At 63.4% G+C, this 53,074-nt stretch carries 59 protein-coding genes and 2 pseudogenes; 31 read left to right on the forward strand and 30 right to left on the reverse strand.

Annotated elements, in window-relative coordinates; translation table 11 throughout:
• Window positions 1–160: 160 nt before the first annotated feature.
• A complete protein-coding gene (locus NKH16_RS27770) occupies window positions 161–781 on the forward strand; it encodes a pyridoxamine 5'-phosphate oxidase family protein (RefSeq protein ID WP_352748263.1) in 621 nt (206 codons plus the stop codon).
• Window positions 782–821: 40 nt separating this feature from the next.
• Window positions 822–1,355, forward strand: a complete 534-nt coding sequence (locus NKH16_RS27775; RefSeq protein WP_352748314.1) for an NADPH-dependent FMN reductase — start codon at window positions 822–824, stop codon at window positions 1,353–1,355.
• Window positions 1,356–1,461: 106 nt separating this feature from the next.
• Here the strand turns inward: NKH16_RS27775 and NKH16_RS27780 are convergent, their stop codons facing one another.
• Both NKH16_RS27780 and NKH16_RS27785 read right to left on the reverse strand, forming a co-directional pair.
• Window positions 1,462–1,671, reverse strand: a complete 210-nt coding sequence (locus NKH16_RS27780; protein ID WP_352748266.1) for a tautomerase family protein — start codon at window positions 1,669–1,671, stop codon at window positions 1,462–1,464.
• 32 nt (window positions 1,672–1,703) lie between these two features.
• Window positions 1,704–2,621, reverse strand: coding sequence for an SMP-30/gluconolactonase/LRE family protein (locus tag NKH16_RS27785; RefSeq protein WP_352823742.1), 918 nt, complete (start codon window positions 2,619–2,621; stop codon window positions 1,704–1,706).
• A gap of 264 nt (window positions 2,622–2,885) precedes the next feature.
• On the opposite strand from NKH16_RS27785, the gene NKH16_RS27790 reads away from it, so the two are divergent.
• Window positions 2,886–3,053, forward strand: a complete 168-nt coding sequence (locus NKH16_RS27790; RefSeq protein ID WP_023721879.1) for a hypothetical protein — start codon at window positions 2,886–2,888, stop codon at window positions 3,051–3,053.
• 88 nt (window positions 3,054–3,141) lie between these two features.
• Here NKH16_RS27790 and NKH16_RS27795 read toward each other — a convergent pair whose 3' ends face one another.
• The 4 genes from NKH16_RS27795 to ccmA all read right to left on the reverse strand — a co-directional run bounded on the left by NKH16_RS27795 (window position 3,142) and on the right by ccmA (window position 5,310).
• On the reverse strand, window positions 3,142–3,717 hold the full coding sequence (locus NKH16_RS27795; RefSeq protein WP_352450188.1) for a DsbE family thiol:disulfide interchange protein: 576 nt from the start codon (window positions 3,715–3,717) through the stop codon (window positions 3,142–3,144).
• Window positions 3,714–3,881 (reverse strand): heme exporter protein CcmD, encoded by a 168-nt coding sequence (ccmD, locus tag NKH16_RS27800; RefSeq protein ID WP_352456348.1) that lies wholly within the window; start codon window positions 3,879–3,881, stop codon window positions 3,714–3,716. The genes NKH16_RS27795 and ccmD overlap by 4 nt, the downstream gene beginning before the upstream one ends.
• 126 nt (window positions 3,882–4,007) lie before the next feature.
• The gene (ccmB, locus tag NKH16_RS27805) at window positions 4,008–4,673 is read right to left on the reverse strand and encodes a heme exporter protein CcmB (RefSeq protein ID WP_023679814.1); all 666 of its coding nucleotides are present in this window, start codon (window positions 4,671–4,673) and stop codon (window positions 4,008–4,010) included.
• 37 nt (window positions 4,674–4,710) lie between these two features.
• Window positions 4,711–5,310, reverse strand: coding sequence for a heme ABC exporter ATP-binding protein CcmA (gene ccmA, locus NKH16_RS27810; RefSeq protein ID WP_352450190.1), 600 nt, complete (start codon window positions 5,308–5,310; stop codon window positions 4,711–4,713).
• Window positions 5,311–5,592: 282 nt separating this feature from the next.
• Between ccmA and acnA the strand changes: the two genes are divergently transcribed.
• The gene (acnA, locus tag NKH16_RS27815; protein WP_352450191.1) at window positions 5,593–8,283 is read left to right on the forward strand and encodes an aconitate hydratase AcnA; all 2,691 of its coding nucleotides are present in this window, start codon (window positions 5,593–5,595) and stop codon (window positions 8,281–8,283) included.
• Between the two features lie 53 nt (window positions 8,284–8,336).
• Here acnA and NKH16_RS27820 read toward each other — a convergent pair whose 3' ends face one another.
• Window positions 8,337–9,023 carry a ceramidase domain-containing protein gene (locus NKH16_RS27820; protein ID WP_352450192.1) on the reverse strand — a complete coding sequence of 229 codons (687 nt, stop codon included), beginning with the start codon at window positions 9,021–9,023 and terminating at the stop codon, window positions 8,337–8,339.
• 175 nt (window positions 9,024–9,198) lie between these two features.
• Here NKH16_RS27820 and NKH16_RS27825 point away from each other — a divergent pair, with 175 nt between their 5' ends.
• Together NKH16_RS27825 and NKH16_RS27830 are read left to right on the forward strand one after the other, a co-directional pair.
• Entirely contained in the window at window positions 9,199–9,948 is a 750-nt protein-coding gene (locus NKH16_RS27825; RefSeq protein WP_352450193.1) for a DUF1223 domain-containing protein, read from the forward strand.
• A gap of 613 nt (window positions 9,949–10,561) precedes the next feature.
• On the forward strand, window positions 10,562–10,948 hold the full coding sequence (locus NKH16_RS27830; protein WP_031212724.1) for a DUF2794 domain-containing protein: 387 nt from the start codon (window positions 10,562–10,564) through the stop codon (window positions 10,946–10,948).
• A gap of 4 nt (window positions 10,949–10,952) precedes the next feature.
• Here the strand turns inward: NKH16_RS27830 and NKH16_RS27835 are convergent, their stop codons facing one another.
• The 4 genes from NKH16_RS27835 to NKH16_RS27850 form a co-directional block, all read right to left on the reverse strand.
• Window positions 10,953–11,522, reverse strand: coding sequence for a GNAT family N-acetyltransferase (locus NKH16_RS27835; RefSeq protein WP_352708540.1), 570 nt, complete (start codon window positions 11,520–11,522; stop codon window positions 10,953–10,955).
• Between the two features lie 110 nt (window positions 11,523–11,632).
• A complete protein-coding gene (locus NKH16_RS27840; RefSeq protein ID WP_352450195.1) occupies window positions 11,633–12,412 on the reverse strand; it encodes a Bax inhibitor-1/YccA family protein in 780 nt (259 codons plus the stop codon).
• 219 nt (window positions 12,413–12,631) lie between these two features.
• Entirely contained in the window at window positions 12,632–15,181 is a 2,550-nt protein-coding gene (locus NKH16_RS27845) for an ABC transporter permease (RefSeq protein ID WP_352748317.1), read from the reverse strand.
• A complete protein-coding gene (locus tag NKH16_RS27850; RefSeq protein ID WP_352748278.1) occupies window positions 15,181–15,891 on the reverse strand; it encodes an ABC transporter ATP-binding protein in 711 nt (236 codons plus the stop codon). Before NKH16_RS27850 ends, NKH16_RS27845 begins: the two co-directional genes overlap by 1 nt.
• A gap of 107 nt (window positions 15,892–15,998) precedes the next feature.
• Between NKH16_RS27850 and NKH16_RS27855 the strand changes: the two genes are divergently transcribed.
• The 4 genes from NKH16_RS27855 to NKH16_RS27870 all read left to right on the forward strand — a co-directional run bounded on the left by NKH16_RS27855 (window position 15,999) and on the right by NKH16_RS27870 (window position 18,135).
• Window positions 15,999–16,643, forward strand: coding sequence for an arylesterase (locus tag NKH16_RS27855; protein ID WP_352748280.1), 645 nt, complete (start codon window positions 15,999–16,001; stop codon window positions 16,641–16,643).
• Window positions 16,644–16,780: 137 nt separating this feature from the next.
• Window positions 16,781–17,377 (forward strand): RNA 2',3'-cyclic phosphodiesterase, encoded by a 597-nt coding sequence (gene thpR, locus NKH16_RS27860; RefSeq protein ID WP_352456356.1) that lies wholly within the window; start codon window positions 16,781–16,783, stop codon window positions 17,375–17,377.
• 6 nt (window positions 17,378–17,383) lie between these two features.
• Window positions 17,384–17,680 (forward strand): 4a-hydroxytetrahydrobiopterin dehydratase, encoded by a 297-nt coding sequence (locus NKH16_RS27865; protein WP_352748283.1) that lies wholly within the window; start codon window positions 17,384–17,386, stop codon window positions 17,678–17,680.
• 92 nt (window positions 17,681–17,772) lie between these two features.
• On the forward strand, window positions 17,773–18,135 hold the full coding sequence (locus NKH16_RS27870) for a YkvA family protein (RefSeq protein ID WP_031212728.1): 363 nt from the start codon (window positions 17,773–17,775) through the stop codon (window positions 18,133–18,135).
• Window positions 18,136–18,175: 40 nt separating this feature from the next.
• Here the strand turns inward: NKH16_RS27870 and NKH16_RS27875 are convergent, their stop codons facing one another.
• Window positions 18,176–18,784: a methyltransferase family protein gene (locus NKH16_RS27875; protein ID WP_352456357.1), complete on the reverse strand. Its 609-nt coding sequence runs from the start codon at window positions 18,782–18,784 to the stop codon at window positions 18,176–18,178.
• A gap of 360 nt (window positions 18,785–19,144) precedes the next feature.
• Between NKH16_RS27875 and NKH16_RS27880 the strand changes: the two genes are divergently transcribed.
• From NKH16_RS27880 to NKH16_RS27895, 4 genes are all read left to right on the forward strand, one after another.
• Complete coding sequence (locus tag NKH16_RS27880) at window positions 19,145–19,651, forward strand: invasion associated locus B family protein (RefSeq protein WP_023721899.1); 507 nt, start codon at window positions 19,145–19,147, stop codon at window positions 19,649–19,651.
• Window positions 19,652–19,795: 144 nt separating this feature from the next.
• Complete coding sequence (gene rlmN, locus NKH16_RS27885; protein WP_352748284.1) at window positions 19,796–21,028, forward strand: dual-specificity RNA methyltransferase RlmN; 1,233 nt, start codon at window positions 19,796–19,798, stop codon at window positions 21,026–21,028.
• The gene (locus NKH16_RS27890) at window positions 21,025–21,450 is read left to right on the forward strand and encodes a hypothetical protein (RefSeq protein WP_352470834.1); all 426 of its coding nucleotides are present in this window, start codon (window positions 21,025–21,027) and stop codon (window positions 21,448–21,450) included. The genes rlmN and NKH16_RS27890 overlap by 4 nt, the downstream gene beginning before the upstream one ends.
• Entirely contained in the window at window positions 21,447–21,926 is a 480-nt protein-coding gene (locus NKH16_RS27895) for a hypothetical protein (protein ID WP_352540808.1), read from the forward strand. The genes NKH16_RS27890 and NKH16_RS27895 overlap by 4 nt, the downstream gene beginning before the upstream one ends.
• On the opposite strand, the gene NKH16_RS27900 is transcribed toward NKH16_RS27895, so the two are convergent.
• Window positions 21,898–22,539 carry a LysE family translocator gene (locus NKH16_RS27900; RefSeq protein ID WP_352470836.1) on the reverse strand — a complete coding sequence of 214 codons (642 nt, stop codon included), beginning with the start codon at window positions 22,537–22,539 and terminating at the stop codon, window positions 21,898–21,900. The two genes, NKH16_RS27895 and NKH16_RS27900, sit on opposite strands and share 29 nt — an antisense overlap.
• A gap of 168 nt (window positions 22,540–22,707) precedes the next feature.
• On the opposite strand from NKH16_RS27900, the gene NKH16_RS27905 reads away from it, so the two are divergent.
• Window positions 22,708–23,931 carry an argininosuccinate synthase gene (locus NKH16_RS27905; protein WP_352685353.1) on the forward strand — a complete coding sequence of 408 codons (1,224 nt, stop codon included), beginning with the start codon at window positions 22,708–22,710 and terminating at the stop codon, window positions 23,929–23,931.
• Between the two features lie 924 nt (window positions 23,932–24,855).
• On the opposite strand, the pseudogene NKH16_RS27910 reads toward NKH16_RS27905, so the two are convergent.
• The 3 genes and pseudogenes from NKH16_RS27910 to NKH16_RS27920 form a co-directional block, all read right to left on the reverse strand.
• A pseudogene (locus NKH16_RS27910) lies at window positions 24,856–25,620 on the reverse strand (IS5 family transposase).
• A gap of 76 nt (window positions 25,621–25,696) precedes the next feature.
• Entirely contained in the window at window positions 25,697–26,119 is a 423-nt protein-coding gene (locus tag NKH16_RS27915) for a DUF4279 domain-containing protein (protein ID WP_352748287.1), read from the reverse strand.
• A 98-nt stretch (window positions 26,120–26,217) separates the two neighbouring features.
• Window positions 26,218–27,018 (reverse strand): lytic murein transglycosylase, encoded by an 801-nt coding sequence (locus NKH16_RS27920; protein ID WP_352450205.1) that lies wholly within the window; start codon window positions 27,016–27,018, stop codon window positions 26,218–26,220.
• Window positions 27,019–27,203: 185 nt separating this feature from the next.
• On the opposite strand from NKH16_RS27920, the gene NKH16_RS27925 reads away from it, so the two are divergent.
• From NKH16_RS27925 to rpsP, 7 genes are all read left to right on the forward strand, one after another.
• Complete coding sequence (locus tag NKH16_RS27925; RefSeq protein WP_352902938.1) at window positions 27,204–28,448, forward strand: flavin monoamine oxidase family protein; 1,245 nt, start codon at window positions 27,204–27,206, stop codon at window positions 28,446–28,448.
• Window positions 28,449–28,538: 90 nt separating this feature from the next.
• On the forward strand, window positions 28,539–29,633 hold the full coding sequence (locus tag NKH16_RS27930) for a zinc-binding metallopeptidase family protein (protein ID WP_352450207.1): 1,095 nt from the start codon (window positions 28,539–28,541) through the stop codon (window positions 29,631–29,633).
• Window positions 29,634–29,696: 63 nt separating this feature from the next.
• Window positions 29,697–30,299, forward strand: coding sequence for a DUF1236 domain-containing protein (locus tag NKH16_RS27935; protein ID WP_352450208.1), 603 nt, complete (start codon window positions 29,697–29,699; stop codon window positions 30,297–30,299).
• A 147-nt stretch (window positions 30,300–30,446) separates the two neighbouring features.
• Window positions 30,447–31,415: a CPBP family intramembrane glutamic endopeptidase gene (locus NKH16_RS27940; RefSeq protein WP_352748290.1), complete on the forward strand. Its 969-nt coding sequence runs from the start codon at window positions 30,447–30,449 to the stop codon at window positions 31,413–31,415.
• Between the two features lie 410 nt (window positions 31,416–31,825).
• On the forward strand, window positions 31,826–33,442 hold the full coding sequence (ffh, locus tag NKH16_RS27945; protein ID WP_352748291.1) for a signal recognition particle protein: 1,617 nt from the start codon (window positions 31,826–31,828) through the stop codon (window positions 33,440–33,442).
• Between the two features lie 7 nt (window positions 33,443–33,449).
• Window positions 33,450–33,776, forward strand: a complete 327-nt coding sequence (locus NKH16_RS27950; protein WP_352450211.1) for a chorismate mutase — start codon at window positions 33,450–33,452, stop codon at window positions 33,774–33,776.
• Window positions 33,777–33,826: 50 nt separating this feature from the next.
• Window positions 33,827–34,228, forward strand: coding sequence for a 30S ribosomal protein S16 (gene rpsP, locus NKH16_RS27955; protein WP_352450212.1), 402 nt, complete (start codon window positions 33,827–33,829; stop codon window positions 34,226–34,228).
• 73 nt (window positions 34,229–34,301) lie between these two features.
• Here the strand turns inward: rpsP and NKH16_RS27960 are convergent, their stop codons facing one another.
• Together NKH16_RS27960 and NKH16_RS27965 are read right to left on the reverse strand one after the other, a co-directional pair.
• Entirely contained in the window at window positions 34,302–34,565 is a 264-nt protein-coding gene (locus NKH16_RS27960; protein ID WP_023680734.1) for a YMGG-like glycine zipper-containing protein, read from the reverse strand.
• Between the two features lie 191 nt (window positions 34,566–34,756).
• Window positions 34,757–35,167, reverse strand: a complete 411-nt coding sequence (locus NKH16_RS27965) for a DoxX family protein (protein WP_352748294.1) — start codon at window positions 35,165–35,167, stop codon at window positions 34,757–34,759.
• 258 nt (window positions 35,168–35,425) lie between these two features.
• On the opposite strand from NKH16_RS27965, the gene NKH16_RS27970 reads away from it, so the two are divergent.
• Window positions 35,426–35,833, forward strand: coding sequence for an ACT domain-containing protein (locus NKH16_RS27970; RefSeq protein ID WP_352577286.1), 408 nt, complete (start codon window positions 35,426–35,428; stop codon window positions 35,831–35,833).
• Window positions 35,834–36,226: 393 nt separating this feature from the next.
• Here the strand turns inward: NKH16_RS27970 and NKH16_RS27975 are convergent, their stop codons facing one another.
• Entirely contained in the window at window positions 36,227–37,261 is a 1,035-nt protein-coding gene (locus NKH16_RS27975) for an aspartate-semialdehyde dehydrogenase (RefSeq protein WP_023680535.1), read from the reverse strand.
• A 106-nt stretch (window positions 37,262–37,367) separates the two neighbouring features.
• Complete coding sequence (locus NKH16_RS27980) at window positions 37,368–37,517, reverse strand: hypothetical protein (RefSeq protein ID WP_352876731.1); 150 nt, start codon at window positions 37,515–37,517, stop codon at window positions 37,368–37,370.
• A 200-nt stretch (window positions 37,518–37,717) separates the two neighbouring features.
• On the opposite strand from NKH16_RS27980, the gene NKH16_RS27985 reads away from it, so the two are divergent.
• Together NKH16_RS27985 and NKH16_RS27990 are read left to right on the forward strand one after the other, a co-directional pair.
• Window positions 37,718–39,550 (forward strand): DEAD/DEAH box helicase, encoded by a 1,833-nt coding sequence (locus NKH16_RS27985; protein ID WP_352748298.1) that lies wholly within the window; start codon window positions 37,718–37,720, stop codon window positions 39,548–39,550.
• Window positions 39,551–39,638: 88 nt separating this feature from the next.
• Window positions 39,639–40,352: a DUF805 domain-containing protein gene (locus NKH16_RS27990; RefSeq protein ID WP_352748301.1), complete on the forward strand. Its 714-nt coding sequence runs from the start codon at window positions 39,639–39,641 to the stop codon at window positions 40,350–40,352.
• On the opposite strand, the gene NKH16_RS27995 is transcribed toward NKH16_RS27990, so the two are convergent.
• The 6 genes from NKH16_RS27995 to leuD form a co-directional block, all read right to left on the reverse strand.
• On the reverse strand, window positions 40,342–40,827 hold the full coding sequence (locus tag NKH16_RS27995) for a GNAT family N-acetyltransferase (RefSeq protein ID WP_352748304.1): 486 nt from the start codon (window positions 40,825–40,827) through the stop codon (window positions 40,342–40,344). The two genes, NKH16_RS27990 and NKH16_RS27995, sit on opposite strands and share 11 nt — an antisense overlap.
• A gap of 4 nt (window positions 40,828–40,831) precedes the next feature.
• A complete protein-coding gene (leuB, locus tag NKH16_RS28000; RefSeq protein WP_352707636.1) occupies window positions 40,832–41,935 on the reverse strand; it encodes a 3-isopropylmalate dehydrogenase in 1,104 nt (367 codons plus the stop codon).
• Window positions 41,936–42,026: 91 nt separating this feature from the next.
• A complete protein-coding gene (locus NKH16_RS28005; RefSeq protein ID WP_352458340.1) occupies window positions 42,027–42,377 on the reverse strand; it encodes a VOC family protein in 351 nt (116 codons plus the stop codon).
• Window positions 42,378–42,428: 51 nt separating this feature from the next.
• Window positions 42,429–42,812, reverse strand: coding sequence for a RidA family protein (locus tag NKH16_RS28010; protein ID WP_352458324.1), 384 nt, complete (start codon window positions 42,810–42,812; stop codon window positions 42,429–42,431).
• Between the two features lie 110 nt (window positions 42,813–42,922).
• Window positions 42,923–43,852: an Ivy family c-type lysozyme inhibitor gene (locus NKH16_RS28015; protein WP_352458325.1), complete on the reverse strand. Its 930-nt coding sequence runs from the start codon at window positions 43,850–43,852 to the stop codon at window positions 42,923–42,925.
• Window positions 43,853–43,913: 61 nt separating this feature from the next.
• Complete coding sequence (gene leuD / locus NKH16_RS28020; RefSeq protein ID WP_352450224.1) at window positions 43,914–44,519, reverse strand: 3-isopropylmalate dehydratase small subunit; 606 nt, start codon at window positions 44,517–44,519, stop codon at window positions 43,914–43,916.
• A 167-nt stretch (window positions 44,520–44,686) separates the two neighbouring features.
• On the opposite strand from leuD, the gene NKH16_RS28025 reads away from it, so the two are divergent.
• From NKH16_RS28025 to NKH16_RS28040, 4 genes are all read left to right on the forward strand, one after another.
• On the forward strand, window positions 44,687–45,112 hold the full coding sequence (locus NKH16_RS28025) for a GNAT family N-acetyltransferase (RefSeq protein WP_352450225.1): 426 nt from the start codon (window positions 44,687–44,689) through the stop codon (window positions 45,110–45,112).
• Between the two features lie 79 nt (window positions 45,113–45,191).
• Entirely contained in the window at window positions 45,192–45,503 is a 312-nt protein-coding gene (locus NKH16_RS28030) for an ArsR/SmtB family transcription factor (RefSeq protein WP_352450226.1), read from the forward strand.
• Window positions 45,503–45,949, forward strand: coding sequence for an SRPBCC domain-containing protein (locus NKH16_RS28035; protein WP_352450227.1), 447 nt, complete (start codon window positions 45,503–45,505; stop codon window positions 45,947–45,949). Before NKH16_RS28030 ends, NKH16_RS28035 begins: the two co-directional genes overlap by 1 nt.
• A 38-nt stretch (window positions 45,950–45,987) precedes the next feature.
• Window positions 45,988–46,494, forward strand: a complete 507-nt coding sequence (locus NKH16_RS28040; RefSeq protein WP_352707631.1) for an SRPBCC family protein — start codon at window positions 45,988–45,990, stop codon at window positions 46,492–46,494.
• A gap of 18 nt (window positions 46,495–46,512) precedes the next feature.
• Here NKH16_RS28040 and NKH16_RS28045 read toward each other — a convergent pair whose 3' ends face one another.
• The 4 genes and pseudogenes from NKH16_RS28045 to NKH16_RS28060 form a co-directional block, all read right to left on the reverse strand.
• Window positions 46,513–47,679 carry an NAD(P)/FAD-dependent oxidoreductase gene (locus NKH16_RS28045; RefSeq protein ID WP_352822409.1) on the reverse strand — a complete coding sequence of 389 codons (1,167 nt, stop codon included), beginning with the start codon at window positions 47,677–47,679 and terminating at the stop codon, window positions 46,513–46,515.
• 30 nt (window positions 47,680–47,709) lie between these two features.
• Window positions 47,710–49,296, reverse strand: a complete 1,587-nt coding sequence (locus NKH16_RS28050) for an ATP-binding protein (RefSeq protein ID WP_352450229.1) — start codon at window positions 49,294–49,296, stop codon at window positions 47,710–47,712.
• Window positions 49,284–49,977: pseudogene (locus tag NKH16_RS28055) on the reverse strand (response regulator transcription factor). Before NKH16_RS28055 ends, NKH16_RS28050 begins: the two are co-directional and overlap by 13 nt.
• A gap of 4 nt (window positions 49,978–49,981) precedes the next feature.
• Window positions 49,982–51,526 (reverse strand): DUF4153 domain-containing protein, encoded by a 1,545-nt coding sequence (locus tag NKH16_RS28060; RefSeq protein ID WP_352458328.1) that lies wholly within the window; start codon window positions 51,524–51,526, stop codon window positions 49,982–49,984.
• Between the two features lie 278 nt (window positions 51,527–51,804).
• Between NKH16_RS28060 and NKH16_RS28065 the strand changes: the two genes are divergently transcribed.
• Both NKH16_RS28065 and NKH16_RS28070 read left to right on the forward strand, forming a co-directional pair.
• Window positions 51,805–52,686: an HpcH/HpaI aldolase/citrate lyase family protein gene (locus NKH16_RS28065; protein ID WP_352748933.1), complete on the forward strand. Its 882-nt coding sequence runs from the start codon at window positions 51,805–51,807 to the stop codon at window positions 52,684–52,686.
• Between the two features lie 27 nt (window positions 52,687–52,713).
• The gene (locus tag NKH16_RS28070; RefSeq protein WP_352748935.1) at window positions 52,714–52,920 is read left to right on the forward strand and encodes a DUF1737 domain-containing protein; all 207 of its coding nucleotides are present in this window, start codon (window positions 52,714–52,716) and stop codon (window positions 52,918–52,920) included.
• The last annotated feature ends 154 nt before the right edge of the window (window positions 52,921–53,074 follow it).

Below are 53,074 nucleotides of genomic sequence, written 5' to 3' on the forward strand. Positions count from 1 at the left end.
GCTGAGGGAGGGCGGCTACCCTCTCTCAGCGTTCCTTTCTGACCCATTCGGCAGCGAAAGTCATAAGACAAGCAATTCCAGGAAAGTGTGTAGCGGCTTTCCTGGGAAAAGCGCGTAGCGCTTTCCCTAGGGAATTGCGCCAGAATAAGAGGAGAGGGGCATGGAATTCATCACCACACGCGACGAGTTGAGGACGATCTACAAGACGCCTCGGCCGACTGACGGCTCGATCCGCAAGGAACTGAAGGCATTGGACGGCCACTGCCGTTCCTTCATCGGCAAGAGCCCTTTCGTGCTGATCGGCTCGTCCGACGGCGCCGGCAATGCCGATGTGACGCCCAAGGGCGACAGGCCGGGCTTCGTAACAGTGCTCGACGAGAAGACCATCGCCATCCCCGACCGGCCCGGCAACAACCGGCTCGACACGCTGGAGAACATCCTTCTCAATCCCTCGGTCGGGCTGCTCTTCCTCATTCCCGGCATGAACGAGACGCTGCGTGTCAACGGCGATGCCCGCATCACCGTCGATGCGGTATTGCGCGAGCGGCTGGCGGTCGACGGCAAGGCACCGCAAAGCGTCGTCGTGGTGACGGTCAAGGCCGCCTATATGCATTACGCCAAGGCCTTCATGCGCTCCGAACTGTGGAAGCCGGAGAGCTGGTACGACCGCGCGACGCTGCCGACGCTCGGCCAGATCCTGCGCGACCAGCTGGCGCTCGCCGATTCGGCCGAGGCGACCGACCGCTGGCTGGACGAGGAATACAGGGAGACCATGTGGTAGCGTGATCGGCAACGAATCGCCCAAGCCGGTCTCCATTCCTTTGCTGAACATCCTCGCCATCTCCGGCAGCCTGCGCGCCGCCTCGACCAATTCGGCCCTGGTCGCGGCACTCGCGCAAAACGCGCCGCCGGACTGTCACGTCTCCGTCTACGATGGGCTTGGCCGGCTGCCGATTTTCAACCCCGACGACGAAGGCGAGCGGACGCCGCCGCAAGCAGCAGTGCTGATCGATGCGGTCACCGCCGCTGACGGCGTCATCGTCTCCTGCCCGGAATATGCCCACGGTGTGCCAGGCGGCCTGAAGAACGCGCTTGACTGGCTGGTGTCGCGCGATGCCGCCGTCGGCAAGCCGGCCACGCTGGTCCACGCCTCGCCGCGCTCGCTGTTTGCCCGCGCCGCACTGGCCGAGGTCATGCGGACAATGTCTTTCGCGCTCTATGAGGAAGCAGCGCTCGAAATCGCGCTGCTCGGCAAGAGGCCGCCGGAGGTGGAGGAAATCTTATCGCAGCCGGAAAACCGGCTGACGATGCGCCGCGCCGTTTCGGCCTTCGCGGGCTTCATCCGCTCGCGGTGAACGCCGGGCCGTGCTTTCGTCATCCAAGGGTCTCCGCGACGGAGCTTCGCTCCTGCTCCGCCCTGGGATGACGACGCTAGGAGCTGCGGCCAATCTGTGCCGGGAACTATCCCTTGCCCCTCCGCGTCTCGACGTCGGTCTGGCCGACGAACCAGTCGCGGGCATTGACCTCCTCGAAGACCACCCAGACATCATTGCTGGTCAGGCCGGTGGCGCCGGTGATGGCCGCCGTCACCTGGGCGGCAATCGCGGCCTTTTTGCCGGCCGGGTCATCGGCAATCACCTCCTTGACCAGACGGATATTCACGAATGGCATGGTTCCCTCCCTTGCATATGCTTGGCGGCCGCTCAGTAGGTTTTGGCGCCGTTGACCATGAGCCGGACCATGTAGAGCGAGGTCGTGCCGGCGATGTAGAGGCAGTTCAGCTTGTTGCCGCCGAACACGCAATTAGCAACGACTTCCGGTACTTTGACCTTGCCGATCAGCGTCCCGTCCGGATCGTAGCAGTGGATGCCGTCGGCGGCACTGGCCCAGATGCGGCCGTCCGCATCCAGCCTGAAACCGTCGAACAGGCCGGCGGTGCAGTCGGCAAAGACCTTTTCGCCTGAGACCGTCTTGCCGCCCTGGTCGACATTGAACACCCGGATGTGCGCCGGGTTTTGCGCACCATGCGTGCGGCCAGTGTCGGCGACATAGAGCTTGCTCTCGTCAACCGAGAAGGCGAGCCCGTTGGGCCTGACCATGTCGGTGATCACGGCCTCGGTCTCGCCGGTGCCGGGATCGACCCGGTAGACATGGCAGGCGCCGATCTCGCTTTCGGCCTTGTCGCCCTCGTAATCGGTATCGATGCCGTAGCTCGGGTCGGTGAACCAGATCGAGCCGTCGGACTTGACCACGGCGTCATTGGGCGAGTTCAGCCGCTTGCCGCGCCATTTGTCGGCGATGGTGACTACCGACCCGTCATGCTCGGTGCGGCTGACGCGGCGGCCGGAATGCTCGCAAGTAACCAGCCGGCCTTGCCGGTCGACGGTGTTGCCGTTGGAATTGCCGGACGGCTGACGGAACACGCTGACGCTGCCGTCGGTCTCGTCGTAACGCAGCATGCGATTGTTCGGGATGTCGGACCAGACCACATAGCGCCCGGCCGCGAACCAGGCCGGTCCTTCCGCCCATCGGCAGCCGGTAAACAGCCTGTCGACCTGTGCATTGCCGTTGAACAGCCGCGAAAAGCGCGGATCGAGAACTTCGTAGAATTCGCTGGCCATGGTTCCTCCCGGTAGCGGTCGCTTGGCAAGGCGCGATCAAGCCAGCCCACGATCGATATGGCAAGATCGATGATGCGTCAGAAGCATTATGGAAGCGAATGCTGGCCCGGACGGCAGGTCACATCCCGTTAACCGGCTATGCGCCCAGCGCAATGGTGCATTGCAACATCTTATTTTTGCAACGCACCATAACTATGTCATGCTCCGTATCGATCAAGGGAGGAACAACTGGTCGCGAAACGCGGCGCAAAAAGGAAACTCGCTATGATCATCGACAGCCTCATGAGCCGCGCTCGCGCCAGCATCGCCAAGCGCCGGCATTACAACCGCCTCGTCGCCGAAATCGACAGCTTCAGCAGCCGTGACCTCGCCGACATGCGCGCCGACCGCAGCGAAATGCTCTACCAGGTCCACAAGCAGATCTACGGCTGAGTCTTCGGTCGACCTATCACGTTCGTCATCCTTGGGCGTAGCGACGCAAAGCGGAGAAAAGACCCTAGCATGACGAAACGGCGGGCCATCAGCCCGGCATGGCCAGCGCCTTCTCGATTTCGGGTAACAGCAGCGTCCGCGCCGAGTCCGGCGTCAGCGGCCCTACATGCTTATAGGCGATCTTGCCATCCTTGCCGATGACGAAGGTCTCCGGCACGCCGTAGACACCCCAGTCGATCGCCGTGCGTCCGGCCTGGTCGACGCCGATCGCCTGGAATGGGTTGCCGAGATCGCCAAGGAACCGACGGGCGTTTTCCGGCTGGTCCTTGTAGTTCAGCGCGGCCATGACGAAACGTCTGTCCTGCGACAGCGCCAGCAGCACCGGATGCTCTTCGCGGCACGGCGCGCACCAGGACGCGAAGACATTGACCAGCGTCACCTTGCCGGCGAACTGTTTTGAATCAAGGCCCGGCAAATTGGTGCCTTCGAGCGCCGGCAAGTTGGTCTGCGGCGCCGGCAGGCCGATCAGCGCCGACGGCACTTCCGACACGTCGCGCCCGGACAAAAGCTGCGCCAGGAACAATCCCGCCAGCCCGAGAAAGACCAGCAGCGGCAGCAGCACGATCAGGCGGCGGCGCGCCGGTGTTTGGGTTTCCGTGCTCATGATTTTACTGCCTTATCGGAGCGCCGGCGCACGCCGGATGCCTCCAGCTCGGCAAGCTCTCGCTTGCGGCCGCGCTGGTCGAGCAGAATCCAGCCGATCAGCCCGCCCAGCACCACGGCCGTGATCGCATAGGCGGCGGTGACATAAAGCGCATGTACGCTCATGCTTTTCGCTCCGCGGCGCTTTCCAACCGGTCCGTCTCACGCCGTTCCAACATGTCTTCTCTTAACGCTGCGCCATCGGCTCCGCAATTGTTCGCCGCGCCGCAGGCATGAGCTGAAGCCAACGCATCAATCCGTTCCGTGCCGTAGCGCCAGCGCCGCCGCCACAGGGCCGAGCACGGCAAGAAACAAGGTCAGCGCGGCAAGAATGAGGAAGGGCTGCAGGAATGGATCGGGGTCCGCCACCGCGCCATAGCTTGCCGATACGCCGAAGATCAGCACGGGAATGGTCAGCGGCAGCACGAGCACCGAGATCAGCAGCCCGCCACGCGGCAACGCCACTGCCACCGCTGCACCGGCAGCACCGATGAAGGTGATCGCCGGCGTGCCTACCAGAAGCGTCAACGCCGTGGCGCCGATGCCGGCCGGCTCCATGTTCATGAACAGGCCGAGCAAGGGAGCGGCGATGACCAGCGGCAGCACGCTTCCCGCCCAATGCGCCAGGCATTTCGTCAGAACGGTCAAGGCCAGCATGTGCCGGTCGTTGCCAAGCACCAGAAGATCGAGCGAGCCGTCCTCGCGGTCGGCCTGGAACAGCCGGTCGAGGCCGAGCAGGCAGGCCAGCAAGGCGGCGATCCACAGGATCGCCGGGCCGATGCGGGCCAGCAGCTTCAGCTCGGGACCGACGCCGAAGGGGATGGTCGCGATAACGGCGAGAAAGAAAATCACGCCGGTAAGCGCCCCGCCGCCGGCGCGGATACTCAGGCGGATGTCGCGCAGGAAGAGGGCTAGCATGATGTGAGATGCTTTCGCCTGTGAAGGAATGCCAACATCAGCCGGTCATCCTCAATTCCTTTCCCTCGATCCCCAGCGGCAAATGCGTCGCCGCAACCACGATCCCCCCACTCTCGAGGTGCTTCCCCATCAATTCGCCGAATCTCTCCTCCGAAGCATTGTCCAGTCCTGCCGTCGGCTCATCGAGCAGCCACAATGGCCGGTGGCTTACCAGCAGTTTTGCAATCGCCGCGCGGCGGCGTTGCCCGGTCGAGAGATAGCCGAACGGCAGATGGCCGATGCCGCCCAGCCCGACGGTTTCCAGCGCCTCTTCAACACCCGCGGAACCGGCGCCCGAAAAATCGCGCCAGAAGCACAGGTTTTCCGTAACGCTCAGCGCCGTCTTCATCGCGTTGAGGTGGCCGAGATAGTGACACGCCGAGGCGGCCGACGGAAAGTCTTCGCCACCACCTTCGAACCGCACACGGCCTGCCGCCACCGGCAACAGCCCGGCGACGATCCTGAGCAGCGTCGATTTGCCGGCGCCGTTCGGCCCGGTGACGACCAGCGCCTGGCCATCCCCCAGCGCGAATTCGATGCCGGAAAATACCGTCTCGCCGCCGCGTTCGCCGCCAAGATTTTCGGCGATCAGCCGCATCCGTTCCCCTTCGCCGAAAGTTCAGGCGCGGCTTCGGTGCGCCGCAGCAAAAATGGCAATTCCGTGTCTAGAACTATTCCAGAAAATTCTCTATATCCGCATCATCCGTGCCAGCGGTCGGCACGGGAACCGAATTTGCGCCGAACCAGCGCGCGTGCCGCCTTGAACGGCCCGGACGCTTGGGAACGGATAGCGGAAATGGCCGTACCCGCACCTTTGCGCGTGATTTGCATGCCCACTGGCGTCCGTTCCCTTCCGGCAACCGACAGTTAGGGATCGCACGTGTCCAAATCACTCGACAGCTTCAATTGCCGCCGCACGCTGACCGCCAGCGGCACCGAGTACATCTACTATGACCTTGTCGAGGCCGAAAAGAACGGCCTCACCGGTATTGCCCAATTGCCCTATTCGATGAAGGTGCTGCTGGAGAATCTGCTGCGCAACGAGGACGGCCGTTCCGTTACCAAGGAGAGCATCCAGGCGGTCGCCGGCTGGCTGACTGACCGGGGCACCGCCGGCGTCGAGATCGCCTATCGCCCGGCTCGCGTGCTGATGCAGGATTTCACCGGCGTTCCAGCCGTGGTCGACCTTGCCGCCATGCGCGACGCCATGGCCTCGCTCGGCGGCGACCCGCAAAAGATCAATCCGCTGGTGCCGGTCGATCTGGTCATCGACCACTCGGTCATCGTCGACGAATTCGGCACGCCACTGGCTTTCGCCCGCAATGTCGAGCTTGAATATGAGCGCAACGAGGAACGCTACAAATTCCTGAAATGGGGCCAGCAGGCGTTCCGCAATTTCCGCGTCGTGCCGCCCGGCACTGGCATCTGCCATCAGGTCAATCTCGAATATCTCGGTCAGGTCGTGTGGACCAACAGCGAAGACGGCGAGACCACCGCCTATCCCGACACCTGCGTCGGCACCGATTCACATACCACGATGATCAACGGCCTCGGCGTTCTCGGCTGGGGCGTCGGCGGCATCGAGGCGGAGGCCGCGATGCTTGGCCAGCCGGTCTCCATGCTGCTGCCTGAAGTCATCGGCTTCCGGCTCACCGGCAGGCTGAGGGAAGGCGTCACCGCCACCGACCTGGTGCTCACCGTCACCCAGATGCTGCGCAAGAAGGGCGTCGTCGGCAAGTTCGTCGAATTCTTCGGGCCGGGCCTGTCCAACATGACGCTGGCCGACCGCGCCACCATCGGCAACATGGCGCCGGAATATGGCGCCACCTGCGGCTTCTTCCCGGTCGACAGCGAAACCATCCGCTATCTCACAATGTCCGGTCGCGACGAAAGCCGCATCGCCCTGGTCGAGGCTTATTCTAAGGCGCAAGGCTTGTGGCGCGATGCCGGCTCGGCCGATCCGGTCTTCACCGACCTGCTGGAGCTCGATCTCGGCAGTGTCGTCCCGTCGATGGCCGGCCCGAAGCGGCCGGAAGGCCGGGTCGCACTTGAAGACATTCCGGCCGGCTTCGCCAAGGCCATGGAGTCCGAATACAAGAAGGCCGCCGAAATCGACAAGCGCTATGCCGTCGAGGGCACGAACTACGATCTTGGCCATGGCGATGTGGTCATCGCCGCCATCACCTCCTGCACCAACACCTCGAACCCGAGCGTGCTGATCGGCGCCGGGCTGTTGGCGCGCAATGCCAACCGGCTCGGCCTCAAGCAGAAGCCGTGGGTCAAGACCTCATTGGCGCCGGGCAGCCAGGTCGTCGCCGAATATCTCGAGAAATCCGGCCTGCAGAAGGAGCTCGACCAGATCGGCTTCAACCTGGTCGGCTTCGGCTGCACCACCTGCATCGGCAATTCCGGCCCGTTGCCGGCGCCGATCTCCAAGACCATCAACGATAAGGGCTTGATTGCTGCGGCAGTTTTGTCCGGCAACCGCAATTTCGAAGGCCGCGTCTCGCCCGACGTGCAGGCGAACTATCTCGCCTCGCCGCCGCTGGTCGTCGCCCACGCGCTGGCCGGGACGGTGACCAAAGATCTGACCACCGAGCCGCTCGGCGACGATCGCAACGGCAGTCCGATCTATCTCAAAGACATCTGGCCAAGTTCGGTCGAGATCCAAGAATTCATCGAGAAGAACGTCACGCGCGAATTGTTCGCCCGCAAATATGCCGACGTCTTCAAGGGCGACGAGTACTGGCAGAACGTCAAGGCGCCGGAAGGCCAGACCTATGCCTGGGACGACAATTCGACCTATGTGCAGAACCCGCCCTATTTCGCCGGCATGAAGTCAGGCTTCGGCAAGATCGGCGATATCAAGGGCGCGCGTGTGCTCGGTCTGTTCGGCGACAAGATCACCACCGACCACATTTCGCCGGCCGGTTCGATCAAGGCGGCCTCGCCGGCCGGCAAGTATCTCACCGACCACGGCGTCGGCGTCGCCGATTTCAACCAGTACGGCACGCGCCGCGGCAATCATGAGGTGATGATGCGCGGCACCTTCGCCAATATCCGCATCCGCAACCATATGCTGGGCGAGAACGGCCGCGAGGGCGGCTACACCATCCATTACCCCTCGAAAGAAGAGGAATCGATCTACGACGCCGCGATGCGCTACAAGAAGGAAGGCGTGCCGCTGGTCATCTTCGCCGGCGTCGAATATGGCAACGGCTCGTCGCGTGACTGGGCGGCCAAGGGCACCAATTTGCTGGGCGTCCGCGCGGTCATCGCCCAGTCCTTCGAGCGCATCCACCGCTCCAATTTGGTCGGCATGGGCGTGATCCCCTTCGTCTTCGAGGAAGGCACCTCATGGGCCTCGCTCAACCTCAAGGGCGACGAACTGGTCGAGATCGACGGACTGAGCAACATCAAGCCGCGGCAGAAGATGATCGCCAGGATCACCTACGGCGACGGCAGCGTCAAAGAGGTTCCGATCATCTGCCGCATCGATACGCTGGACGAGCTCGACTACTTCAAGAATGGGGGCATCCTGCAATACGTGCTGCGCGATCTGGCCGCTTAAGGGAGTAGGGCAATAAGGGAGTAGGGCAGTAGGGTGAAGCAAAGAGAAGCGACTTATTCCCCTACTGCCCTACTGCCCTGTCTTGGCTTGCCAAACCGCGCTGTCGCCGCCAGCAGCACGCCGAGCATCAGCCCGTTGAATATGTGCCACAGGAAATGCGTGCCGAGCGGAAAGCCGCCGCAGACCAGCGGATCGATCATCCTGCAGATGACCGACACGACGAAGATCGCCGAACCCGCCAGATTGTACCAGCCGGCGCGATTGCCGCTGGCCGCCACCCAGGCGCCGAAGAAGGCGAGCGCCAGAAACGGAGGCAGATAGCCGGTCGTCCCGTTCGACGCCTGGCGCAGCCAGTCGGGCACGGCAAAGGTCACCAGCCCGGCAACGGCGTAAAAGGCGACGAAGATGGCGATCGCCCTGCCCCATTTCATGCCGAGAAAACGTCGCAGGTTGAACAGCGTGTAGGCCAGCGTGAATCCTGCAATGGGCAGCACGTCGGCCAGGATCATTGCCCTTGTGGCAAAGGTATGGAACAGCGACGAGCCGATGCCGATCGCCACCACCCACCAGGCCAGCACTTCGGCGAAGGTGCCGGTGCCGCGCTTGCGCACCTGCCAGACACCCCATAGCCCGGCGGCAAAAAAAGCCAGATTGCTCAGCGCATTGAGCGGTTCGGCCCAGAATTCCGGCCCCGTCCGTTCGCAATAGAGGTCGACCGGCGCCAGGAGAGATTGCCACATGCTGATTGCCGCCCGAATCGCTTCCATCGTGAAGTGCAAGTCCACCTATTGCGCCCTTGCCAGCGGTTGCAACGGCAAAATTTCACCGCAACGTGACTTCCCGTTGACTGCCGCTTCTGCCACATATTTCGACAACCAGAACAAAGCCGGCGTCACCGGCGGGATCGGAACGGCCATGCCATCTCGAAGACCATTGCGGCTTGCGGCCCTTGCGCTGGCCCTCTCGGCGTTTGCCGGCAGGGCCCTTGCCGAGCCAACCGACAAGCCATTAGGCGTCGTCGAGCTCTTCACCAGCCAGGGATGCAACTCCTGTCCGCCGGCCGACGAATTCTTCGCCGAGCTTGCCGCCAAGGAGGACATCGTCGCGCTCGCCTATCATGTCGATTATTGGGATTACCTCGGCTGGCAGGACACGCTGAGCCGCAAGGAAAATACCGAGCGGCAATACGAGTATATGCGCGCCTTCGGCAGTCGTTCCGTCTACACCCCGCAAGCCGTCATAAACGGCCGCAGCCATGTCAACGGCGCCAGCCGCGAGGAAGTCGACGGCGCGCTGGCCCGCATGGAGAGGGTCGGCGAAGGCATGCGCGTCGGCATCAAGGTCAGCCGGACCAGCGATCGCGTCATGATCGATGCCGGCGACGCCGTTAGCGGCCCCACCGACGCGCATGTCGTCATCGTCTATTTCAACCCGCCACAGACGATAAAGATCGGCAAGGGCGAAAACAGCGGCCGCAGCATGACCTACTGGAACGCCGTCTCCACCATCCAGACCGCCGGCATGTGGCACGGCAAGGCGCAGCGCTACGAACTGCCGATGAGCGAGATCGCCAAGAAGGGCGGCTGCGCCGTGCTGCTGCAGTCGGTCGGCAAGGACGGCATGCCCGGTCCGATCCTGGGTGCAGCCTTTATCCGCAAGCCTTAAGCGGGGACCTCTCCTTCTCCCCTTGTGGGAGAAGGTGGATCGGCGCGCAGCGCCGAGACGGTTGAGGGGTGCTGGAAGAATTGAGGCGGCGGCGATTTCAAGGAAATTGCCAAGCTGGAACACCCCTCATCCGTCGCCTTCGGCGACACCTTCTCCCACAAGGGGAGAAGGGAGAACCGCGCTCAACCTTCTGATGGCAGCCAATCCGGACGGATCGCACCGCCACGGCTCCGGCCAATAAAAAACCGGCGTCAGCTTGCTTCTGACGCCGGTCATTTAGGTTTTGGGATCGTCGCACCCGATCTTTCCAAGGAAAAACCGAGGTTGGTTCGATCCGACGCAGACCCGTGGGCGGGGGGCTTGGGGTTTACGAGCCGGTGCCGGACCGAACCGTCTCAGGCAACACCGGTAAATTCGTCGGACATTGGGGCATGAGCACGGATAAAAAAAGGCAGGATTGTGGCGAAGCATCACCAATTCCAACAGGCGTTTCGCAAACGTGACTGGACGCTGGAGAAACCGCGCGGTGCTGGCCTTGCCCGGCCGGGCCTTGCAATTCGGCAACGAAAGCGCCAACTTTGGTCGGCGTACGATTCATTGCGAGGATCCAGGCATGACTGATCGCAGCAGCGGGACGGAGGATGGGGACGCATCCGCAATATTGATCCCGCTGCATGAGGCAAGACGCGAACGCCTCGACCAGCCGGTGCGGTTCGACCGGCGCGAACTGGACCAGATCCTCAGGCTCTACGGCCGTATGGTTGCCGCCAACGAGTGGCGCGACTATGCCATCGACCATCTCGCCGACCGCGCCGTTTTTTCCGTCTTCCGCCGCACCAGCGAAGTGCCGCTTTTCCAGATCGTCAAGGATCCGAAGCTGGCGCGCCGGCAAGGCGCGTTCGCCGTCATCGCCGCCGGCGGGCGCATCCTCAAGCGCGGCCAGGAACTCGGCCGGGTGCTTGGCGTGTTCGACCGAACACTGAAGCTGGTCGAGGCGTAACCCTTTATTTTTGCTGGCGGAACTTCCGCTCGGGCAGCGATTGCGGATCAGGCGGGATGGACGCCCCGCCATTGATCGGCAGTTGCATGAACACCGTGTCCAGCCAGCGTCCGTGCTTGTAGCCTGAGCCTTCCAGGCGGCCGGAATGACGAAAGCCGAGCTTCTCGTGCAGCCGTACCGAGGCGCTGTCGGGCCGGCCGTCGCCGATCACCGCGATGATCTGGCGAAAACCCGCCGCCTTGGCCGCCTCGATCAGCCCTTGCATCAAGAGCAGCCCGACGCCTTGCCCTTTGGCCTCGGGCGCGACATAGACGGAATCCTCAACGACGAAGCGGTACGCCGGGCGCGGCCGGAACGCTCCGGCATAGGCATAGCCGAGCACGGCGCCGGCCTTTTCTGCAACGAGATAGGGAAAGCCGCCCGCCATCAGGTTGTCGAAGCGCACGCCCATCTCGGTGCGGCTTGGTGGCTCGAGTTCATAGCTCGCCGTGCCATTCGTTACCGCGTCGGCATAGATTTCCGTGATCCGGTCGAGATCGGCCGACGTCGCGGCCCGCAAGGTGATGCTGCTCATAATTTAGGCACGTCGTTCATCTGCCCTATATCACAGCAAAAGCCGGCACAAAAGAAAAGGGCGGCCATTGGGCCGCCCTTTCCAAACTCGCTGGTCCAGGAAAACCGTATTTAGCGACGGTCGCCCATGAACTGCAGCAGAAACATAAACAGGTTGATGAAGTCGAGATAGAGCCTCAATGCGCCCATAATCGCCTTGCGGCCGGCGACATCAGTCTCGTCGCCCTCGAAGTACATCTCCTTGATGTTCTGCGTGTCATAGGCGGTGAGGCCCGCGAAGATCAGCACGCCGATCGCCGAAACGGCGAAGGAAAGCGCCGACGACTGCAGGAAGACGTTGATCACCATCGCGATGATCAGGCCGACCAGGCCCATGACCAGGAACGAACCGAACGCCGAGAGATCGCGCTTGGTCGTGTAGCCGTAGAGCGACAGCCCGCCAAAGGCGGCGGCGGTGGCGAAGAAGGTCTGCGAGATGCTGGCGGTGGTGTAGACCAGGAAGATCGACGACAGCGACAGGCCGACGAGGCCGGCGTAGACCCAGAATGTCGTCTGCGCGGCCGAAACGCTCATCGACTGGACGCGGAACGACAGGAACATCACCGCTGCCAGCGGGGCGAAGATCACCAGCCATTTCAGCGGCGAGCCGAAGATCGCGTAGCCGAACGAGGTCAGCATCTCGCCGCTTGGCAACGTCGCGACGGCCGAGGCGGGATCGCTGGTGGTGGCCAGCATGATTGTGCCGACCGCGGCAAGGCCGGTGATGAGGAGGCCAAGCCCCATCAGATTGTAGACCTTAATCATATAGGCCCGCAGGCCCTGGTCGATGGCAGCATCGACGCCGGCGCCGGGCACGGCGCGCGTCTGATAATTGCGAACGGGATCAGCCATGGAAATCCTCATATTGCTTCTGCCCCGTCCGGTGTCAGGTCCTTTTGAACCCAGGCGCCGCTGGCGGGGCTCCAGCATGCCTGCGCCGAAATATGATGGTTCTTGGCGTAAAGGACAAGACCGTAACCAAACGTAATGCTCCGTGAAGTGCCGGAGATACGGTTTTATTGGCCTTCCCGCCCGGAACATTACCGAGATTTAATCGCACCCGGCTCTGGCTCAAAGATTCCGCAGCACCGGCGCCGCCTTGTGGCCCAGCACCCGCCACGTGCCGGCAAGGCCTATGCCGACCGTGACCACCAGCGAAAAGCCGATGGTCGCCACCGCCACCTCCGGCATGAAGTGCGATGGCAGCGTCATGATGCGCGCGACGACGAACCACGCCGCCACACCGCCCGCTGCCAGCGCGAAGATCGCAGTGGCAAGGCCGATCAGCATGTATTCCAGCGAAAACGCGGCGATCAGCGTTTTCCTGGTCGCACCCAGGGTCTTCAGCACCACCGCGTCGTGAATGCGAGCCCGGTTGCCGGCGGCGAGCGCCCCGGCCAGCACCAGCACCGAGGCGATCAACGCCACGCCCGCTGCTGCCCTGATTGCTGTGCCGAGCTGCGCCACCAGCCGGTTGACGATTTCGAGTGCGTCCTTGACCCTGACCGTCGTCACCGCGGGAAAGGCACGCGTGACGGCGTTGAGAAGATGCGCATCGTCGGCTGCCGACGCATTCGTCTCGGTCAGCGTCGCCAACCAGCCATGCGGCGCACCGGCGAATGTGTTGGGCGAGAACACCATGACGAAATTGATGCCCATGGTTTCCCATTCGACCTGGCGGAAATTGGCGATCTTGGCCGTGATGTTGCGGCCGAGCACGTTGACGGTGATGGTGTCGCCGAGCTTCAGCCCGATCTCTTTGCCTTCCTCGGCGGAAAACGAGACCAGCGGCTCGCCGGCATAGTTCTCCGGCCACCAGCTGCCCTCGGTCAGCGTCGCATTCTCCGGCAGCTTTGCGTCATAGGTCAGGCCGCGATCGCCGCGCAGTACCCAGGCGCCTTCGGCCGGAACCTTGACCTTGTCGACATCGACGCCGTTGAGCGCCATCACCCGGCCGCGCAGCATCGGCACCTTGATCAGCCTGCCTTGCGGTGCCTCTTTGCCGACCAGCGCGGTGAAGGCATCGACGTCACCGCTCTGGATATCGACGTAGAAGAAGTTCGGTGCCCTTTCCGGCAGGCTGCCCGAGATCTGCCGCCTGAGATTGCCGTCGATCAGCGCCAGCGTCACCAGCAGCGTCAGCCCGAGTCCCAACGACAGCACCACGGACGGCGTCAAGGCGCCAGGCCGATGGATGTTGCCGATGGCGAGCCTGAGCGCGGTCGAGCGCACGCGCGGGCTTTTCTTCGCCGCCCACTGCACCAGCGAGCCGACCACACGCAGCACCAGGAACGAAAAGATCGTGGCGCCAACGAAGATCGAGGCAATACGGCGGTCGCCGGAAAACAGAATCGCCAGTACCGCGAGCAGCAGCGCGATGCCCAATGCCGCGGCGATATAGAGCGGGCGGGGAAAACCGCGGCCCTCGAAACCCATTTCGCGAAACAGCGCCGTTGCCGGCACGTCGCGGGCGCGGCCGAGCGGCAGCAAGGCGAAAGCCAGCGTCACCAGTAGCCCGAACAGCGCTGCCATGCCGAGGGCGCCGGGATAGAACCCACCTTCCGCCGGCACTGGAATGACCGATTGGAGTGCCGCGCTGGCCGCGAACGGCATCAGCGCGCCAAGTACAAGGCCTAGCGTGATGCCGAGGGCGGCGATCATCAGGATCTGCACCAGATAGACGGCAAAGACGAACCCGCCCGAAGCCCCCAGGCTCTTGAAGGTGGCGATGACGCCGCGCTTGCCGTCGAGATAGGCACGCACGGCATTGGCCACGCCGACGCCGCCGACCACCAGCGCCGTCAACCCGACCAGCGTCAGGAATTGCGAAAACCGCTCGATATTCGAGGACAGCGCCGGCGCTGCGTTGCTGCGCGTGCGGATCGACCAGCCGGCCTGCGGGAACTGGTTTGTCGCCTGCTCCTGGATCGCCTTGATCTGTGCCTCAGTGGTGCCGCCGGGCAGGCGGACCTTATAGGCATTCTCGACCAGGCTGCCCGGCTGGATCAGGCCGGAAGCGGCAAGCCCGTCGGTCGACACCATCAGCCGCGGCGCAAAACCGAAGCCATCCGACACCGCATCCGGCTCGTTGACCAGCCTGGCGCGCAGCTCGAACGTCGCGCTGCCGAGCTTTAGCCGGTCACCGATGCCAAGGTTCAGCCGCTCGAACAAGAGGTCCGGCGCGGCGGCGCCGAAGACGCCGGATTTTTCGCCGAACAGATCCTCTCGCGACAGCACCGGCTGGGTCTCCAGCGCACCATAGAGCGGATAGGCGCCGTCGACCGCCTTGGCCTCGACCAGCGCCTGGTCGGAGCCGTCCTCGAGCCTCGCCATCGAGCGCATATTGGCGCTGTGCGAAACCGTGCCAAGCCGGTCGAGGAAGCTGCGTTCGGCTCTGGTCGGATCGCGCTGGTTGAGCTGGAAGCGGAGATCACCGCCGAGCAGCGTCTGGCCCTGGTCGGCAACACCGGCGGAAATCGCCTGCGCCACCGAATTGACGCCGCCGATCGCAGCGACGCCCAGCGCGATGCAGGCAAGGAAGATCAGGAAGCCGGACAGCCCGCCACGCATTTCTCGCAGCGAAAACCGAAAGGCGAGCCTCAGCGTGCGCGCCAGCGGCATCATGCGGTCACCTTGCCAGCCCTGGTGGCCGGCTTAGGCGCGTCTTCGATCAGCCCCGACCGCATCGACACCTGGCGCGAGCAGCGCGCCGCGAGTACCGGGTCATGCGTGACCAGCACCAGCGTCATGCCGCGTTCGGCCGCCTTGGCAAACAGCAGGTCAGCGACGTGCCGCCCCGTTGCCTGGTCGAGATTGCCGGTCGGCTCGTCGGCGATCAGGATGCGCGGCGACGGCGCCAGCGCCCGGGCGATCGCCACGCGCTGCTGCTGGCCGCCAGACAATTCGCCGGGGTAATGGGTGACGCGATCGCTGAGACCGACCGCCGCCAGCTCGCGCGCCGCCACGCCGAATGGATCGACATGGCCGGAAAGCTCCAGCGGGACCGCAACGTTTTCCAGCGCCGTCATATTGGGGATGAGATGGAAAGACTGGAACACGATGCCGATGTTTCGTCCCCGAAACGATGCGATCTGATCTTCGCTTTTGCCGTTGAGCAGCTCGCCGGCAATTCGGACCGTCCCCGAATCGACCCTTTCAAGTCCGGCCAAAACCATCAGCAATGTCGACTTTCCCGAACCTGAAGGTCCAACGATGCCTGTCGCTTCGCCGCCCGCCACATCGAGGCTGACGCCCTTCAGCACATGGACCGAGGATGCACCTTCGCCGAGCGTCAGCGATACGTCTTTCAGCGAAATGACGGCTTCTTCCAAAATCAAATCGTCCTATATGGGGGATGAAGGCTAGAGCATCCGATGCTCGACAAAGACGAAAACCTGCCTTCGCCAACAGATGTTCCTAGTCATATGGGGCCTGCCGCATGGCTTTCAAACACACCTTTGCCGCAGCCTTCGCCCTTTTCCTCGCCATTTGCGGCGCCATTTCGTCGGCGCGCGCCGAACCGTTCACCATTGTCGGTTTCGGCGACAGCTTGATGGCGGGTTATGGCCTCGGGCCAGGTCAGGGCTTCACCGAGAAGCTGCAGGCGGCGCTGCGCACCAAGGGCTACGATGTCACGGTCGCCAATGCCGGCGTCTCCGGCGATACGACGAGCGGCGGCCTGGCGCGGCTCGACTGGTCGGTGCCGGACGGCACGCAACTCGTCATCCTGGAGCTCGGCGCCAACGACATGCTGCGCGGCGTTTCGCCCGCCATAGCGGAAAAGAATCTGGACGCCATGCTGGCAAAACTGAAGCAGCGCAAGATCGCCGTTTTGCTTGCCGGAATGCGCGCGGCGCCCAATCTCGGCGCCGACTACCAGAACGCCTTCGACGCGACCTTTCCGAGACTGGCTGAAAAATATGGCGTGCCGCTCTATCCTTTCTTTCTCGAGGGCATCGCCGGTCGATCCGTCCTGCAACTCGAGGACGGCCTTCATCCAAACGCCCGAGGCGTCGACCGCATCGTCGAGGGTATCCTGCCCAGTGTGGAGAAGACCATTGAAGCGGTCCGGGGCAATTCCTGAAGGCGAGGGTTCGCCGTCGCAACACCTTCCGCAGGGGAAGCTTTTAGGCAGGCCTGCGACCAACAAACCCCTTGCCCCGTTTGAATATCGATGATTCGCTAGGGGCAAGAGTTCGATTCGAGGACAGGAGGCTTCCCATGCCGCGTCTTTTTACCGCCCTCGAGATACCGCGTGATGCCGCTCTTTCGCTGTCCCTGCTCAGGGGCGGACTGCCCGGAGCCCGCTGGATCGACGTCGAAAACTATCATCTGACGCTGCGCTTCATCGGCGATGTCGAGGGCCATGTCGCCGACGAAATCGCCAATGCTCTTGACCGTGTTCACCGCCCGTCCTTCCCGCTGACGCTGTCCGGCGTCGGCGCCTTCGGCCAGAAGAAGCCGCATGCGGTGTGGGCCGGGGTCGCCGCTTCGCCCGATCTTTCCGCATTGCAGGCCGAGATCGAGCGCATCTGCCAGCGGCTCGGCATCCCGGCCGACCCGCGCAAGTTCATGCCGCACGTGACGCTGGCCCGCCTGCGCAATTCGAGCCCGCTCGATGTCGCCCAGTATCTGTCGGCACGCGGCAATTTTTCGACGCTGCCGTTCCGGATCGGCCGCTTCGTGCTGATGTCGTCGCGCGATTCGGTCGGTGGCGGGCCTTACGTCGTCGAGGAGGCCTGGCCGCTTTCAGGTGCTGACAACCGCGTCGCCAGCCGTTTGGTCGGCGCCGCCGACGCTTCGCGGATCATGCGGTAGACGGACATGGCCAGGGAGAAACTAGCAAAAGAGGCGATCCGCACCGAACTTGCCGGCCTCGACGGCTGGTCGCTGGCCAAGGATGGTGGCTCGATCACCCGCAGCTTCACCTTCAAGAATTTCTCCGAAGCCTTTGCCTTCATGACCCGCGTTGCCCTGGCCGCGGAGAAGATGGACCACCATCCCGACTGGTCGAACGTCTACAAGACGGTAAACGTGACCCTCAACACGCACGACGCCGGCGGCCTGACCGCGCTGGATTTCGATCTGGCCAGGAAAATGAACCGCTATTTCGGCGGCTGAGCCTATCTGCACCTTGCAGCGAGGTTCGGCTTTCACCACATTTTGCGTCGCGGTCACGCGTGAAGTCACGCGACGGCCGCAAGGAGAGGTTGATGGCGCAAAAATCCGGTTTTGATTTCTTCGGCCTCGGCAGCAAGCCGGGCAATGAGAGCGAAGTGCGCGAAAAGTTCTGGCGTACGGCGAAGAAGGCCGCCCGGCAGATCCCGTTCATGGAAGAGGTGGTCGCCGCCTATTACTGTGCCATGGATAAGAAGACGCCGCTGCGCGCCAAGGGCACCTTGCTGGCTGCGCTCGGCTATTTCGTGCTGCCGACGGACGTCATCCCCGATTTCATCCTTGGGCTAGGCTTCACCGACGACATCGCCGTGCTGACCGCCGCGATTACCGCCGTCAGCGCCCACATCACGCCGGCGCACCGGCTCGCCGCCAGGCAGGCCATCGCCGACAAGAGCTGAGCCGGTACGGCGCAAAAAATCGCGCGAGACTTTCCGGCCGTCAAACCCACCGCCGCACCCGCGCCTTGTAGGCGCGATAGGCATCTCCGAACTTCCGCTCGAGATAGCGCTCTTCCGGCGCGATAACGCCGGTATTGATCACCCACAGCAGGGGGATGACGAGCGCGATAGCCCAAAGACTTCCGGCCGCGACGCCGAGGCCCAGATAGACGAGGGTCGTTCCCAGATAGAACGGATTCCTGGTGCGCCGATAGATACCGTCGACGACCAGCGCCGTCGTCGGCAAGGTCGGTGGTATGTTGGTGCCAGCGGCCTGAAAGCGGCCCGCCGCCATAAAGATGAACACGAAGCCACACACCGCGAGCACAGCGCCGGTCAGATAGCGGGCGAGCGCCTGCCCGGCCATGACCGGGAGCGGCACGAGCACCTCGAGCACGGTTGCCGCCACCAGGAAGCCAAGGAAGATCAAAGGCGGCAGCGCAATGACCCCGGCCACGTCGGGCGCGCCCGATCCGCCCGCCGTCTCCCCGGCATCCGACCGGCGCACCGCGCCACCGGCCGTCCGCCGCATGGCGACACGAATGCCGAACACAATCGCCAGGACGGCTGTGCCGCCCGCGAGGATCAGGACTGTCTCGGAAACGGCCATGGCCAAATCTCCCGTAAGCCGCCAGGGAGGGCACCCTGGCCGAGCGCCGTAGCGGCGAACGCAGACATGGTACCGCCTGCAGGGAAATTCGTCACGCACCTCAAAAAGCGAGAATCGCGGCAAGACCTAGCTGCTTGAAAAGTCAAACTCTTGCCGTTTTCGTGGCCTCCAAGTCGCGGCAGGGACATTGCGCCAGCCGCTTTTTCGAGCGGCAGCGCGAAGACGGCGGCGGTTTCCTGGCGTGAACATCCTTTTCTCAGGGGAATTTCACCGTTTGGTAACCCAGATTAAATCAAAATGAAGCGACGGGCAGGACGCCGAGCCGGCCTGCCGCCGCACCAGTGGAATACGGGAAAAGCGATGCGCGGATTGATTGCTATAGTTTCCAGCCTGGCCCTGGTGGCCTTGACGGCGCCTGCGCTGGCGCAGTCGGCAACCAAGATCGGCCAGCATAATGCCTGGGGCACCTACAGTTATCAGGCGTCGGGCGGCGGCAAGGTCTGCTATGTCCTGACGGTGCCAACCGACAAGCAGCCGCCGACGCTCGATCACGGCGACATGTTCTTCTTCGTCAGCCAGCGGCCTGGGCAGCAAGTGTCCTACGAGCCGCAATTCATCGCCGGCTATACCTTCCAGGAAGGTTCCAAGGCCACCGTCACCATCGACAAGAAGTCTTTTTCGATGTTCACGCGCGGCAAGTCGGCCTGGGTCGAGAACGCCGCCGAGGAGCCGGTGCTGATAGCCGCGATGAAGACCGGCACCGACATGAAGGTGTCGGCCAAGTCCGGCCGCGGCAACACCACCACCTACGTCTTCTCGCTGAAGGGCATCTCGGCGGCGCTGGCCTCGATCGCCAAGTGCAAGTAGGCGGTTAGGCGCGGTCTTCCCTTCTCCCACAAGGGGAGAAGGAAGAACCCCGGCATGACTCCGCCGCTAACCTGTGCTATGCGCCGCGCTTGATTTCGGGCACGATGCTGTATTCGGCCGCAAATCGCTTATATTGGCGCAACAATGACCCTTACATTCGATCTTACCGCCGAAGGCGCGCGTGACGCGTTGCGCACCCACACGACGCCTGAAAAGCCGTCGCTGATCGGCTTGACGCGCGCCGAACTCGGGGCCGCCCTCGTCGCCGCCGGCATCGTGCCGGAGCGCCAGGCGAAAATGCGCGCCCAACAGCTCTGGCATTGGATCTATGTGCGCGGCGTTTCCGACTTTGCCGGCATGTTCAACATCTCCAAGGATCTGCGCGCCGCCCTCGACACGCATTTCACCGTTGCCAGGCCCGAGATCGTCGAGGAGCAGATTTCCTCCGACGGAACGCGCAAATGGCTGTTCCGCTTTCCGCCGCGCGGCGCTGGCCGGCCGGTCGAGATCGAGACCGTCTACATTCCCGAAGAAGGCCGCGGCACGCTGTGCATCTCTTCGCAGGTCGGCTGCACGCTGACCTGCTCCTTCTGCCACACCGGCACGCAGAAGCTGGTGCGCAACCTGACGGCGGAGGAAATCCTCGCCCAGCTCTTGACCGCCCGCGACCGGCTCGGCGACTTCCCCGACCGCGATACGCCCGACGGCGCCATCGTGCCGGCCGAGGGCAGGAGAGTGTCCAACGTCGTCATGATGGGCATGGGCGAGCCGCTCTACAATTTCGAGGCGGTGAAAAAGGCGCTGCTGATCGCATCCGACGGCGACGGGCTTTCCCTGTCGAAGAGGCGCATCACGCTGTCGACCTCCGGCGTCGTGCCCGAAATCTTCCGCACCGGCGAGGAGATCGGCGTCATGCTGGCGATCTCGCTGCACGCCACCAATGACGATTTGCGCGATCTCTTGGTGCCCATCAACAAGAAGTATCCGCTGAAGGATCTGATCGCTGCCTGCCGCGCCTATCCAGGCCTGTCGAACGCCAAGCGGATCACCTTCGAATATGTCATGCTGAAGGACGTCAACGATTCCATCGACGACGCCAAGGCGCTGATCAAGCTGCTCAAGGGCATTCCGGCCAAGATCAATCTGATCCCGTTCAACCCGTGGCCGGGCACCAACTACCAGTGCTCGGACTGGGAAACGATCGAGAAATTCGCCGATTACATCAACAATGCCGGCTATGCCTCGCCGATCCGCACGCCGCGCGGCCGCGACATCCTGGCCGCCTGCGGCCAGCTCAAGTCGGACTCCGAGCGCATGCGCAAGGTCGACCGGCTGGCGCTGGAAGCGATGATGATCGCGGGGCATGGCGAGGCGTGAAATACCTCAGGCGATTGGCAGTGACTTTGCTCTGCTACGCCCTGGCTGCCTTCACCATGTCTCTGGTCTTTTTCCTGCTCGATGCACTGATGTGGTGGCGTGTTCCCGCTTTCCTGTCCACTCGAGATAGTTGGTCGCTGTTGCTGCTTGGAGCGATGATCGCAGGCATCTTTGGCGCACCGCTGGCAATCCCGATGGTCATTGCTTCCCAAGTTCTCGAGGCGAGACGCTGGATTCTTTTTGTCGTCGGGGGAGCTTTCGTTGGGACGTGCGTATTTGCGGTCTGGAAACTGCATCCGTCGGCACAGAGGCCACCGGACGTTGACGTGTTGGTGGCCCTAATCATTGCGGGAAGCTTGGCAGGAGCCGTCTATCGCCTGGTCGAGAGCCGGTTCCTGCAAATGCCCGGACAATTCGCGTGAACCGCCTCGTCGCCTATCTGATCCGCTTCGCCGTCATCCTTGTCGGCTACGGCGTTGCTTCGCTGGCGGCAAGCGCCTTCCTTAACGTCATGTTCCTGGCGTCTCTTGGGCTGATAACGGACGAGACGCAACCGGCGGCGCAGGCGTCGCTGTGGTTTTCAATCCCCTTCGTCGCGCTGTTCGTCGCCTATTTCGCCTTCATGCCGGCCGCCATCGCCATCCTCGTCTCCGAGATCCTTGGCCGGCGTGACTGGCTGTTCTATGCGCTGGCGGGCGCAGCGGTGGCGGCGGTCTTCCTTGGCTTCGTCCACCAGACGGCCGATGCCAATTTCGAGGTTACCAATACCAGCGTCATGCTGGCGGTGATCGGCTGCGGCATGGTCGGCGGTATTTTCTACTGGCTGAGCGCCGGGCGCTCGGCCGGAAGCTGGCGTCAGATCGGACGCCCTATTTCGCCTGGGCCGTCAGGATCTTGAGCGCGAAGGCCGAAAAAACTCCGGCAAACAGATAGTCGACGACGCGGGTCACACGCGGGCTGGATTTCATCACGGCCGAGAATTTTTCCGCCGCCAGCACCATCGGCGCCGTTACCGGGATCGCCAGCACGACGAACATCGCGCCGAGGAAGAACAGCTTTCCCGGCGCGTCGGGATCATGCGCGGAGACGAATTGCGGCAGGAAGGTCATGAAGAACAGGATGATCTTCGGGTTGAGCAGATTGACCCCGAGCCCCGCCGCCCAGCTGCGGAACAGCGAGATCTGCGGCCCGCTCTTCTTCTCCGGTGAAAACGCCGACCCTTTTGTGATCGCCTGCCATGCCAGGAAGACCAGATAGCCGGCGCCAAAAATCTTCAGCACGAAGAACGCCATCGGCGAGGCGACGATCAGCGCCGAGACGCCGACCACCACCAGCGTGGTGTGAATCAGCGTGCCGCACAAGGCGCCGGCCATGGAGGCAAAGCCGGTGGCACGGCCCTGGCTCAGCGTGCGCGAGACGAACAGCGTCATGTCAGGCCCGGGCGTGATCGCCAGGATGAAGGTGGCGATGGAGAACTGGATAAGCGTCGTACTGTCGGGGATGAAGGACATGGCTCGTCTCGTAGCGGCAAAAGACGGCGCAGCCATAGCGCAAGAGCCGTGTGCTCGCCAGCCTCTTGGAGATGAAGCATCTGGTCCAGGCATCGTTCGTCCCTTGCGCTGGCCTAAAACGCCGTGATACCTCGCCCGCGAAGAACCCCTGTCGCGGAACTGCCCACCATGTCGAAAGCAAAAGCCGTCAAGAAAGTCGTGCTCGCCTATTCCGGCGGCCTTGACACCTCGATCATCCTGAAATGGCTGCAGACCGAACTCGGCGCCGAGGTCGTCACCTTCACCGCCGATCTCGGCCAGGGTGGCGAACTGGAGCCGGCCAGGCGCAAGGCCGAGATGATGGGCATCAAGGACATCCGCATCGTCGATGTCCGCGAGGAGTTCGTATCCGATTTCGTCTTTCCGATGTTCCGCGCCAACGCCGTCTATGAAGGCACCTATCTGCTCGGCACCTCGATCGCCCGGCCGCTGATTTCGAAACATCTTGTCGAAATCGCAAAAGAGACTGGCGCCGATGCCATCGCCCATGGCGCCACCGGCAAGGGCAACGATCAGGTGCGTTTCGAGCTTTCCGCCTATGCGCTGAACCCCGACATCAAGGTCATCGCGCCGTGGCGCGACTGGTCGTTCAAGTCGCGCACCGATCTCATCAACTTCGCCGAGCAGCACCAGATCCCGGTGCCGAAGGACAAGAAGGGCGACGCGCCGTTTTCCGTCGACGCCAACCTTCTGCACTCCTCCTCCGAGGGCAAGGTGCTGGAGGACCCGTGGACGGAACCGCCGGAATTCGTCCACCAGCGCACCATCTCGCCGATGGACGCGCCGGACAAGGTCACCGAGATCGAGATCGAATTCCTCAAGGGCGATCCGATCGCGCTCAACGGCAAGAAGCTGTCGCCGGCGACGATGCTGGCGGCGCTGAACGATCTCGGCCGTGACAATGGCATCGGCCGGCTCGACCTGGTCGAGAACCGTTTCGTCGGCATGAAATCGCGCGGTGTCTACGAGACCCCCGGCGGCACCATCCTGATCGCCGCCCACCGGGCGATCGAATCGATCACGCTCGACCGCGGTGCCGCCCATCTCAAGGACGAGTTCATGCCGCGCTATGCCGAGCTCATCTACAATGGCTTCTGGTTCGCGCCCGAGCGGCTGATGTTGCAGGCGATGATCGACAAGAGCCAGGAAGACGTCGAAGGCACCGTGCGGCTGAAGCTCTACAAGGGCAACGTCATGGTCAGCGGCCGCAAGTCGAGGAAGACGCTCTATTCCGACGCGCTGGTCACCTTCGAGGACGACCGCGGCGCCTACGACCAGAAGGATGCAGAAGGTTTCATCCGCCTCAACGCGCTGAGGCTGCGGACACTGGCGGCGCGCAATCGCAAGGGTTGATATTCCCAACAGGCCCAATGCTTAGATGAGTTAGGAACCCGGTGAGGACACCGGGTTTTATTTGGCGTCTCTAATATAATAGAAGCCGCGATTTCAGATCGTTTCCTGTTTGACCTTTCCGTGATTTGATCTTACTTCTCTTGCGGGTCGGAGGGCTTTGACAGTGAAAAACAGACTTTTTCTTCTGCTTGCGGCGGTGGCCGTCTTTACCGCGGGTCAGTCCACGCAAGTCCCGGCGGGGCAAACATCCAAGGTCCATACTTGCAAAAGTTTTGACGGCCCCTTCCAGATTCCCGCTTCCCAGAAATGCCCGTTGAGCGGCTACGCGCAGGGTCCCAGAGTCCCGACGGTCATCGGGGACAAGCCAAAAGCGGCTACCCCGGCGCCGCGGAATTCCAAATTCCGTACCTGCAAAAGTTTTGACGGCCCCTTCCAGATTCCCATTTCCCAGAAATGCCCGTTGAGCGGCTACGTGCATTATTGAGCGTGATGTGCCCAGGCGCTTGGCCACGCTTGGAGCTGGTTTCCTGCCCACGTTGGCTGTCCTGGCGAACTTGGCCGTCGCCAAAGCCAACGATGCCCCCCTCCCTTGACCTTCCCGCGCTGGTCGAGTGCAGGGCTGACGTTCCGACCTATAGTGGTTTTGCCCTTTGGCTGAGCGACCGCCCCGATGCGCCCGCAAAGCTCGGCTGGAACGACGTTTCTTCCGGCAATCCTTTCCTCAAGCAATATGAATTGCCGGCCCCGCTTCGCGTATTCGGGCGCGAAACGGCGTCCGTCGTCCTTACCGCGACCGGGCCGATGGCGGTGTTTGACGAAGTTTCCACGCCCGGGGCTTGGCCGGATTTTCGGTCGAATAGCGCAATTCCAGGAAAAGCGTGAAACGGTTTTCCGTCCGGGATTGCGTTAAAACAAAGCTCTAGACTAGGACGTAGACTCGTTACCGCGTAGCCAGATACGGACGGAGACGAGTTTGAGGGCAGCGAGGTAGTTTTCTGCCAGTTTGTCATATCGAGTTGCGATGCGACGGAACTGCTTGGCCTGGTTGAAGAAGCGTTCGACGAGGTTGCGGGCCTTGTAGAGGAAGGGGCTGAAGCACATCGGGTCCTTGCGGTTGGCCTTGGGCGGGATGTTGGCCCATGCCTTTTGCTCGGTGACGGCATTGCGCAACGCGTTGGCATCATAGCCCTTGTCGGCGAGCAGCATGGCACCCTCGGGCAAATCCTTGATAAGTCCGCTGCGTAGGCGATGTCACTCATTTGACCTGCCGTGAGCGTCAGCTTGATCGGCCTGCCTTCGGCGTCGACAAGAGCATGGATTTTGGTCGTCAGCCCGCCTCGGGAACGACCGAGACAATGATCTCGATTCCCCTTTTTGCCGTCGCACCCTGCTGATGGACGCGAACAATAGAGGTGTCGATCATCTGCACCGTGCCGTCATGGGCCTCGGTAATGGCGTCCATCAGCCGATCCCAGACACCTGCTATCCGCCATCGAACGAAGCGGTTGTAGCCAGTGGTGGAGGCCCGTAGCGCTCGGGCAGATCGCGCCATGGCGCACCCGATCGCAGTACCCAGAAGATGCCGTTCAGCACCCGGCGGTCGTCTACGCGCGGCACGCCTCGCGGCTTGTTGGGCAACAGCGGCTCGATCGCCCGCCATTCGAAGTCGGTCAGATCGTATCGGCTCATGCCCTTATGAATCAGACCCCGCTCAAGTTTGGAACCAGCCAGTCGGCAAACGACCCAATGCGGACAGGACGGCTGCTCACACCTCACTTCCATGTTGGTGAGCTTCGTCCTCAACGAAAAGGTCGAGGCCCCAGCCAACACCGCAATCCGCGAGCACCCTCATCGCGGACGGCTCAAGCCAGATGCCGCACTGCTCGTCGTAGGACGTATAGAACCCGCCATAGATCGTAATCTGCTTCGGCCGCACTTCCTGCCGCAGCCGGGCGAAGGCTTCCTCCCGACCTCGCATCTGCTCGATCAGGTAGTTGACCGCATTCTCGTGCTCGGCCCCACTCCGGAGCCTTTGCCGCGGACCATCGAGGCTCCATCCATTCTTCTTGCGCGGGGAACCGTTACGCATCGGGTCGCCCTTGCGGACTATGCGTGTCGGTTCGAGGCTTAGGATCGCAGTCACCCTCTCGGGGTCCGCATCGAAGTCAGAGATCGAGAGCGAGATCATCGCCTGTCCTAGGTTCGAAAGGGCAAGGCAAGCCTTGCGAGACTCTTCATGCTCGCCTCGCGCTTCCAAACCGAGCCCAGTCGTTTTTGCGTTTCCTGTCAGTCGGCATCGATCGCCGTGGCCATGCGGGCGATGGCCTGTTGATAGACGCTCGCCGAATTCCAGCCGGCAATTGCGCCGATATTCGCCTGCGCGCTGGCGCCCGGTCGCCAACCATGACCCTTGAGGAAGTTGGCGGTAGAAGCCAACGCAGTGGCCTTGTCACGCAGGTTTTTGTTGCCTACGCCATATGTCAAAACATTTCCGGGCAGGAACTGCGTGTGACCAATCTCGCCATGCGCGGCACCGACCGACGAGGCGCTCAACGCTCCGCGATCAACCAGCTTCAGGGCCGCAATGGCATGCGGGTAGAAGAACTCCGGACGGCGGCAGTCATAGGCCAGCGTTAAAATGGCGGAGACCGTATTCTGGTTGCCCATGGCGGAACCGAAGCCGGTCTCCATGCCCCAGATGGCGAGCAACACGCCCGGCGACACGCCGTAATTCCCTTCGATCTTGTCGAACAGCGCAGCATTGGCCTTCTTCAGCGCACGGCCCCTGGCAATGATCGCGGACGCGCCACGGCGCTTCATGAAAGCTTCCACTGAGCCGCTGAAAGCCTTATGGATGGCGCGATCGACGGAGATCGTCTTTGTCGCGTAGGTTGCGCGAGCCAGAGCGGCCAGACCCTTCGAGCCGACACCGTCGGCCTTCGCCTCCGCGGCGAACTCCGGTTTCCATGCCTCGAAGCCGGCGCCGCTCTTGCCACAGCTGGCCGCCGCCTGCGCGCCCGTCGCCAGCGCAAGCACCGCCACCACCGTGGCCACTACAAACATCTTCCCCTTGGCAAGAAATGCCATGCTGCTCTCCTGGTTGCCTGAATCACGTTCCCAATTGCGAACTTGCCTGCGAAACACCTGCTTGTCACTGTCCCGGCGCTGCGCCGATGCACTCAATACAGCAGGAACCTCAAATCCACCACACTGGCGGATGCCCGGGAATTTGCCTACGATCAAGTAATTATTGTGGCGGGGACAGAATAAGCATGGAAGACGTTGATGTCGTGATCATCGGCGCCGGTTCAGCCGGGCTTTCGGCTTCCAAGACCCTGCGCGCTGCCGGTTTTTCCTTCAAATTGTTGGAAGCGATGAACCGCATTGGCGGCCGCGCCTGGACCAGCGACCAGCATTTCGGCGTGCCGTTCGACATCGGCTGCGCCTGGCTGCATGCCGCGGACCGCAATCCCTACTTTCCCGAGGCGAAGGCCGCTGCCTGGACGCTTCATCACCACGACATGAATGTCGATCATCTCTATTACCGTGAGCGAAAGGCAAGCGAAGCCGAGGAGGCGGCGATGAAGGTGGCCGACGCAAGGCTGTTCGAACTGGTGGCGGCACATCAGGTGAGGGAAGGCGACGACGACCGCCTTTCGGCATTGCTCGCCAAGGGACACGCGCCGCGCGCCGCCGCAACCTTCGCCGGGCCGATGGATTTCGGCGCCGACGAGGACGAGATATCGATCCGCGACTTTCAGGTCGCCGCCGATCTCGATCCGAATTATTTCACCAGGGAAGGCTTCGGTACGCTGGTTGCCCGCTTCGGCGCCGACGTGCCGGTGGAGCTGTCGACGCCGGTGCGCAAGATCGTCTGGGATGGGCCGGGCGTAGCCTGCGTCATCGATCGCGGTACCATCCGCGCCAAGGCGGTCATCGTCACTGCCTCCCCGGCAGTGCTCGCCTTCGAGGAGATTGCGTTCTCGCCTGCACTCCCCGATGCGCATTTCGCCGCCTTCTTCGACCTGCCGATGGGCATGCTGACCAAGCTGCCGGTCGAAATATCCGGTACAAGACTCGGCCTGGAGCCGTTCGACGATTTGCTGATCGAGCGGTTGGCCCGGCACGACATTTACTTCCTCTGCTTTCCCTTCGACCTCGATTTGATGGTCGGTTTCGTCGGCGGCGATTTCGCTTGGGAGATGTCAGCGGGCGAGGCGGCTGGCATCGACTTCGTCGTCGACCGGCTCTGCGGCATCTTTGGCGGCGACATACGAAAGCATGTCGGACGCGCAATGATGACCAATTGGGGCGCTGAGCGGTTCGTGCGCGGCGCCTATGCGGCGGCGCGGCCCGGCCGCTCGCAAGCGCGCGCCACGCTGATGCAGCCCGTGGCGGAAAAGATCTTCTTCGCCGGCGAGCATTTGGCCGGTCCGCTGATGCAGACCTGCGGCGGCGCCAGATTGTCGGGCGAGGCAGTGGCCAGGGAAGTCGTCGCCCAGCTTGCGGCAAAATAGCATCGGCCGGCAGGAACGTGGGCAGCTGACAGGCGTTTGGCGTTCTCCTGCTCGTATCGTCCTCCGCATTTCGAATGATTTGAGACGCCAATGAAGCTTTTCGACTGCCCGCATTGCGGCCACCGTCTCTATTTCGAGAACGCGCAATGCCTGAACTGCGCCAGCCTCGTGCTCTACGATCCCGAGCATGCGCGCTTCGCGCTGTCCGGCGCCGACGTCTTCCATTGCACCAATGCCGACGAATGCGCCTGCAACTGGATGGCGGAGCCCGGCCACGCCTTCTGCCGCGCCTGTGCGCTGAACCAGCTGATCCCGGATCTGTCGGTCGACGGCAACCGCCGCCGCTGGATCCGTGTCGAGGCGGCAAAGAAGCGTGCCGTCTATTCGCTGCTCGCCTTCGGCCTGCCGGTCGCACCCAAGCAGGACGTTGGCGACGAGATCGGTCTCGCTTTCGATTTTCTTGCCGATCCGATCGGCGGCGGTCCGGGCGGCGAACGTATCCTGACGGGTCATGACAACGGCCGGATCACGCTCAACGTCGCCGAGGCGGATTCGGCAGAGCGCGAACGGCGTCGCGTCGAGATGGGCGAGAACTACCGCACGCTGCTCGGCCATTTCCGCCATGAGTTCGGCCATTATTACTGGGACCGCCTGATCCGCGACGATTCGCAAAAGCTTGCCGGTTTTCGCGCTTTGTTCGGCGACGAGCGCGCCGGCTACGAACAGGCGCTGAAGACCTATTATGCCGATGGCGCGCCGCCCGACTGGCAGCAGCGCCATATCTCGGCCTATGCGACGTCGCACCCATGGGAGGACTGGGCCGAGACATGGGCGCATCACATGCACATCACCGACACGCTGGAGATGGTGCATGCCCTGAATTTCCCGCTCGGCCGGCTGGAAACCGTTGAAGCCAACGAGCTGCCGCGCGCCGATACCGGCGGCAAGCTGCAGCCGGCACCATCGGAACCCGCCTCCAGGCCAGAGCCTTTCGAAAGGATTCTCGACCGCTGGCTGGTGCTGTCGGAGGCGTCCAACTCGATCAACCGCTGCATGGGCCTGCCCGATCTCTATCCCTTCGTCATCTCGGACGTGGCGGCGCAAAAACTTGCTTTTGTTCACGAGCTTTTGACCGACCTGCCGAAAACGACTGGAACAAATCGTGAGCCGGCCGAAGCCTTTTAGCCGGAACGCATGCGGCTTTGCTTCGTTTTCCGTGCCAAGGGACTGTGAAACGGAGAGAAGACCATGAAACGCATATTGTTTCCGGCGGTGGCCGGAGCGCTCATAGCGATGTCGGGCTCTGCATTGGCCGACACCGCCGTCTCGGCCATCACTGATCTCAATGTACGCGCCGGCCCCGGCCCGCAATATCCGGTGATCGGCGTGCTCGCGGCCGGCCAGTCGGCGACGCTCGACGGCTGCATCGCTAACAGCAAATGGTGCACTATCGCCGAGGCTAACGGCCAGGGCTGGGTCTATTCCGACTATGTGACGGCCGATTTCGGCGGCAGCCGTGTGGTCCTGACACAGCGTCCGGCCGGCGCCGACATTGCCGTCGTGACGCCGCCCGCCGATAGCGTCGAGTATTCCGACAGCTATACCGGAGCAATCGTCGCCGGCGAGGCGATCGAGCCTATCCGGAGACCGCCGGCCGAGATCCGTACCTATGTGCGTACGCATCGGCTCGATCCGGTCTATCTGGAGGGCGAGGTGGTGACGGGCGCGACGTTGCCTGACACCGTCGAGCTGCGCGAGATTCCGGACTATGATTACCGCTACGTCTATGTGAACGGCCAGCCGGCACTGGTCGATCCGGGCAGCCGGCGTATCGTGTACGTCGTGCGCTGACGATACAAACAGGGCGGTCGCCCTGTAATGGCGGCCGCTCGCACTCCCGACATTGCCACAAGCCGGCATTGCCGCTGCAATACCGGTTTCCACATTGGGGCCGATGTTCTAGACCTTGCGAGCCGAAGCACCAGCCAGCGAGCCCGCGTGACGATCGACCCAACCGCCTTCCAACAGTACCGGCACACCGCCAACAACAAGACCACTTTGCCGCGGCTTCTGCTTGGAGCGGTGGTCGTCATCCTGTTCTGGCTCGGAACCACTGCCGCCGTGCTGTTCGGCGGCACCTATGCCTTTGCCGTTTGGCAGGCATCGTCTGGCACCGCCCCGCCAGGTGGAGGAGCGGTGCAGGATTTCATGGCCTCTCCTGCGGGCATCCTCGCGGCGCTGGCTTCATTTGCCGGAATCTGGCTCGGCCTTTGGGCTGCCATGCGCTGGATCCATCGCGAGAAGCTGACAGCCCTGATTGGCGTCAGCCGGCGCATTTCTTGGTCGGGGTTCCTGAAAGGACTGACCGCGGTGCTGATCACCTCGCTGCTTTCCGAGATCCTGCTTTATGGTTTGCAGCCCGACATCGCGCGCGGCGCGATCGGCCTGTCCGCGTGGCTTTCGTTCCTGATCCCGATCACCGCCCTGACCTTTCTGCAGACCTCGTCGGAGGAGATGCTGTTTCGCGGTTATCTGCTCAGGGGCCTGGCGAGCCGGTTCCGGAACCCTTTCATCTGGGCGCTGCTGCCGGGATTGCTGTTCACCTCCCTGCACTGGAGCCCAGGTTCGAGCGCTGCCATCAATGCCTGCGTGCTGGCCTCGATCGCCGCCTTTGCGCTGCTGCTAACGCTTCTGGTCTATGCAACCGGTAATCTCGGTGCCGGCTTTGGTGCCCATCTCGGTAACAATCTGACCGGCTTCCTGCTGATTTCGCACCAGCAAAGCTATAATTCCTTCGCCCTGTTCAACGCCAAGCCGCTCGAAGCCGCCGGCTGGACGACTTCAGACGCCGTCCTCATCGCTTCGATCGGCATCGTCAGCAGCCTGTTGACCGTTCTGCTGCTTTTACATCCGCGCTCACCGCTGAAGGTCGAGCCGGATATGGCGCGCGCCGGCAGCGTGCGCTGATGTGCATTGCCTGGTCGTCCTGAGCTATTTGACGCAAAGCTTGACCAAAGCTTGACTCTGCGGCCGATTTCCTGTCTACACGCCGCGAATTCCGCGACGAGTATTCCTCCGAGCAAACCGACCGGGACGCCGAAACCTCTTTGAGGTGAAGTGCTGTAAATCGATCCCGGAGGCCAACACCCGGCAGCGCTGTGCGCCCCCGGGTGCTTTTTGGCTTTGGGCTTTTGCCCGGACCGGCTTTTGCTTGGACAGTCGGCGCGAACGCATTACCTCTCGGGCATCATCCGGGTGCCAGGGAAAAGGAAAAAGAATGTTTGAATCGCTACAGGAACGCACAAGAGGCGTGGAGGGCCGCAGGCCCGACGGGGATCAGCATGAATCCAAGGCGCTCTCGCACGGCGGTTTGACCAATGTTTGAGTCCCTGCAAGAGCGCCTTGGTTCGATCCTGAACGGCCTCACCGGCCGCGGCGCCTTGTCGGAGGCTGATGTCTCGGCGGCGCTGCGCGAGGTGCGCCGTGCGTTGCTCGAGGCCGACGTGGCGCTGGAAGTGGTGCGTTCCTTCACCGACAAGGTGCGCGAGAAGGCCGTCGGCGCCGCCGTGGTCAAGTCGATCAAGCCCGGCCAGATGGTCGTCAAGATCGTCCATGACGAGCTGGTCGACATGCTCGGCGCCGAGGGCGTCGCCATCGACCTCAATGCACCGGCTCCGGTCGTCATCATGATGGTCGGCTTGCAGGGTTCCGGCAAGACGACGACCTCGGCCAAGATCGCCAGGCGCCTCACCGACCGTCAAAACAAGAAAGTCTTGATGGCCTCGCTCGACACGCGGCGTCCCGCCGCGCAAGAGCAGCTCCGGCAGCTCGGCGAGCAGGTCAAGGTCGCCACATTGCCGATCGTCGCCGGCCAGACGCCGGTCGATATCGCCCGCCGCGCCGTGCAGGCGGCCAAGCTCGGCGGCCATGACGTCGTCATCCTCGACACCGCCGGCCGCACCCATATCGACGAGCCGTTGATGGTCGAGATGGCCGACATCAAGAAGATGTCGTCGCCGCACGAGATCCTGCTGGTCGCCGATTCGCTGACCGGCCAGGACGCCGTCAATCTGGCAAAAAGCTTCGACGAGCGCGTCGGCATCACCGGCCTCGTGCTGACCCGCATGGACGGCGACGGCCGCGGTGGTGCGGCGCTCTCGATGCGCGCCGTCACCGGTAAGCCGATCAAGCTGATCGGCACCGGCGAAAAAATGGACGCGCTGGAGGAATTCCACCCCAAGCGCATCGCCGACCGCATCCTCGGCATGGGCGACATCGTCAGCCTCGTCGAAAAGGCGGCCGAGAACATCGACGCCGAACAGGCCGCGGCGATGGCCAGGAAGATGCAGTCGGGCAAGTTCGACCTGAACGACCTCGCCGGCCAGCTTCAGCAAATGTCGAAAATGGGTGGCATGGGCGGCATCATGGGCATGATGCCCGGCATGGGCAAGATGAAGGACCAGATGGCCGCCGCCGGGCTCGACGACAAGATGTTCGGTCGCCAGCTCGCCATCATCTCGTCGATGACCAAGGCCGAGCGTGCCAACCCCGATATTCTGAAGCACTCGCGCAAGAAGCGCATCGCCGCCGGCTCGGGTACCAACGCGGCCGAAATCAACAAACTGTTGAAGATGCATCGCGGCATGGCCGACATGATGAAGGCGATGGGCGGCAAGGGCAAAGGCGGCGGCCTGATGCGCGGCATGATGGGCGGCCTCGCTTCCAAGATGGGGCTCGGCGGCATGATGCCTGGCGGCGCAGGCGGCATGATGGGCGGCGGCATGCCGGACCTCTCCAAGATGGACCCCAAGCAGCTCGACGCCTTGCAGAAGCAGGCCCAGGCGGCCGGGCTCGGCGGCATGAAGGGCCTGCCCGGTGGTCTTCCCGGTGGCGGTGGCCTGCCTGGGCTGCCCGGCGGCATGAAACTTCCCGGCCTGCCGGGCGGTGGCGGGCTGCCAATGCTTGGCAAGAATGGCCTCGGCAAGAAGAAGTGAGGGCGCCATGAACGAAGAGAAGGACATGGCGGACGCGCGTGCGGCGCTGGCCAATTATCGCGCCTCGATCGACAATATCGACGCGGCGCTGATCCATATGCTGGCCGAGCGCTTCCGCTGCACCAAGGCAGTCGGCGTGCTGAAGGCGGAACATGGCCTGCCGCCTGCCGACCCGGCGCGCGAGCAGGAGCAGATCGCCCGTCTTCGCCAACTGGCGAAGGACGCCCATCTCGACCCGGATTTCGCGGAGAAATTCCTGAACTTCGTCGTCCGCGAAGTGATCCGCCATCACGAGCAGATCGCCGCATCCAACGGCGTAGCGAAAACCGGCTGAGGACCAGCCACCAACCGATCAACCAAATCAGAGCTTTTAGGAGAAAAGAAATGCCACTGAAAATCCGATTGGCCCGTGCGGGCTCGAAGAAGCGTCCCTATTACCATGTCGTCGTCGCCGACGCGCGTTCGCCGCGCGACGGCCGTTTCATCGAGTCGCTCGGCTCATGGAATCCGCTGCTGCCCAAGGACGGCGAACGCGTCAAGGTCGACGCCGAGCGCGTCAAGCATTGGCTGTCGCATGGCGCCCAGCCGACCGACCGCGTGCTGCGCTTCCTCGATGAAGCCGGCATCGCCAAGCGCGAAGCGCGCGCCAACCCGAAAAAGGCCGAGCCTGGCAAGAAGGCGCAGGAGCGCGCAGCCTTGCTGAAGAAGGCGCAGGAAGATGCCGCCGCGGCCGTTGCCGCCGCCGCAGCCGCGCCGGCCGAGGCGGAAGCCGCCAGCGCCGAATAAAATCATCTCCACAACCACGAAACGGCGGGCCCTGCCCGCCGTTTTGCTATTGCATCCATATGATGCGGCCCGATCAATAGCCTTCCGGGCAACTCGCAACGTAGACACGACCGTTACGATCGCGATAACGGCATTGGCCGCTTTCGCTGGCACGGCCGATCAGTGCACCGGCCAAAGCGCCGGCCGCACCGCCGATCACCGCGCCCTTGGTCGGGTTGCCGGCCACAGCAGCGCCGACCGCCGCACCGCCCAGGCCACCAACTGCCGCGCCTTGCTCAGTACGGGAGCAGGCACCGAGCGGGACCAGCAAGGCCATCAAGATCATCACCTTTTTCATTGTCGTTCCTCTCCAACAGGGTGCCGTCCTCGCCGCTGCACCCCCTAACTCGCAACCAGGCGATTTGATCCAAAGAAGAAGATCGGCTGCCGCCCGGCGGCGCTCAATTTGATCCAAAGAGTAGAAAGGCGGCCGCAGACCGCGCCCGCTCTGGCGGCGTGGCCACCATCGAACGGCTTTCGATGTCGCCGCTATTGGCTGAACGGGAACAACGCGCGCACCCTTGGATCGCGCAGATACAGGCCACCCCAGAGGACGGCGCCGAGATAGACGCCGAACAGTATGTGCGAGAACAAAGGGCTGCCGATACGCACATGCGTGGCGACGGCGCCGCCGAGATAGGCGGTGAGCAGGATGGCGCCGAGCACCGAGGTGCGTGGCAGCGCGTAAAGCGCTGTCGAGACCAGTCCAATGATGCCGAGCATGCGCGAGACATTGGCATCGGCCGGCCAGCCGAGCTGCACCATGGTCTGAGTGACGATTTCGAGCGGCGGTAGCTTGATGACGCCGTCGAAGATCATGAACAGCACGATGACGGCGCTGAGCACGCGGCCGGCCCACAAGGCACGCGATGAGACGGGTGCTGCCTGAGACATGGTCATTGACGTTCCCTCCGGTCGTTGTGAGCACTGGCTCCTTCGCCAGCTCGAACCAAGGACGCGGCCCAGGATGGCGATCCGACATGCCTCCAGTTCTTTTTCACTCCCGGGGACGGCGACCTGGGATGTACAAGTTCAGCCAGCAACGAACCTGGCAAGTCCACCTTGCGAGGTGAGATGGAGGGCGTTATTGAAAATCCGTAGGGGTGTCTTCCGACGCTCGACGAAAGCCGCCGCCTGATCGCACAACGAAAGCAACCGATGGCCGGAGAGACCGACCTGAAAAAGTTGCTGGCGGCAATGACGCCGGAATTGCTTGCCGGCGTTCATGTCTTCACCACGTTGCCACCCGATGCGCCCGTTCCCGACAGGCTCCACCCGGTGATGCTATTTCGCGAGCGCGAGGGCACGACGCTGATCGTGCTTGAAGACCATGCCAAGGCCGCTGGACTGAAAACCGTGTTCCGCTGCCGGATGCTGACGCTGAACATCCATTCGTCGCTGGAAGCGGTCGGCTTCCTCGCCGCCATCACCGCGCGGCTGGCCACCGCCGGCATCGGCGTCAATCCGGTCTCGGCCTTCTACCACGATCATCTGTTCGTGCCCGCCGACCGGGCGGAGGAGGCGCTGGAGTTGCTGTTGGACCTGGCGGAGGAGAACCGGCTGTGACGCCGTCGCCTTGCTGCCTATTTGAGACGCCTATGCCCCTCATCCGCCTGCCGGCACCTTCTCCCCGTGAACGGGGAGAAGGGCGCTAACGGCCGAAGGCCGAGCCCGCGACTGCGGGCCGCCGGCCTTCCGACGCCCCGCGGAGGCCAGCCGCGTAGCGGCGATACGGCCGAGAGCGAAACAACCGCCGAAGGCCGAGCCTGCGACCGCAGGCCGCCGGTCGTCCGGCGCCCCCGCGGAGGGCCAGCCGCGACAGCAGCGATACGGCCGTGAGCGGAAAAGCAAGCTGAGCAAAAATCGCGGCCGAAGGCCGAGCCTGCGACCGCAGGCCGCCGGTCGTCCGGCGCCCCCGCGGAGGCCAGCCGCGCTAGCGGCGATACGGCCGTGAGCGAACTATGCCGCCTTCTTCTTCGGCTGGATCAGCCCGCGCTCGACCAGCAGCTCCGCGATCTGCACGGCATTCAGCGCCGCGCCCTTGCGCAGATTGTCGGAGACGATCCACATCGACAGGCCGTTGTCGATGGTCGAGTCCTCGCGGATGCGCGAGATGAAGGTGGCGTCCTCGCCGGCCGATTCCAGCGGCGTGATGTAGCCGCCGTCCTCGCGCTTGTCGATGACCTGGCAGCCCGGCGCCTCGCGCAGGATCTCGCGCGCCTCATCGGCGGTGATCGGCTTCTCGAACTCGATGTTGACCGCTTCCGAATGGCCGATGAACACCGGCACGCGCACGCAGGTCGCCGTCAGCTTGATCTTCGGGTCGAGCATCTTCTTGGTCTCGGCCACCATCTTCCACTCTTCCTTGGTGAAGCCGTCGTCGAGGAAGACGTCGATATGCGGGATGACGTTGAAGGCGATACGCTTGGTGAACTTCTTGACGTCGACCTGGTCGGCGACAAACACCGCGCGCGTCTGCGTGAACAATTCGTCCATGCCTTCCTTGCCGGCGCCGGAGACCGACTGGTAGGTGGCGACGACGACGCGCTTGATGGTGGCCGCGTCATGCAGCGGCTTCAGCGCCACGACCAGCTGCGCCGTCGAGCAGTTCGGGTTGGCAATGATGTTCTTGCGCGTGAACAGCGAGATCGCATCCGGGTTCACTTCCGGAACGATCAGCGGCACGTCCTGGTCGTAGCGGAAGGCCGACGAATTATCGATGACGACGCAGCCCTGCTTGCCGATCTTCGGCGACCATTCCTTGGAGACGTTGCCGCCGGCCGACATGATGCAGATGTCGGTATCTGAAAAATCATATTGGTCGAGCGCTCTGACCTTCAGCGTGCGGTCGCCGAACGACACTTCCGTGCCCTGGCTGCGCCGCGAGGCCAGCGCCACCACCTCGCTCACCGGAAAGCCGCGTTCCTCCAGTATGTTGAGCATTTCCCGGCCCACATTGCCCGTGGCGCCGACGATCGCAACCTTGAAACTCATCGAAATCTCCTGTCCCTCTCCGCTCGGTTTCTGGAGAAAACCCGCCGGCCGATGCGGGTTTCAACCCCCGGGCCGGACCCGGGAGAGGGTGGTTAGGCCAAGGGAATCAGACCGTTTTGGTGGTCGTTTTGCCGGATTTTTTGAGCAAGAACGTGATTTTGCTGGAACGAGGAGACGCAGCGACCCGCCCGGCCCAATGGTTCGCATTGGGGCCGGGGATGTCGAAGGCAGAAAGCGCCATCAAAAGGCCGCGCATCGAAAACTATCCCGTTCGGTGCCGGCTTTTACGCGGTTTACGTCTAGAGTCAATCGCAAGCAGGCCGACCCGCCGCCCTGTACAATGACGGCGGCACCAAGTACGAACGAGCATCGTCTGGCTCGTGGCGCCCGTCTGTGGCGCTTGCCGACATTTGACCCGTCGCCGGGTATTCAGAATCCGAATTTCGAAAGAGCAAGATGTCCAACTTCGAAGCTATTGTTCCCGCGCTGGCAAAGGCGCTGGAAAAACGCGGCTATGTCGAGCTGACGCCGGTGCAGAAGGCCGTTCTCGAGCTTGGCCAGGCCGATGCGCTGGTTTCGGCCCAGACCGGCTCCGGCAAGACCGTCGCCTTCGGTCTGGCTTTGGCGCCGACCCTTCTCGATGGCGCGGAGCGCTTTTCCCACGCGGCGGCACCCCTGGCGCTGGCCGTGGCGCCGACGCGGGAGCTGGCCCTGCAGGTAACGCGCGAGCTGGAATGGCTCTACGAACTGACCAGCGCCACGGTGGCGTCCTGCGTCGGCGGCATGGACATGCGCACCGAACGGCGCACGCTGGAGCGCGGCGCCCATATCGTCGTGGGCACGCCCGGCCGCCTGCGCGACCACATCACCCGCAATTCGCTCGACATGTCGGCGCTCAAGGCAGTGGTGCTCGACGAGGCCGACGAGATGCTCGATCTCGGCTTTCGCGAGGATCTGGAATTCATCCTCGATGCCGCACCCGCCGATCGCCGCACGCTGATGTTTTCCGCGACCGTGCCGCGCTCCATCGCCACGCTGGCCAAAGGCTACCAGCGCGATGCGGTACGCATCTCGGCCTCCGGTGAGGAAAAGCAGCATCTCGACATCGAATACCGGGCGCTGAGCGTCGCCCAGGCGGATCGCGAAAACGCCATCATCAACGTGCTGCGCTTTTACGAGGCCAAGAACGCGCTGGTGTTCTGCAACACGCGCGCCGCCGTCAACCATTTGACGGCGCGCTTCAACAATCGCAACTTTTCCGTCGTGGCGCTGTCCGGCGAGCTTAGCCAGAACGAGCGCAGCCATGCGCTACAGGCGATGCGCGACGGCCGCGCCAAGGTCTGCATCGCCACCGACGTCGCGGCACGCGGCATCGACCTTCCCAATCTCGAGCTGGTGATCCATGCCGACCTGCCGACCAACCCGGAAACGCTCCTGCACCGAAGCGGACGCACGGGTCGTGCGGGACGCAAGGGCGTCAGCGCCCTGATCGTGCCCAATAGTGCCCGCAGGCGCACCGAGCGGCTGCTGCAAAGTGCCGGCCTTGCGGCAACCTGGGCGAGCCCGCCGTCGGCCGACGACGTGATACGGCGCGACGACGAGCGCATTCTCGCTGATCCGGTCTTCAGCGAGCCTATGAAGGATGAGGAGCGCGGCTTCGTCGAGGCGCTTCTCGATCAGCACGGGCCCGAACAGGTTGCCGCCGCCTTCGTGCGGATGTGCCGCTCCAGCCACTCGGCGCCGGAGGATCTTCTCGACGTGGCAGCGTTCACGCCGTCGGGCGAAAAATTTGCGCGCCGGGACGAGACACCGAGCCGCCGCGACGATTTCGGCGACAGCGTCTGGTTCTCGCTGTCGGTCGGACGCCGGCAGAATGCCGAGCCGCGCTGGCTGATCCCGATGCTGTGCCGGACAGGCGGCATTTCCAAGCGCGAGATCGGCGCCATCAAGATGCAGCCGGAGGAAACCTTCGTGCAGATCGCGGCGGACTGGGCCGAGCGTTTCCTCGCTGCGATCGGCCCCGACCGGAAGCTGCAGGGCAACATTGCGGTCAAGCGGCTGGACGGCACGCCGGATTTGTCGCGGGCCGGCTATCAGGAACCACGGCCCGACAGGAAGCCGCACCGCGGCAAGCGCACCTTCGATCAGAACACGCCCAAATTCGAGAAGCGCGCACCGGCCGACCAGCGCCCGGCATTCGAGGCGAAGCCCTGGGCCGGGAAACCGGCCAAGGCGAAGGTCGAAGGCGGACCTGCGAAACACAAGAAATCGAAGAAACGGCCGGGGTAAATAGCCAGCACTCTCCATTTCCGCACGCCCCTTGCGGTCTGCCGGAACTTTGCACAGTCTGGGGCGGGGAAATGGGGGTGGGCAGGACATGCGCGGCGAAGTTCTTCATTACGACGAAGACCAGGGTTTCGGCTTCATCACCGGAGCCGACGGCAACCGCTACACTTTGGCGCGCGAAGATTTGCGCCGCGAAGCATCGGTTGCCGGAGGTACGACCGTCGAATTCCAGCCGGCTGGCGGACGGGCACGCGATGTTTTTTCGATCCGTGCCCAACCTGCCAGTGCGCCCGCCGACGCCTCCACTGCAACCGCCGCGCCGTCTCAGGCCGGCAATGCGCCAGCGGCACGTCAGCCGCAACATTTCGGCCGTTCCGCGGAACAAAGTCCGGCCGAGTCGGCTGGCCTGTGGAGCTACTTCTGGCGGGGTCTGACCAAGAATTACTTCAACTTCGCCGGCCGTGCCCGCCGCAAAGAGTATTGGGGCTATTGTCTGTTCTGGACGATCGCGCTGATTGTGGTCATAGGACTCGGCGTCTTTATCGACGACGCCATGGGCAATCTCGACAACAGTGAATTGCCGGCAGTGACGGTCGGCCTTTCCGGTCTCTTCCTGCTGGCGACAGCCCTGCCGTGGTTCGGGCTGAACGTGCGTCGCCTGCACGATACCGGCCTGACCGGCTGGCTCTTCCTGCTTTTCCTGATCCCGACCTTCGGCACCGTGATCATCCTGATCTTTGCGCTGATCCCGAACCAGCCGCGCGAGAACAAGTGGGGTCCGGTGCCGGCGGGTGTCAGGGTTTAGCGATCGCCTTCAGCACCTCGCTCGAAAGCCTGAGGAAGACCTTCTGGCCCTGGCGCTCCGCTCCGAGTCCGACGTAGAAGCGCAGCGCGCCTTCGTTGCAGTCCTCCGTGGTCAGATCGATACGGCCGATGCCTTCGCGCATGCAATTGCCAGCGAGGAATGCCATCAGCGCTCGACCGACACCGCCATCGCGGGCGGTATCGCGCACGAACAGGTCCTTGAGGAACAGCAGCCGCTCGAGATCGATGCCGGGATGCGCGATCGCAACCGAGGCCAGCCCGCAAACTCCACCATCGACGAAGGCGAGCGCAAAATGCGGATAGGCCGGACTTTCGTCGCCAAGCCATTTCTGTGCCGCCGACAAAGCTTGGCTGGCGTCGAGTGGCGGCTGCCGGTAATGCACCGCCATTTCGCAAAGCATGGCGGCGAGTGCCGCCGCATCCCCGGTCGTCGCCCAGCGGACGTCGACCGACACGGGATCAGCCCAGGAACTTGGCGATGATCGCATCGCCCATCTCAGCGGTGCCGACCTCGGTCATCCCCGGCGAATGAATATCCCTGGTACGCAAGCCCTGATCGAGCACGGCGGCGATCGCGCCTTCCAGCCTGTCGGCCTCATCAACCATGCCGAAGGAATAGCGCATGCACATGGCGAAGGAGGCGATCATGGCGATCGGATTGGCGATACCCTTGCCGGCGATGTCGGGCGCCGAGCCGTGCACCGGCTCGTAGAGCGCCTTGCGCTTCTTGGTCTTGACATCAGGTGCGCCTAGCGAGGCCGACGGCAGCATGCCGATCGAGCCGGTCAGCATGGCGGCGATGTCGGACAGCATGTCGCCGAACAGATTGTCGGTGACGATGACGTCGAACTGCTTCGGCCAGCGCACCAGCTGCATGCCCCCGGCATCGGCCAACATGTGATCGAGCTTGACGTCGGCATAGCGCGCCTTGTGCGTCTGGGTGACGACCTCGTTCCACAGCACGCCTGATTTCATCACATTGCGCTTTTCCATCGAGGTGACGTGGTTTTTGCGCGTGCGTGCCAACTCGAAGGCAACGCCCGAAATGCGCTCGATCTCGAACGTGTCGTAAACCTGGGTGTCGATGCCGCGCTTCTGGCCGTTGCCGAGATCGATGATCTGCTTCGGCTCGCCGAAATAGACGCCGCCGGTGAGCTCGCGCACGATGAGGATATCGAGACCCTCGACCACCTCCTGCTTGAGCGAGGAAGACGCCGCCAGCGCCGGATAGCAGATTGCCGGCCTGAGATTGGCGAACAGCTCCATGTCCTTGCGCAGGCGCAAGAGACCGGCCTCGGGCCGCACCTCATAGGGCACCGCATCCCATTTCGGCCCGCCGACGGCACCGAACAGCACCGCGTCCGCCGCCATCGCCTTGGCCATGTCGGCATCGGAAATCGCCGCGCCATGCTCATCATAGGCGCAACCGCCGACCAGGCCCTCATCGGTGGCGAAATCGCTGTCGAGGCTGTCGTTCATGGCGGCGATCAATTTCTTCACCTCGGCCATCGCCTCGGGGCCGATACCGTCGCCGGCAAGCAGGAGAAGATTTTTCGAAGCCATGAGAACCGTCCCAATCGTTTAGCGCATGAACGCGGCCTTGCTAAAGGCCAAGCGGGTTCTGCGCAAGCCCGCGCTTTGCCGCCCGGTGTCGCTACCGGTGCGAAAGGATATTGACCAGCCTGCCGAACGGGTCGCGTACGAAGAAGCGCCGCACGCCCCAGGGTTCGTCCGCCGGACCGTATTCGATGGCAAAGCCGGCCTTTCTCATGCTTTCAAGCGCGTCATCGATGTCGTCGACTTCGATAGAGATGTCCGGCACCGGCGTTCCTGATCCCCCTTCGGCCATGAAACTGACCTGCACGGACATCGTCTCTTGCGAGCCGTAGGTAGCGATCCAGCCCATATCCATCTTGAGATCGAGGCCGAGCACATCCTGATAGAAAGGTTTTGCCGCCGCGATATCCTGCGTGTCTATGTTTGCAACGATGCGCCTGACCTTCACCATGGGCCGATCCTCGTGCTGACCGTGTCGTTGTCGCAACCGTGACAGGCATCAGGCTGTGCGCCGCAGCGCCGTCACCTCGATCTCGATCTTCATCTCCGGCTTGTTGAGCTGACACACGATCATCGTTGCCGCCGGCCTGATCTCGCCAAAGGCCTCGCCGAGGATCGGGAACACCACATCCACGAAAGCCGCATCGGTGATATAGTAATGTGCCCGCACCACATCGGCCATCTCGAAGCCGCCGTCCCCGAGCGCCTTGGCGATCGTCGCCAGGCAATTGCGCGTTTGTGCCTCTACGGTCTCCGGCATCGACATGGTCGCATAATCGTAGCCGGTCGTTCCGGACACGAAACACCAGTCGCCCTGCACCACGGCGCGCGAATAGCCGGCGGTGTTCTCGAAGGGCGAACCGGTGGAGATCAGTTTTCGCATAGGTCCTCCTTTTTTGCAGCGTAGGCGGTTTGGCGAAAGCGGCGGTGACGGCCGATCTCCCCCCAAGTGGGGAGATGTCCGGGGCGCGCGAAGGATCGCGGCAGAACGATCTAATTCGCCGACCCCAGCGCCTTGTCCAGCGCTTCCTTGACGTCGGCCGGCCATGTACTCACCGCTGGCCACGCGTCCGGCTCGGGCTTGTCGCCGCGGCGGGCGAAATAGAGCTTCTGGTTGACCGGGTCAACGGCCATGAAGCCGTCATTGCCGCCGCAATCATGCGGCACGCAGCCGCTGGCAAAAAAGGCGCCCGAAGCGGTCTCCTCAGTACCGCCGCCGACCAGCAGGCTGGTCGCGATGTCGGGCATGTCCTTGCCGAGCAGCGTCTCGGCTAGCCTGTAGACGGCCTCGTTGTGGAAGGCATCAATGATGTTGTCGTATTTCGACGGATCGATGTCTTTCCAGTCGGTGCCCGGCTCCGGCATGTAGGTCAGATTACCGGACGTCGTCAGTCCGTCCGTCGGCGACCATTGCAGCGCCGGCTTGGAATCACCCGGCAGCAGATAGGGCACGAAATAGATGGCGCTGTCGGAGATCGCGGCCGGCGGCGCGCCGCATTCATCCTGCTCGACCGTGGTCGTCTGGATCGTGCCGCCTTCCGGCTTCCACACGATCACCTTGGCCGGGCCGCATTGATTGCCGCCGTCGCCGACATCGACCAGCGCCACCTTGACGCCGCCGACCTCGACGATCTTGTCGAAGAAGACGTCGTAATTGCGCGCCAGTTCCTTGCCGTCGAAGGCGAGCACCCGTTCCCCGTACTCTTCCTCCTGGGTGATAGTCAGTTGGCCGCCCTCGAACGGCATCGGCGCCTGTTTGTCATTGTCGGCTAGGGCCGCATTGCTCAACGCGCCCTGGTCGGCGGCCCCGCCGGACGCATCGTCAGCCGGCACGAGCACCACGTCGGTCTGTGCATGCGCGCCTGCCACCGGCATCAGAATCCACGCCAGCGCGCAGGCCCCGGCAAGAAGCGAACGTGTCATGACTGTTCCCTCCGTTCAGCCGCCACGAACCCGGCCTGTCGCGGCCAGGTCATCGTACCGCTCAGGCCCAGGGGCGCTCAGCAGCGTTCTTCTTCTCGAACGAAGCGATGGCGCCGGCCTTCTCCATGGTCAGACCGATATCGTCGAGCCCGTTGAGCAGGCAGTGGCGCTTGAATTCGTCGAGGTCGAACTTGACCACGCCCCCGTCCGGCCCGCGAATTTCCTTGGCTTCGAGATCGACCGACAGCGTCGCGTTGGAACCGCGCGAGGCATCGTCCATCAGCTTCTCCAGGTCTTCCGCGCTGACGGTGATCGGCAAGATGCCGTTCTTGAAGCAGTTGTTGTAGAAAATGTCGGCGAACGAGGTCGAGATGACGCAGCGGATGCCGAAATCGAGCAGCGCCCACGGCGCATGTTCCCGGCTCGAACCGCAGCCGAAATTGTCGCCGGCGACCAGGATCTGCGCCTTGCGGTAGGCCGGCTTGTTGAGCACGAAGTCCGGGTTTTCCGAGCCGTCGTCCTTGTAACGCATTTCGGCGAACAGGCCGGTGCCGAGCCCGGTGCGCTTGATCGTCTTGAGATAATCCTTGGGGATGATCATGTCAGTGTCGACATTGACGATCGGCATCGGCGCGGCGACACCGGTGAGCTTGGTGAATTTTTCCATGGTTCTTGCCCGTCTTCTTCTCGTTGCGGGGAATTGCTGGCGCCCGGTTTACACAATGCCGCGGGCAAATAAAAGACGGCTGTTTTTGGACTTCCGTCGTCGATCGAAACACAAAATCGGTACAAAACAGCTTCAAAACCACCTGCCCATGGTGCACTTTTGTCGACATGACAACGCGATCCACGATCCTTTACGCCAGCGAACCGGGCCTCGGCATCGCCGAGTTCCGCCGCGTTCTGGTGGAATCCGGCCTCGGCGAGACACGGCCCGTCGATGATCATGCCCGTTTGAAGGCGATGCTCACGAGTGCCGACCTGGTGCTCACCGCGCGCATCGATGCACCGGGCAAGCCGCTGGTTGGTGTCGCTCGCGGCATCACCGACTTTTCCTGGGTCTGCTATATCTCCGAGCTCGCTGTTTCTGCATCGGCGCAAGGGCTGGGTATCGGCAAGGGCCTGATGGATGAGGCACGCCGGCAACTCGGACCTTCCGTTGCCATCAGCCTGATCTCCATACCCGACGCCGTCGGCTTCTATGAGCGTATCGGCATGGAGCGCATGCCCAACGCATTCTGGTTCGGCCGCAAGCGCTGAAATCCACTCCCAGCGACCTCAACCCGCGCATTCTGCCTCTTGACATGCAACCAAATGGTTGCATATTAGAGTCATGAGCATGGATGCTGTCTTTCGCGCCTTGGCCGACCCGACACGCCGGCGATTGCTGGACAGCCTTCATGCCAGGAACGGGCAGACGCTGAACGCGCTGTGCGGTGAGATGGACATGACGCGCCAGGCGGTGACCAAGCATCTGGCGATCCTGGAAGAAGCAAACCTCGTCGCCACCATCCGCAAGGGACGCGAGAAGCAACATTATCTGAATCCCGTTCCCATCAACGAGATCGCCGAACGCTGGATCGGCAAATTCGAGCGGGGGCGACTGGGCGCCCTCGGCGATTTGAAGAAACGTCTCGAAAGGGAAGACTGATGAGCAACATTTTCGTTTATGTCACCTACATCCGCACTTCGCCCGAAAAACTCTGGCAAGCACTGACCGCGCCGGAGTTCCAGCGGCAATATTTCCTCGGCGCTCAGATGCTAAGCGACTGGAAACAAGGTTCGGCGTGGAAGATGGTTTACACCGACGGCCGGGTCACCGACAGCGGCGAGGTCCTCGAGATCGATCCACCCAAGCGCATCGTGCTCAAATGGCGCAACGAGTTCATGCCCGAGGTCAAGGCGGACGGCTACACACGCTGCACCTTCGCCCTCGAGCAGGAGGGCGAGATGATGAAGCTCGCCATCACACACGAAGCCGATGGACCGCACAAGCTGCTTGGCCATGTGGCGAACGGCTGGCCGCTCATCCTGTCCAGCCTGAAGAGCCTGCTCGAAACCGGCAAAGGCCTGTCGCGCCCGGCGTCGAAGGCTTGAGGTTGTTTCGATAGCGAAACGTTTCTGGAGGACAGGTGATGCACGGTTCCGCGGTGCACAGCATGACCAATGGCGAGACCGTCATGGCGAGCGCCGATGTTCGCGCGCCGCCCGAGCGGATATTTGACGCGCTCGTTACACGCGAGGTCGAGCGCTGGTGGGGGTCCGCCAGGACCTACCGGATGACCGGATGGGCGGCCGACCTCCGCGTCGGCGGCCGCTGGAGCGTCACCGTCGAGACGGCGGCCGGCAGACACCTGCCCGCCAGCGGCGAATTCCTGGAGATCGAAGAGCCGCGCCGGATCGTGCAGACGCGGAGATACGACTGGGACCATCCGACGCTTGGCCGCCGCGAAACCAAAGTCGCCTGGCTGCTGGAGCCGATCGCCGGCGGCACACGCGTCACCATCTGCCATGGCGGCTTCGCCGGCCTCGCTGCTGCCGCAACGAAGCATGCCGAAGGCTGGGCCCGGGTGCTGGGCTGGCTTCAGGCGTATCTTGGTACGGGCGGCTTGGTGGCGGCTCAATCCACCAAGCAACGGTAGCATCCCTTCGCGCCAGCGTTAAATTACATTCAATTCCCGAAACGGCCGCCCGTCGGCGATCCGGCTGTACCCGAACGCCGAGCAATCCACCGTGCGATAGCCGCCATGCACGATCAGTTCGGCCAGCGCCTTGCCGACCGCCGGAGCCTGCTGCAAGCCGTGGCCGGAAAAACCGTTGGCGAAGAGGAAATTGCCGACCTCCGGGTGCGGGCCGATCACCGCGTTCTGGTCGAGCGTATTGTAGTCGTAATGGCCGACCCAGGCGCGCGTCGGCTTGATCGCCTCGAAGGCCGGAATGCGGGTCGCCAGCACCGGCCAGATCACCTCTTCGAACAGCGGCCAGTCGGGGTCGAAGTCGGCGGGGTCGGCCGGTCCTTCGCCCTCTTCCGGCTCGGCGCCGCCGGTGATGTAGACCGAGCCCTCCGGCCGGACATAGATGCCGCTCGGGTCGACCAGCAGCGGCATGTCGTCATATTTTTCGCGCGCCTCGAAGACGAAGACATTGCGCTTGCGCGGCTCCACCGGCAGCGCCAGCCCGGCCATTGCTGCCACCTTGCCGGCATTCGGCCCGGCGGCGTTAACGACGGTGCCGGCCTCGAGCCGCTCGCCATTGTCGAGGGTCACACCGGCGACGCGCTTCCCCTGCCGCTCGATACCGGTCACCGACGCTGTGATGAAATCGATGTTCTTGCTTCGCAGTGCCTTGCGGAACAGCATCAGCATCGCATGCGCGTCGAACCAGCCTTCGCCGCTGCGGCCATAGGCGCCGGCGGAAATGCCCTCGACCGACAGCCACGGAAAGCGGCGGACGAGCGCCTCGGCATCCTCGAGCACGATGTCGGCGCCCTCGGCCATCTGCGCCTCGTGGTTGGCCCGCAGGAACGGCAGCCCGTTCTCGCCGGCAAGGATGAGGTAGCCGCCTTCGCGAAAGCCGATATCGGCGTCCGCGCCAAACTCTTCCCTGAGCCGCCGGAACAGTTTCAGCGTGAATTGCGACAGCCGGATGTTTTCCGGGATCGAGAACTGCTGGCGGATGGAGGCGCAGGACAGCGTGGTCGCGGCGCGGGAAAATTGCGGGTCGCGCTCGACAAGCGCGATCGAGCCCGAAAACCCTTCCTCGCGCAGATAATAGGCGACCGAGGAGCCGACGATGGCTCCGCCGATGATGACGATGTCGTAATGCACCTTTTGGCCCTTCCGATCTGAACCGCCGAGTCACGCCGCCGGCAGGATGATCTCGAAGCGCGTGCCGCTCGCCGAGTCAACCAGCCGGATCGTGCCATCATGCGCTTTCAGGAGGGCCAGCACGATGCCGAGGCCCATGCCGGTGCCGCCGGAATCGCGGCGCGTGGTGAAGAACGGCTCGAAGATGCGGCCTCGGTTGCTGGGCGAGATGCCGGCGCCGTCGTCAGCGACCACGATGGTGGCCTTGCCGTCTGCTTTTGCGGCTGTGACCGATACCAGCGTCGTGCCGTGCCGCGCCGAATTGTCGATGAGATTGGCCAGCACGATCGCCGCGTTTTCGGCCGATATGCGCAGCCCGATCTCGGTGCCCGCCTCGACGCGCACCGCCAGCCTGTCGTCGGCCGGCAGCAGCGCCAGCGCAGCAGTGAGCGACGTGCTTTCGCCGCTGGGCTCGAGATTTTCGGCGCGCGCCAGGTCGAGCAGGCGGCGCACCAGCAGATTGAGCCGGCCGGCATCGGTGACGATATTGTCCGAAAACCGCCGCCGCTCGGCCTCGTCCATCGCGCTGCCTGAATCGCGCAGCAGTTCGGCGGCCCCCTGGATCGCCGTCAGCGGCGATTTGAGCTCGTGCGAGACGTGGGTGGCAAAGGTCTGGATGCCGTCGGAGCGTGCGTGCAGCTTTTCGGCCATGTCGAGGAAAGCAGCAGAGAGTTCACCCATTTCGCGCGTGCCGTGGTGATCGAGCGGCCTGATCGCCGCGCGGTCGCCGGCGGCGATGCGTTTCGTGCGTTCCATCAGCGCATAGATCGGACGGCTGACGGCGCGCAGGAAGACCAGCCCGATCAGCAGCGCGCCGCCGAGGATGGCGATTGCCGCCAGCGCCACCTTGCCGCGCTCGCCATAGAGATGCTTGACGATGTTGTTCGGCGTCCGCGACAGATAGACGACGCCGGCGACCTTGCCGGAGACCGCAACCGGCATGGCGACAAAGACGCGAACCTTGGTGCCGCGGCTGACCGAATAGAGCGGCGGCGACGGCTGGTCGGGAACCCGCAGCCTGAGCGCGCTGGCGTAGCGGCCGGCAAGCGCTGCGCGAACCTCTTCGACAGCCGCGAGCGACAGGCCGGCCTCCTCACGGCCGGCGATGACCACGCCTCTGGGATCGAGCAGCCGGAAGCCGGCGAGCGTGGTCTTCTGCGTCTCGGCAAGAATGCCCGACAGGCGTGCGCCGATTGAAGCGAAGGCGGGATCGGCGCTGGCCGCGGTGGCCGCGGGCCGGGTCGGCAGGATCCCGTCGGACGCAAGATCGAGGCCCGGTTCGATCGGCTGGTAGGGAGAGGCCCGATCGCTGGTGTTGGGTGAAGGCACGGGTGCGCCTAGCTTTTCCGGGGCAATGCCGGCCTCGCGAACCTCTTGCGCATAGATCGCGCCAAGGGCGGCGCCTTGGGCGATCAGCTCGGCCTCGGTCTGCCGGATCAGCTGGTTCTCGTAGAGCCGGAAGAAAAACAGGCCGGCCAGCGGCAGCGCCATCACCATGATCAGGATGGCGATGACGACCGTGGCGAGGCGAGGCCGCCATTTGCTGCCAATCAGTCCTTGGGCGCTCACGCGCCGCATCCGCCCAGCCGAAAACCGACGCCGTGCACGGTCTCGATCGCATCGACGCAGCCGACGGCCGCTAGCTTGGCGCGGATATTGCGGATATGGCTGTCGACGGTGCGGTCTGCGACATGGATATTGGCCGCATAGGCGTTGGCCATCACCATGTCGCGGCCAAGCACATACGCCGGCCGCGCCAAAAAGCCTTTCAGGATCGCGAATTCGATCGACGTCAGCGCCAGCGGCTTGCCGTCGAAGCTGGCTGTATGGCTTGCCGGAACCAGCAACAGTCTGCCATGCGAGAATTGCCGGTCGTCGGCTGGTTCCGGCGTGGGCCGCGCGCGGCGCAGAATGACGTTGACGCGGGCGACCAGCTCGCGCGGGCTGAACGGCTTGGTGACATAATCATCGCCGCCCATCTCCAGCCCGAGGACGCGGTCGATCTCTTCATCCCGCGCGGACAGGAACAGCACCGGCAGGTCGGATGTGTGGCGCAGCCGCCGGCACACTTCCAGCCCCGTCCATTTCCGGCATGCCGATGTCGAGCACGACGAGATCGGGCGCATGGCGCTCTATCGCCTGCAAGGCAGCCGCGCCGTCCGGCACCGCCAGCGTTTTCATGCCGGCCTTTTCCAGCGCGAAGCAGATGATTTCGCGAATGTGCGGGTCGTCGTCGGCGACCAGTATGTGGTGCGGCATCAAATCAGCGGCCCGGCATGAAGGGTTCGGACATCGGAGGAACCACGAACGGGCCACGCCTGTCGAGGGCGCGGTTGAGCCGCCAGTCACGAAAGCTCCAGCCCCGCCAGTTTTCCTGGCCGGCGCGGAAGCGTGCTTCGTCCTGTGCATACCAGCCGGCGAGTTCGCGGATGGAGGCATCCTCCGCGGAAACCGTCCTGCTCTGGTGCTGGACGAAGCGATCGACCGCCGGCAAGGCGCCGGGCCCGAGCGAGCGCAGGTACCAGACGTCGAGCTGGGTGCCTTGGCCGGTCATTTCGAAGCAATGGTCGACATTGTAGTTGGCGATCAGCGCGGCAAAGTTGATGAACGAGCAGGCATAGAGCGTCGCCGATAGCGTCAGAAGATTGGCGGAAAGCAGCCATTCGTTGGACTTTTCGCGCGCGATGCGGGCCATGATCAGGACAAGGCCCGCCGCCACCAGCCCCATCCAGACGAACGCAGCGACACGCCAATAGGTCAGCGCATAGATACCGATATAGAGATCGAGCCGCAGGATCGACGAGATCACCAGGAGGATGTTCTGCGCCACCCAGGCATAAACCAGCCGGCGGATGAGCGGATCGCCGGAGGTCGCACTTCCCGGCCGCAGCGCCGCCAGCACGAAGCCGGCGGCCAGCAGCGCCGTGACGATCAGCGGATAGGCGCCGCGATGCGCGTAGGCGGCATAGGTCAGCCCGTCGGGAAGCGCGATGCCGCCCCACAGATAGGTGGCGTCGAGTGCGCTCTGCACCGCGAACAGGATGTTGAAGACGACGAGCGCGCGGAGGATAGCGGCCTTGCCGAAGACGATGTCCTCGATGGTGGTCCTGGTGGCCGGCGTCGCCGGTGCGCTGGCTGGCGACACCCTGCGGCGGCGGAGAAAGCGCGGCAGGCGCGGCCGCAGAAAGGCCCAGACGCAGGCAAGCACGAACAGCCAGAAGGCGAGACGTGGCAGCTGGACGAGTTCGAGCAGTGCCATCAGGTCGATCAGCGAGAACCAATATTCGATGACCGGATTGGCGGCGCCGAACAGCGCGAGGAACACTGCGCCGAGGCCCAGCGGCATGACCCAGACGGCGATCGCCGCAAGGCGCACGCGCCGCCGGCCAAGCCGCCGCGCCGCCCTGCGCCAGCGGAAGAAATCAAGGACGAGCCGAAATGGCGTTGCAAGCAGGAACAGCGAGAGTTGGCCGGCAATACGGGCAAGGCCGCGCCGCAACCGTCCGACCAGTGAAAGCGCGAAGATGGCCGTCGCCGCCAGCGCGATCGAGACGGACAGTGCGCTGACATTTTCCACAAGCGGCAGCAGCGCCATAAACAGCGCAACCGGCTTGAACCAGAACCTGCCGTCGTTGAAGGCGCCGAGAGGATGGACAGCCATGCTCGCTGCGGCAATCGCAACGCCGAACAGGAAAAGCGTGATGCCCGCCGGTTGGCCATAGAAGAAAAAATCGGCCAGCGCGGCGAGCAGGACGGCAACGCCGAAGCGGTTGCAATAGCTCGGCGCCGCCGAGAGGAATACTATCATGATCGGGCTTTCTCGGCGGCTTTGATGCGGCCGGTGGGCGGGGATTTCCGGACGAAAGGGAGGAGGTTTACCGAAGTCCGGGGCGGATCGACGAGCCACCAGCTTTCGCGGCGAAGCCGGTACGGCAGGGACCAACGGGAGTTCGTTTGCTCTTGCATGCCGCCCTTGTCGCATCCGGTCGGGTGGCAAGCGGGGCGGAGACGAGGAGATTTTCCGAAATTGCGTGCAGTTTTTATGCACGGCTTGCCTCGGCCGGCTGCAGACGGCATAGATCGGAGATGACCAGCGAAAGCTACCGCCCGCGCCGCTCGGTGCTTTACGTCCCGGCTTCGAACGACAAGGCGCTGGCCAAGATCCAATCGCTGGCCTGCGATACCGTCGTCATCGATCTCGAGGACGCCGTCGCCCCGGCCGACAAGTCTTCCGCGCGCGAAAAACTGGCGGCGATTTTCGCCGGCCGTTCCAACCGGCGCTGCGAGATGGTGGTGCGCATCAATGCGCTGTCGAGCGAATGGGGCGGCGCCGACCTGCTGGCCGCGGCAAAATGCACGCCCGACGCCATCCTGCTGCCCAAGGTCGACACGCCGCGCGACATTCTCGAGGCCGGCGACGTGCTCGACGACAATTTTATCGCCGACGAAGTCAAGCTGTGGGCGATGATCGAGACGCCCAAGGCGCTGCTCAATATCGGGCCGATTGCCGAGCTGGGCCGCGATCCGGCCTCTCGACTGGCTTGTTTCGTTGCCGGAACGAACGACCTGGTCAAGGACACCGGAATTCTCGCCACGCCCGATCGGCGCTATCTCGTTCCATGGCTGATGCAAATGGTGCTCGCCGCGCGTGCCGGCGGCCTCGACCTGCTCGATGGCGTCTTCAATGATTTTCGCGATATGGACGGGTTTGCGCGCGAGTGCACGGAAGCGGCCGCCATGGGTTTTGACGGCAAGTCGCTGATCCATCCGGCCCAGATCGAAGCCGCGAACCGCGCCTTTGCACCGTCGCCCGAAGCAATAGCCGAGGCGCGCGCGGTCAAGGATGCCTTCGCGCTCGCCGAAAATACCGGTAGGGCGGTAGTTGCGCTGAACGGCAAGATGGTCGAGCGACTGCATCTGGCGCAGGCCGAAAAACTGCTGGCGAAGGCCGCCGCTGTTCGCGCATGACTAACGTAACTGCGACGGGATTGAAGAATGAAACTCTACCGCTTTCTGTCCGGCCCGGACGATGCCAGCTTCTGCCACAAGGTGACGGCGGCGTTGAACAAGGGCTGGCACCTGTTCGGCTCGCCGACCTATGCCTATGACCAGGAAGCCAAGACCATGCGCTGCGGCCAGGCCGTGGTGAAGGACATCGAGGGCCAGGAATACGTCCCCGACACCAAGCTCAGCGACTGGTAGGGAGGTTCGCTGAAGCGCTCGTCCTTCGTCATCCTAGGGCGTAGCAGTCGCGAAGCGACGTCGCGGAGTACCCTAGGATCCATATGTGGACGGCGCCCTGCCTGCAACGGTTGTTTTGCGTCGTTTTCGATCGCTTGCGTCCATATGTCCGGCC

Origin of the sequence: Mesorhizobium sp. M1307, from assembly GCF_040318155.1 — a bacterium.
Lineage (GTDB): Bacteria > Pseudomonadota > Alphaproteobacteria > Rhizobiales > Rhizobiaceae > Mesorhizobium.

What these genes read in the sequence shown, in the direction of transcription:
- NKH16_RS27845 (WP_352748317.1), bottom strand. Translation starts at nt 15,181, where the DNA reads ATGCCGCTGGCGCGCACGCTGAGGCTCGCCTTTCGGTTTTCGCTGCGA.
- NKH16_RS28010 (WP_352458324.1), bottom strand. Translation starts at nt 42,812, where the DNA reads ATGCGAAAACTGATCTCCACCGGTTCGCCCTTCGAGAACACCGCCGGC.
- NKH16_RS27840 (WP_352450195.1), bottom strand. Translation starts at nt 12,412, where the DNA reads ATGGCTGATCCCGTTCGCAATTATCAGACGCGCGCCGTGCCCGGCGCC.
- NKH16_RS27930 (WP_352450207.1), top strand. Translation starts at nt 28,539, where the DNA reads ATGAAGCTTTTCGACTGCCCGCATTGCGGCCACCGTCTCTATTTCGAG.
- NKH16_RS27970 (WP_352577286.1), top strand. Translation starts at nt 35,426, where the DNA reads ATGGCCGGAGAGACCGACCTGAAAAAGTTGCTGGCGGCAATGACGCCG.
- NKH16_RS27835 (WP_352708540.1), bottom strand. Translation starts at nt 11,522, where the DNA reads ATGAGCAGCATCACCTTGCGGGCCGCGACGTCGGCCGATCTCGACCGG.
- ccmB (WP_023679814.1), bottom strand. Translation starts at nt 4,673, where the DNA reads ATGCTAGCCCTCTTCCTGCGCGACATCCGCCTGAGTATCCGCGCCGGC.
- NKH16_RS27795 (WP_352450188.1), bottom strand. Translation starts at nt 3,717, where the DNA reads ATGAGCACGGAAACCCAAACACCGGCGCGCCGCCGCCTGATCGTGCTG.
- ffh (WP_352748291.1), top strand. Translation starts at nt 31,826, where the DNA reads ATGTTTGAGTCCCTGCAAGAGCGCCTTGGTTCGATCCTGAACGGCCTC.
- NKH16_RS28070 (WP_352748935.1), top strand. Translation starts at nt 52,714, where the DNA reads ATGAAACTCTACCGCTTTCTGTCCGGCCCGGACGATGCCAGCTTCTGC.
- NKH16_RS27985 (WP_352748298.1), top strand. Translation starts at nt 37,718, where the DNA reads ATGTCCAACTTCGAAGCTATTGTTCCCGCGCTGGCAAAGGCGCTGGAA.
- NKH16_RS27905 (WP_352685353.1), top strand. Translation starts at nt 22,708, where the DNA reads ATGTCGAAAGCAAAAGCCGTCAAGAAAGTCGTGCTCGCCTATTCCGGC.
- NKH16_RS27925 (WP_352902938.1), top strand. Translation starts at nt 27,204, where the DNA reads ATGGAAGACGTTGATGTCGTGATCATCGGCGCCGGTTCAGCCGGGCTT.
- NKH16_RS27875 (WP_352456357.1), bottom strand. Translation starts at nt 18,784, where the DNA reads ATGGCCGTTTCCGAGACAGTCCTGATCCTCGCGGGCGGCACAGCCGTC.
- NKH16_RS27980 (WP_352876731.1), bottom strand. Translation starts at nt 37,517, where the DNA reads ATGCGCGGCCTTTTGATGGCGCTTTCTGCCTTCGACATCCCCGGCCCC.
- NKH16_RS28065 (WP_352748933.1), top strand. Translation starts at nt 51,805, where the DNA reads ATGACCAGCGAAAGCTACCGCCCGCGCCGCTCGGTGCTTTACGTCCCG.
- NKH16_RS28040 (WP_352707631.1), top strand. Translation starts at nt 45,988, where the DNA reads ATGCACGGTTCCGCGGTGCACAGCATGACCAATGGCGAGACCGTCATG.
- NKH16_RS27880 (WP_023721899.1), top strand. Translation starts at nt 19,145, where the DNA reads ATGCGCGGATTGATTGCTATAGTTTCCAGCCTGGCCCTGGTGGCCTTG.
- NKH16_RS27960 (WP_023680734.1), bottom strand. Translation starts at nt 34,565, where the DNA reads ATGAAAAAGGTGATGATCTTGATGGCCTTGCTGGTCCCGCTCGGTGCC.
- rpsP (WP_352450212.1), top strand. Translation starts at nt 33,827, where the DNA reads ATGCCACTGAAAATCCGATTGGCCCGTGCGGGCTCGAAGAAGCGTCCC.
- thpR (WP_352456356.1), top strand. Translation starts at nt 16,781, where the DNA reads ATGCCGCGTCTTTTTACCGCCCTCGAGATACCGCGTGATGCCGCTCTT.
- NKH16_RS27820 (WP_352450192.1), bottom strand. Translation starts at nt 9,023, where the DNA reads ATGTGGCAATCTCTCCTGGCGCCGGTCGACCTCTATTGCGAACGGACG.
- NKH16_RS27855 (WP_352748280.1), top strand. Translation starts at nt 15,999, where the DNA reads ATGGCTTTCAAACACACCTTTGCCGCAGCCTTCGCCCTTTTCCTCGCC.
- NKH16_RS28035 (WP_352450227.1), top strand. Translation starts at nt 45,503, where the DNA reads ATGAGCAACATTTTCGTTTATGTCACCTACATCCGCACTTCGCCCGAA.
- rlmN (WP_352748284.1), top strand. Translation starts at nt 19,796, where the DNA reads ATGACCCTTACATTCGATCTTACCGCCGAAGGCGCGCGTGACGCGTTG.
- leuB (WP_352707636.1), bottom strand. Translation starts at nt 41,935, where the DNA reads ATGGCTTCGAAAAATCTTCTCCTGCTTGCCGGCGACGGTATCGGCCCC.
- NKH16_RS27780 (WP_352748266.1), bottom strand. Translation starts at nt 1,671, where the DNA reads ATGCCATTCGTGAATATCCGTCTGGTCAAGGAGGTGATTGCCGATGAC.
- NKH16_RS28060 (WP_352458328.1), bottom strand. Translation starts at nt 51,526, where the DNA reads ATGATAGTATTCCTCTCGGCGGCGCCGAGCTATTGCAACCGCTTCGGC.
- NKH16_RS27830 (WP_031212724.1), top strand. Translation starts at nt 10,562, where the DNA reads ATGACTGATCGCAGCAGCGGGACGGAGGATGGGGACGCATCCGCAATA.
- NKH16_RS28025 (WP_352450225.1), top strand. Translation starts at nt 44,687, where the DNA reads ATGACAACGCGATCCACGATCCTTTACGCCAGCGAACCGGGCCTCGGC.
- NKH16_RS27790 (WP_023721879.1), top strand. Translation starts at nt 2,886, where the DNA reads ATGATCATCGACAGCCTCATGAGCCGCGCTCGCGCCAGCATCGCCAAG.
- NKH16_RS28015 (WP_352458325.1), bottom strand. Translation starts at nt 43,852, where the DNA reads ATGACACGTTCGCTTCTTGCCGGGGCCTGCGCGCTGGCGTGGATTCTG.
- NKH16_RS27870 (WP_031212728.1), top strand. Translation starts at nt 17,773, where the DNA reads ATGGCGCAAAAATCCGGTTTTGATTTCTTCGGCCTCGGCAGCAAGCCG.
- NKH16_RS28050 (WP_352450229.1), bottom strand. Translation starts at nt 49,296, where the DNA reads ATGCGGCGCGTGAGCGCCCAAGGACTGATTGGCAGCAAATGGCGGCCT.
- NKH16_RS27975 (WP_023680535.1), bottom strand. Translation starts at nt 37,261, where the DNA reads ATGAGTTTCAAGGTTGCGATCGTCGGCGCCACGGGCAATGTGGGCCGG.
- NKH16_RS27770 (WP_352748263.1), top strand. Translation starts at nt 161, where the DNA reads ATGGAATTCATCACCACACGCGACGAGTTGAGGACGATCTACAAGACG.
- NKH16_RS27900 (WP_352470836.1), bottom strand. Translation starts at nt 22,539, where the DNA reads ATGTCCTTCATCCCCGACAGTACGACGCTTATCCAGTTCTCCATCGCC.
- NKH16_RS27915 (WP_352748287.1), bottom strand. Translation starts at nt 26,119, where the DNA reads ATGATCTCGCTCTCGATCTCTGACTTCGATGCGGACCCCGAGAGGGTG.
- NKH16_RS28030 (WP_352450226.1), top strand. Translation starts at nt 45,192, where the DNA reads ATGGATGCTGTCTTTCGCGCCTTGGCCGACCCGACACGCCGGCGATTG.
- NKH16_RS27935 (WP_352450208.1), top strand. Translation starts at nt 29,697, where the DNA reads ATGAAACGCATATTGTTTCCGGCGGTGGCCGGAGCGCTCATAGCGATG.
- NKH16_RS27920 (WP_352450205.1), bottom strand. Translation starts at nt 27,018, where the DNA reads ATGGCATTTCTTGCCAAGGGGAAGATGTTTGTAGTGGCCACGGTGGTG.
- NKH16_RS27785 (WP_352823742.1), bottom strand. Translation starts at nt 2,621, where the DNA reads ATGGCCAGCGAATTCTACGAAGTTCTCGATCCGCGCTTTTCGCGGCTG.
- ccmA (WP_352450190.1), bottom strand. Translation starts at nt 5,310, where the DNA reads ATGCGGCTGATCGCCGAAAATCTTGGCGGCGAACGCGGCGGCGAGACG.
- NKH16_RS27965 (WP_352748294.1), bottom strand. Translation starts at nt 35,167, where the DNA reads ATGACCATGTCTCAGGCAGCACCCGTCTCATCGCGTGCCTTGTGGGCC.
- NKH16_RS27990 (WP_352748301.1), top strand. Translation starts at nt 39,639, where the DNA reads ATGCGCGGCGAAGTTCTTCATTACGACGAAGACCAGGGTTTCGGCTTC.
- NKH16_RS27865 (WP_352748283.1), top strand. Translation starts at nt 17,384, where the DNA reads ATGGCCAGGGAGAAACTAGCAAAAGAGGCGATCCGCACCGAACTTGCC.
- leuD (WP_352450224.1), bottom strand. Translation starts at nt 44,519, where the DNA reads ATGGAAAAATTCACCAAGCTCACCGGTGTCGCCGCGCCGATGCCGATC.
- NKH16_RS27825 (WP_352450193.1), top strand. Translation starts at nt 9,199, where the DNA reads ATGCCATCTCGAAGACCATTGCGGCTTGCGGCCCTTGCGCTGGCCCTC.
- NKH16_RS27950 (WP_352450211.1), top strand. Translation starts at nt 33,450, where the DNA reads ATGAACGAAGAGAAGGACATGGCGGACGCGCGTGCGGCGCTGGCCAAT.
- ccmD (WP_352456348.1), bottom strand. Translation starts at nt 3,881, where the DNA reads ATGAGCGTACATGCGCTTTATGTCACCGCCGCCTATGCGATCACGGCC.